This window comes from Vibrio sp. 10N.286.49.E11 (assembly GCF_041469505.1).
Classification (GTDB): domain Bacteria; phylum Pseudomonadota; class Gammaproteobacteria; order Enterobacterales; family Vibrionaceae; genus Vibrio; species Vibrio crassostreae_C.
Map to the genome: position 1 here is coordinate 1 of NZ_JBFRKQ010000058.1, position 57,671 is coordinate 57,671.

General features: G+C 43.1%; 53 protein-coding genes and 2 tRNA genes (1 of these 55 running past the window's edge). 24 read left to right on the plus strand and 31 right to left on the minus strand.

Going from position 1 to position 57,671, the window contains the following annotated elements:
• Window positions 1–35: 35 nt before the first annotated feature.
• Both AB4167_RS13995 and gap read right to left on the minus strand, forming a co-directional pair.
• Entirely contained in the window at window positions 36–920 is an 885-nt protein-coding gene (locus tag AB4167_RS13995; RefSeq protein WP_372136675.1) for a D-hexose-6-phosphate mutarotase, read from the minus strand.
• A gap of 242 nt (window positions 921–1,162) precedes the next feature.
• Entirely contained in the window at window positions 1,163–2,158 is a 996-nt protein-coding gene (gene gap, locus AB4167_RS14000; RefSeq protein ID WP_017059382.1) for a type I glyceraldehyde-3-phosphate dehydrogenase, read from the minus strand.
• 319 nt (window positions 2,159–2,477) lie between these two features.
• Here gap and msrB point away from each other — a divergent pair, with 319 nt between their 5' ends.
• Entirely contained in the window at window positions 2,478–2,915 is a 438-nt protein-coding gene (msrB, locus tag AB4167_RS14005) for a peptide-methionine (R)-S-oxide reductase MsrB (RefSeq protein WP_080582205.1), read from the plus strand.
• Window positions 2,916–3,090: 175 nt separating this feature from the next.
• Here msrB and AB4167_RS14010 read toward each other — a convergent pair whose 3' ends face one another.
• A complete protein-coding gene (locus AB4167_RS14010) occupies window positions 3,091–3,897 on the minus strand; it encodes a DUF2989 domain-containing protein (RefSeq protein WP_017059380.1) in 807 nt (268 codons plus the stop codon).
• Window positions 3,898–4,010: 113 nt separating this feature from the next.
• Here AB4167_RS14010 and AB4167_RS14015 point away from each other — a divergent pair, with 113 nt between their 5' ends.
• Window positions 4,011–4,292: a YeaC family protein gene (locus AB4167_RS14015; RefSeq protein WP_010437067.1), complete on the plus strand. Its 282-nt coding sequence runs from the start codon at window positions 4,011–4,013 to the stop codon at window positions 4,290–4,292.
• Window positions 4,293–4,435: 143 nt separating this feature from the next.
• Here AB4167_RS14015 and ansA read toward each other — a convergent pair whose 3' ends face one another.
• Window positions 4,436–5,452: an asparaginase gene (gene ansA / locus AB4167_RS14020; protein WP_017063439.1), complete on the minus strand. Its 1,017-nt coding sequence runs from the start codon at window positions 5,450–5,452 to the stop codon at window positions 4,436–4,438.
• 118 nt (window positions 5,453–5,570) lie between these two features.
• On the minus strand, window positions 5,571–7,421 hold the full coding sequence (sppA, locus tag AB4167_RS14025; protein ID WP_029235699.1) for a signal peptide peptidase SppA: 1,851 nt from the start codon (window positions 7,419–7,421) through the stop codon (window positions 5,571–5,573).
• A 279-nt stretch (window positions 7,422–7,700) separates the two neighbouring features.
• On the opposite strand from sppA, the gene AB4167_RS14030 reads away from it, so the two are divergent.
• From AB4167_RS14030 to AB4167_RS14040, 3 genes are all read left to right on the plus strand, one after another.
• On the plus strand, window positions 7,701–9,710 hold the full coding sequence (locus AB4167_RS14030; protein ID WP_372050835.1) for an FAD-dependent oxidoreductase: 2,010 nt from the start codon (window positions 7,701–7,703) through the stop codon (window positions 9,708–9,710).
• Between the two features lie 207 nt (window positions 9,711–9,917).
• Entirely contained in the window at window positions 9,918–10,466 is a 549-nt protein-coding gene (locus AB4167_RS14035) for an NAD(P)H nitroreductase (protein WP_017059376.1), read from the plus strand.
• Window positions 10,467–10,581: 115 nt separating this feature from the next.
• Window positions 10,582–12,594, plus strand: coding sequence for a DNA topoisomerase III (locus AB4167_RS14040; protein WP_372136676.1), 2,013 nt, complete (start codon window positions 10,582–10,584; stop codon window positions 12,592–12,594).
• Window positions 12,595–12,612: 18 nt separating this feature from the next.
• Here the strand turns inward: AB4167_RS14040 and AB4167_RS14045 are convergent, their stop codons facing one another.
• From AB4167_RS14045 to AB4167_RS14055, 3 genes are read right to left on the minus strand one after another with little or no spacing between them, the layout of a single operon-like run.
• Window positions 12,613–13,644, minus strand: coding sequence for a DUF3080 domain-containing protein (locus AB4167_RS14045; protein WP_372136677.1), 1,032 nt, complete (start codon window positions 13,642–13,644; stop codon window positions 12,613–12,615).
• The gene (locus AB4167_RS14050; RefSeq protein ID WP_372136678.1) at window positions 13,622–14,308 is read right to left on the minus strand and encodes an SDR family oxidoreductase; all 687 of its coding nucleotides are present in this window, start codon (window positions 14,306–14,308) and stop codon (window positions 13,622–13,624) included. Before AB4167_RS14050 ends, AB4167_RS14045 begins: the two co-directional genes overlap by 23 nt.
• Window positions 14,309–14,333: 25 nt before the next feature.
• Complete coding sequence (locus AB4167_RS14055) at window positions 14,334–14,459, minus strand: hypothetical protein (RefSeq protein WP_017063447.1); 126 nt, start codon at window positions 14,457–14,459, stop codon at window positions 14,334–14,336.
• Between the two features lie 111 nt (window positions 14,460–14,570).
• Between AB4167_RS14055 and AB4167_RS14060 the strand changes: the two genes are divergently transcribed.
• Both AB4167_RS14060 and AB4167_RS14065 read left to right on the plus strand, forming a co-directional pair.
• Window positions 14,571–15,491: a histone deacetylase gene (locus tag AB4167_RS14060; protein WP_372136679.1), complete on the plus strand. Its 921-nt coding sequence runs from the start codon at window positions 14,571–14,573 to the stop codon at window positions 15,489–15,491.
• A gap of 193 nt (window positions 15,492–15,684) precedes the next feature.
• The gene (locus AB4167_RS14065; protein WP_372136680.1) at window positions 15,685–17,811 is read left to right on the plus strand and encodes a methyl-accepting chemotaxis protein; all 2,127 of its coding nucleotides are present in this window, start codon (window positions 15,685–15,687) and stop codon (window positions 17,809–17,811) included.
• Window positions 17,812–18,038: 227 nt separating this feature from the next.
• On the opposite strand, the gene AB4167_RS14070 is transcribed toward AB4167_RS14065, so the two are convergent.
• Window positions 18,039–18,716 (minus strand): hypothetical protein, encoded by a 678-nt coding sequence (locus AB4167_RS14070; protein ID WP_102319804.1) that lies wholly within the window; start codon window positions 18,714–18,716, stop codon window positions 18,039–18,041.
• Window positions 18,717–19,041: 325 nt separating this feature from the next.
• On the opposite strand from AB4167_RS14070, the gene AB4167_RS14075 reads away from it, so the two are divergent.
• Entirely contained in the window at window positions 19,042–19,587 is a 546-nt protein-coding gene (locus AB4167_RS14075) for a hypothetical protein (RefSeq protein WP_102319803.1), read from the plus strand.
• A gap of 30 nt (window positions 19,588–19,617) precedes the next feature.
• Here the strand turns inward: AB4167_RS14075 and AB4167_RS14080 are convergent, their stop codons facing one another.
• The 3 genes from AB4167_RS14080 to AB4167_RS14090 form a co-directional block, all read right to left on the minus strand.
• A complete protein-coding gene (locus tag AB4167_RS14080; protein WP_102319802.1) occupies window positions 19,618–20,106 on the minus strand; it encodes a hypothetical protein in 489 nt (162 codons plus the stop codon).
• Window positions 20,107–20,415: 309 nt separating this feature from the next.
• The gene (locus AB4167_RS14085; protein WP_102319801.1) at window positions 20,416–21,393 is read right to left on the minus strand and encodes a hypothetical protein; all 978 of its coding nucleotides are present in this window, start codon (window positions 21,391–21,393) and stop codon (window positions 20,416–20,418) included.
• Between the two features lie 64 nt (window positions 21,394–21,457).
• Entirely contained in the window at window positions 21,458–22,963 is a 1,506-nt protein-coding gene (locus AB4167_RS14090) for a hypothetical protein (protein ID WP_102319800.1), read from the minus strand.
• A gap of 107 nt (window positions 22,964–23,070) precedes the next feature.
• Here AB4167_RS14090 and AB4167_RS14095 point away from each other — a divergent pair, with 107 nt between their 5' ends.
• Window positions 23,071–23,223, plus strand: coding sequence for a hypothetical protein (locus AB4167_RS14095; protein ID WP_157936679.1), 153 nt, complete (start codon window positions 23,071–23,073; stop codon window positions 23,221–23,223).
• 2 nt (window positions 23,224–23,225) lie between these two features.
• Here AB4167_RS14095 and AB4167_RS14100 read toward each other — a convergent pair whose 3' ends face one another.
• The 3 genes from AB4167_RS14100 to AB4167_RS14110 form a co-directional block, all read right to left on the minus strand.
• Window positions 23,226–24,323, minus strand: coding sequence for a site-specific integrase (locus tag AB4167_RS14100; RefSeq protein ID WP_102319798.1), 1,098 nt, complete (start codon window positions 24,321–24,323; stop codon window positions 23,226–23,228).
• A 626-nt stretch (window positions 24,324–24,949) separates the two neighbouring features.
• Window positions 24,950–25,507: a carboxymuconolactone decarboxylase family protein gene (locus tag AB4167_RS14105; protein ID WP_055024802.1), complete on the minus strand. Its 558-nt coding sequence runs from the start codon at window positions 25,505–25,507 to the stop codon at window positions 24,950–24,952.
• Between the two features lie 18 nt (window positions 25,508–25,525).
• A complete protein-coding gene (locus AB4167_RS14110; protein ID WP_102319797.1) occupies window positions 25,526–26,344 on the minus strand; it encodes a peroxiredoxin family protein in 819 nt (272 codons plus the stop codon).
• A 122-nt stretch (window positions 26,345–26,466) separates the two neighbouring features.
• Between AB4167_RS14110 and AB4167_RS14115 the strand changes: the two genes are divergently transcribed.
• The 6 genes from AB4167_RS14115 to AB4167_RS14140 all read left to right on the plus strand — a co-directional run bounded on the left by AB4167_RS14115 (window position 26,467) and on the right by AB4167_RS14140 (window position 30,615).
• Window positions 26,467–27,060, plus strand: coding sequence for a TetR/AcrR family transcriptional regulator (locus AB4167_RS14115; protein ID WP_102319796.1), 594 nt, complete (start codon window positions 26,467–26,469; stop codon window positions 27,058–27,060).
• Window positions 27,061–27,225: 165 nt separating this feature from the next.
• Window positions 27,226–28,047, plus strand: a complete 822-nt coding sequence (locus AB4167_RS14120) for an AraC family transcriptional regulator (protein WP_198589006.1) — start codon at window positions 27,226–27,228, stop codon at window positions 28,045–28,047.
• 141 nt (window positions 28,048–28,188) lie between these two features.
• Entirely contained in the window at window positions 28,189–28,989 is an 801-nt protein-coding gene (locus AB4167_RS14125; protein ID WP_102319795.1) for an SDR family oxidoreductase, read from the plus strand.
• A 45-nt stretch (window positions 28,990–29,034) separates the two neighbouring features.
• Window positions 29,035–29,346: an EthD family reductase gene (locus tag AB4167_RS14130; RefSeq protein ID WP_102319794.1), complete on the plus strand. Its 312-nt coding sequence runs from the start codon at window positions 29,035–29,037 to the stop codon at window positions 29,344–29,346.
• A 118-nt stretch (window positions 29,347–29,464) separates the two neighbouring features.
• Window positions 29,465–30,109 carry a DsbA family oxidoreductase gene (locus AB4167_RS14135; protein ID WP_102319793.1) on the plus strand — a complete coding sequence of 215 codons (645 nt, stop codon included), beginning with the start codon at window positions 29,465–29,467 and terminating at the stop codon, window positions 30,107–30,109.
• 65 nt (window positions 30,110–30,174) lie between these two features.
• Window positions 30,175–30,615 carry a YiiD C-terminal domain-containing protein gene (locus AB4167_RS14140; protein WP_102319792.1) on the plus strand — a complete coding sequence of 147 codons (441 nt, stop codon included), beginning with the start codon at window positions 30,175–30,177 and terminating at the stop codon, window positions 30,613–30,615.
• A gap of 5 nt (window positions 30,616–30,620) precedes the next feature.
• Here AB4167_RS14140 and AB4167_RS14145 read toward each other — a convergent pair whose 3' ends face one another.
• The 6 genes from AB4167_RS14145 to AB4167_RS14170 all read right to left on the minus strand — a co-directional run bounded on the left by AB4167_RS14145 (window position 30,621) and on the right by AB4167_RS14170 (window position 35,271).
• Window positions 30,621–30,740, minus strand: a complete 120-nt coding sequence (locus AB4167_RS14145) for a transposase family protein (RefSeq protein ID WP_102319791.1) — start codon at window positions 30,738–30,740, stop codon at window positions 30,621–30,623.
• Between the two features lie 362 nt (window positions 30,741–31,102).
• Entirely contained in the window at window positions 31,103–32,380 is a 1,278-nt protein-coding gene (locus AB4167_RS14150; RefSeq protein ID WP_102319790.1) for a site-specific integrase, read from the minus strand.
• Window positions 32,381–32,468: 88 nt separating this feature from the next.
• Window positions 32,469–32,559: transfer RNA gene (locus AB4167_RS14155), tRNA-Ser, on the minus strand.
• A gap of 418 nt (window positions 32,560–32,977) precedes the next feature.
• Window positions 32,978–33,068 (minus strand) — tRNA-Ser (locus AB4167_RS14160).
• A 138-nt stretch (window positions 33,069–33,206) separates the two neighbouring features.
• Window positions 33,207–35,015, minus strand: coding sequence for a DUF3413 domain-containing protein (locus tag AB4167_RS14165; RefSeq protein WP_017065981.1), 1,809 nt, complete (start codon window positions 35,013–35,015; stop codon window positions 33,207–33,209).
• 28 nt (window positions 35,016–35,043) lie between these two features.
• Window positions 35,044–35,271, minus strand: a complete 228-nt coding sequence (locus tag AB4167_RS14170) for a YejL family protein (protein ID WP_004734063.1) — start codon at window positions 35,269–35,271, stop codon at window positions 35,044–35,046.
• A gap of 84 nt (window positions 35,272–35,355) precedes the next feature.
• Here AB4167_RS14170 and yejK point away from each other — a divergent pair, with 84 nt between their 5' ends.
• From yejK to AB4167_RS14185, 3 genes are all read left to right on the plus strand, one after another.
• Window positions 35,356–36,360 carry a nucleoid-associated protein YejK gene (gene yejK / locus AB4167_RS14175; RefSeq protein ID WP_017061190.1) on the plus strand — a complete coding sequence of 335 codons (1,005 nt, stop codon included), beginning with the start codon at window positions 35,356–35,358 and terminating at the stop codon, window positions 36,358–36,360.
• A gap of 105 nt (window positions 36,361–36,465) precedes the next feature.
• Window positions 36,466–37,869 (plus strand): Hpt domain-containing protein, encoded by a 1,404-nt coding sequence (locus AB4167_RS14180; protein ID WP_102398080.1) that lies wholly within the window; start codon window positions 36,466–36,468, stop codon window positions 37,867–37,869.
• Between the two features lie 76 nt (window positions 37,870–37,945).
• Window positions 37,946–39,124: a chemotaxis protein gene (locus tag AB4167_RS14185; RefSeq protein WP_372051268.1), complete on the plus strand. Its 1,179-nt coding sequence runs from the start codon at window positions 37,946–37,948 to the stop codon at window positions 39,122–39,124.
• Window positions 39,125–39,228: 104 nt separating this feature from the next.
• Here the strand turns inward: AB4167_RS14185 and nhaC are convergent, their stop codons facing one another.
• Window positions 39,229–40,665 carry a Na+/H+ antiporter NhaC gene (nhaC, locus tag AB4167_RS14190; protein WP_372136681.1) on the minus strand — a complete coding sequence of 479 codons (1,437 nt, stop codon included), beginning with the start codon at window positions 40,663–40,665 and terminating at the stop codon, window positions 39,229–39,231.
• Window positions 40,666–41,165: 500 nt separating this feature from the next.
• On the opposite strand from nhaC, the gene asd reads away from it, so the two are divergent.
• Window positions 41,166–42,284: an aspartate-semialdehyde dehydrogenase gene (gene asd, locus AB4167_RS14195; protein WP_017061186.1), complete on the plus strand. Its 1,119-nt coding sequence runs from the start codon at window positions 41,166–41,168 to the stop codon at window positions 42,282–42,284.
• A gap of 152 nt (window positions 42,285–42,436) precedes the next feature.
• Here asd and AB4167_RS14200 read toward each other — a convergent pair whose 3' ends face one another.
• A complete protein-coding gene (locus AB4167_RS14200; protein WP_029235134.1) occupies window positions 42,437–43,279 on the minus strand; it encodes an ion transporter in 843 nt (280 codons plus the stop codon).
• A 149-nt stretch (window positions 43,280–43,428) separates the two neighbouring features.
• Complete coding sequence (locus AB4167_RS14205; RefSeq protein WP_004734056.1) at window positions 43,429–44,067, minus strand: YchE family NAAT transporter; 639 nt, start codon at window positions 44,065–44,067, stop codon at window positions 43,429–43,431.
• Between the two features lie 638 nt (window positions 44,068–44,705).
• Here AB4167_RS14205 and adhE point away from each other — a divergent pair.
• Window positions 44,706–47,411 (plus strand): bifunctional acetaldehyde-CoA/alcohol dehydrogenase, encoded by a 2,706-nt coding sequence (gene adhE, locus AB4167_RS14210; protein WP_017061183.1) that lies wholly within the window; start codon window positions 44,706–44,708, stop codon window positions 47,409–47,411.
• A 186-nt stretch (window positions 47,412–47,597) separates the two neighbouring features.
• On the opposite strand, the gene AB4167_RS14215 is transcribed toward adhE, so the two are convergent.
• The 3 genes from AB4167_RS14215 to sodB all read right to left on the minus strand — a co-directional run bounded on the left by AB4167_RS14215 (window position 47,598) and on the right by sodB (window position 49,895).
• Window positions 47,598–48,281 (minus strand): SDR family oxidoreductase, encoded by a 684-nt coding sequence (locus AB4167_RS14215; protein ID WP_017061182.1) that lies wholly within the window; start codon window positions 48,279–48,281, stop codon window positions 47,598–47,600.
• Between the two features lie 278 nt (window positions 48,282–48,559).
• Window positions 48,560–49,063, minus strand: a complete 504-nt coding sequence (locus AB4167_RS14220; RefSeq protein ID WP_372136682.1) for a VC2046/SO_2500 family protein — start codon at window positions 49,061–49,063, stop codon at window positions 48,560–48,562.
• 247 nt (window positions 49,064–49,310) lie between these two features.
• Window positions 49,311–49,895: a superoxide dismutase [Fe] gene (gene sodB, locus AB4167_RS14225; RefSeq protein ID WP_004734050.1), complete on the minus strand. Its 585-nt coding sequence runs from the start codon at window positions 49,893–49,895 to the stop codon at window positions 49,311–49,313.
• A 269-nt stretch (window positions 49,896–50,164) separates the two neighbouring features.
• Between sodB and AB4167_RS14230 the strand changes: the two genes are divergently transcribed.
• Window positions 50,165–50,503 (plus strand): Grx4 family monothiol glutaredoxin, encoded by a 339-nt coding sequence (locus AB4167_RS14230; RefSeq protein WP_004741702.1) that lies wholly within the window; start codon window positions 50,165–50,167, stop codon window positions 50,501–50,503.
• Between the two features lie 98 nt (window positions 50,504–50,601).
• Window positions 50,602–51,231 (plus strand): DsbA family protein, encoded by a 630-nt coding sequence (locus AB4167_RS14235; protein ID WP_017061180.1) that lies wholly within the window; start codon window positions 50,602–50,604, stop codon window positions 51,229–51,231.
• Window positions 51,232–51,422: 191 nt separating this feature from the next.
• Here the strand turns inward: AB4167_RS14235 and AB4167_RS14240 are convergent, their stop codons facing one another.
• Both AB4167_RS14240 and rnt read right to left on the minus strand, forming a co-directional pair.
• A complete protein-coding gene (locus AB4167_RS14240) occupies window positions 51,423–52,748 on the minus strand; it encodes a Na+/H+ antiporter family protein (RefSeq protein WP_029235135.1) in 1,326 nt (441 codons plus the stop codon).
• Between the two features lie 65 nt (window positions 52,749–52,813).
• On the minus strand, window positions 52,814–53,458 hold the full coding sequence (rnt, locus tag AB4167_RS14245) for a ribonuclease T (protein WP_017061178.1): 645 nt from the start codon (window positions 53,456–53,458) through the stop codon (window positions 52,814–52,816).
• Window positions 53,459–53,646: 188 nt separating this feature from the next.
• Between rnt and motY the strand changes: the two genes are divergently transcribed.
• Window positions 53,647–54,528: a flagellar protein MotY gene (gene motY / locus AB4167_RS14250; protein ID WP_017063457.1), complete on the plus strand. Its 882-nt coding sequence runs from the start codon at window positions 53,647–53,649 to the stop codon at window positions 54,526–54,528.
• A gap of 95 nt (window positions 54,529–54,623) precedes the next feature.
• Here the strand turns inward: motY and AB4167_RS14255 are convergent, their stop codons facing one another.
• Both AB4167_RS14255 and gloA read right to left on the minus strand, forming a co-directional pair.
• The gene (locus tag AB4167_RS14255; protein ID WP_004734047.1) at window positions 54,624–55,058 is read right to left on the minus strand and encodes a DUF2753 domain-containing protein; all 435 of its coding nucleotides are present in this window, start codon (window positions 55,056–55,058) and stop codon (window positions 54,624–54,626) included.
• Window positions 55,059–55,258: 200 nt separating this feature from the next.
• On the minus strand, window positions 55,259–55,675 hold the full coding sequence (gene gloA, locus AB4167_RS14260; protein ID WP_004734046.1) for a lactoylglutathione lyase: 417 nt from the start codon (window positions 55,673–55,675) through the stop codon (window positions 55,259–55,261).
• Window positions 55,676–56,440: 765 nt separating this feature from the next.
• Between gloA and AB4167_RS14265 the strand changes: the two genes are divergently transcribed.
• Window positions 56,441–57,671: the beginning of a cation-transporting P-type ATPase gene (locus tag AB4167_RS14265; RefSeq protein ID WP_102321073.1), read on the plus strand. The gene runs 1,523 nt beyond the window's last position; only the first 1,231 of its 2,754 coding nucleotides appear in the window; its start codon is at window positions 56,441–56,443; the stop codon falls past the right edge of the window.

Genomic DNA, 57,671 nt, shown 5'->3' on the forward strand with positions numbered 1-57,671 from the left:
TCCTCCTACTCGATTTAATTAAACTCGCTAGAGGTCTAGTTTGAGGAAATGACCGTAATCAGCTGGTGGCTTTCACCCGGCCGGAGTGTTTTACCGGCTTCTAGGCTTGGCGCGTGCAGTGTTGATTCTACGCACATCATAGTTAGGTAACCATCGTCTTGCATGTCGCCCATACTTGCAGCGCCTTCTGCCCACGGGTTCCACAGTACTGCAGAGTTATGACCGTGGTTTTCAACTGTTAGCGTGCGATCCAGCTTCTTGTCAGCAACAAAGATTTGCGCTTCTGGTTGCGTGTAAACGCGGTCAATCGTGTTGGTCAGTACCAGTTCAGATCCACCTTGGCAGTTCTTGCCACCTTGCAGGCTATCAATGTACTCAGCACCCATACCAGTGGTGGTTGTGTTGTGGATATCGCCAACGTTTAGGTAAGTGTGTAGTGCACCAGAGAAAGTCCATGGCTGAGAATCAGTGTTCTTCACGTCCAGCGTTACTTTTAGTTGTTCGCCGATCTCAACATTCAAGCGAGCATCAAACTGATGAGGCCATACTGCTAGCGTCTCTTCGCTTGGCTTCAGACCTAAGCTAACAATCACGCCAGCTTCGCTTTCACGGTGTTCAACCAATTGCCATTCACTTGAACGGGCAAAACCATGTGCTGGTGCTGCAATGCGGCCAAACCAAGGCCAACATACTGGAATACCACCACGCAGAGCCGTTTTACCATCGAACTTAGCTTGTTGGCTCATCCAAATTAGGTCTTCTTGACCTTGCGGTTGGAATGACACCACATGGCCGCCAAACAGTGAAATCGCTGCGTTTGCTTTATCGTGGATAACGCGAACCAGTTTTACACCTTCGTGTTCAACGATAGTGACGTTGTCAGAAAGTACCGCCAGTGCAGGTAGAGTAGATAAATCCATTACATGATCCTTCTAAGGAAATTGAATTCAAATGTTGACTAGAGTGATGCTTGTGTTTTCATGAGTAACAAGCAGAGTCAGTATTAGAATTGAATTTTGCGTTTGGGCTATCTTGATGAGCTTAGACAGACGCGGTTTAAAAGATAGCAGGCATTAAAAAGGCGACACTAAGGTCGCCTTTTTCAAAGTCTGCTCAAAACAGTCTTCGCTAATGCTTATCTAAAGCGATTTCTAAAAAGAAATTACTTAGAGATGTGAGCGATTAGGTCTAGAACTTTGTTTGAGTAACCGATTTCGTTGTCGTACCAAGATACAACTTTAACGAATTTGTCAGTTAGAGCAACACCAGCTTTAGCATCGAATACTGAAGTTTGAACTTCACCGATGAAATCTTGTGATACTACTTGGTCTTCAGTGTAACCAAGAACGCCAGCCATTTCGCCTTCAGAAGCTTCTTTCATTGCAGCACAAATTTCTTCGTAAGATGCAGCTTCTTTTAGGTTAACTGTTAGGTCAACTACAGATACGTTAGCAGTTGGTACACGGAAAGCCATACCAGTTAGAAGGCCGTTTAGTTCTGGAAGAACAACGCCTACAGCTTTAGCAGCACCAGTTGAAGATGGGATGATGTTTTGAGAAGCACCACGGCCACCGCGCCAGTCTTTAGCAGAAGGGCCATCTACAGTTTTTTGAGTTGCTGTAGTAGCGTGAACTGTAGTCATAAGACCAGACTCAATGCCCCACTTATCGTTAAGTACTTTAGCGATAGGTGCAAGACAGTTAGTAGTACAAGAAGCGTTAGAAACGATGTCTTGACCAGCGTAAGATGCTTGGTTAACGCCCATTACGAACATTGGAGTTGCATCTTTAGAAGGACCAGTAAGAACTACTTTCTTAGCGCCAGCAGTGATGTGCTTACGTGCAGTCTCGTCAGTTAGGAAAAGACCAGTTGCTTCAGCAACTACGTCTACGTCGATAGCATCCCACTTAAGGTCTTCTGGGTTACGCTCAGCTGTAACACGTACAGTTTTACCGTTAACGATTAGGTTACCGCCTTCAACTTCAACAGTACCGTTGAAACGGCCGTGAGTTGAGTCGTACTTAAGCATGTATGCCATGTACTCTACGTCGATTAGATCGTTAATACCTACTACTTCGATGTCTGCACGCTCTTGAGCTGCGCGGAATACGAAACGGCCGATACGGCCAAAACCGTTAATACCTACTTTGATAGTCATTGTAGTTGCTCCACAACTTAATTTCTGATTAAAGATAACTGGTAGTAAAATTACAGAATCCAGTATACATCTGCAATAGATAATCCGACTTAACTTGTTTAATGTCAAAAAAAAGCGACGCTTTTCTTAACAATTGGGTGTAAGTGCTTGAAAATTGACCATTGCAAGTGGCTCTGTACCCTTCCAGTTGGGTAAAATACCCCTAAATGATGATTCACTTATGAGTGTATATGTACAATGTTTCCTGGTGAGAAAGTATGTGCTACAAAACGACTCATATGCAAGCCTTTATAGAAAAAAGTAAATATAATAACTGAGAATGTGGAGAGATATTAACGTGATTCAAAAGGGAGGAAATATGATAAAGCCTGATGAATACTGGCGTGAGCGCCTAACGGACGACGAATTTTCAGTGTGTCGTGAGCGTGGTACTGAAGCCCCATATAGCGGCAAGTTACTGCACAACCATAAGACTGGCGTCTATAGCTGCACATGCTGTGAAAGCCCTTTGTTTCTGTCGGATAACAAATATGACTCTGGGTGTGGTTGGCCAAGCTTTGATGCCCCAGTGAATGATGAAGCAGTACGCTATATAGAAGATCTAAGTCACGGAATGAAGCGTGTAGAGATCCGTTGTACCGCCTGTGATAGCCATTTAGGTCACGTTTTTCCAGATGGCCCGAAGACCACAGGTGAACGGTTCTGTGTTAATTCAGTGTCGTTAATTTTCAACAAAAATGACGAAAGTACGAAATAACTTGTAACTATTGTCTAATCCTTACAGGTCGCATTTGTCGATTTAGGAAGGCTGAAACGCCCAAGGTTTCAGATTTAACTCTAGTACAAATAAAAACAGCTACTAAAAAGGTAGCTGTTTTTATTTGAAAGCAGGTGAATAACAAGCTTAAGTAAGAACACTATAAATGAAGCGATCAGTAACTCGGGACGATTGAAGGGCTGTAAATTCCATCCTCAATCGCTTCGACGATGTTATCTGCGTCTTTATTTAGCTTCTTATAGGTTGCCTTGTCGAAATGGTACAACACCGTGAGCTCGGCTTCAGAAGCAATCGGCACGTCAAAGTCTTTGGCAACCATTGCCCAAACGTACGCTTTTTCCATATGTCCCAGGCTGTGGTTGATACTGGCCATCGACTTGAAGATTTCAGTGTTGGCTACCGAGCCATTAGAAAGCGTTAGCGCATTATTGAGTAGCTTAAGTGTCTTTATATGATTGCGGGTGGTATAGAAGGTTGCCAAGGCATATTGCATCTCAGCTGTGTTTAACGCTTCAGAGCCTTCTAGTTGTAGGAAACTGCGTCTGGCATTGGTGTCCCCAGTTTGCGACCACAAGAAGTAAAGCGTTTCCGGTGTATCAGATTTCGATAGCTCATCAACAATGCGCTCAGACTCTTCGATACTGTGCATTAAAGAGGTAAAGCGACGCTCTTGCAGCTTAGATTGATCGATCGTTTCGATCTGTGCCGCGAGCTCTAGGCACTTTTTGTAGGCAGTGACTAATTCGAATTCTTTAATTTTGTTGATTTCGGTGGGTTGCTTCTGAACTTCAAATCGATGCCAGATGAGGTCGGTACGTGCGACACGACATTGCCCATCGTTCATGTTCAATTGTTCACACTGAAGACCCGGATTGCTTTGGCACAGTTGATCGGTATTTTTGTTCCCTTCAAGACACCCAACCAGAGTGAAAGGCAATAGGCTAATCGCCAACCATTTCATAATTTTCATATTCCTTCACTTGTGATCAGATGCACTTATTATTGGTCAGGTTCTTGACTCAATTCTGTTACGGGTTATTTTCTGGTGAAAATTGTTAAAACTAAGGCTTTACCATGGATGCAGAACAACTTCTTAGCGCAATGACACCCGAGGTCTACGAACGTTTAACCTACGCAGTTGAAACGGGTAAATGGCCAGAAGGTACGGCGCTCTCAAAAGAACAGCGCGACTCGTGTATGCAAGCGGTTATGTTATACCAATCTAAACATAACTCTGAAGCTCAACATATGACAATTGCAGCTGGTGGTGAGATTAGCTTTAAATCTAAGTCTGAACTAAAGAAACAGTTTAAGTCAGATCAAGAAGACATTGTTAGGGTTAACCCGAATCATTAAGCTTAAATTACAACAAAGGGGTGGCAATGTGCCACCCCTTTTAGTTTAACTCGTTTATTTATAAGCAATAAAACGATTTAGTTCACGTTAAGCCGCCGTTACTTTCATAGAATAACTGGCTTTAACGTGAATCCTTGAACAGGTTATAAGCTCATCTCACCGCGCAATACTTGTTGCATCTGAGCCTTCACTTCTTCGTAGCCTAGGTTTTGGCTTAATAGATAATGCAACTTCGCCAGTGCCGCTTCTGGTGTCATATCGTAACCACTCACCACGCCCGCTTCTGCTAGTGCACAACCTGTCGCGTAACCACCCATGTTGACTTTACCAGCCAAACATTGAGTTAGGTTCACCACAATAACACCGCGCTCTGAGGCATCTTTCAGGTGCTGAAGCAGTTCTGGGTTTTGTGGTGCGTTACCCACACCGAAAGTAAGCAGAATCATCGCGTTAACAGGTTGTAATAGCGTGTTACGGATAACTTCGTGTGAGATGCCTGGGTACATTGTGATTACGCCGATAGGTTGCGGAGTAATGTTATGAACCTTGAAAGCACCTTTAGGTTGTTCGTTTACCTTTACGTTATTGCTAAGTTGGATATTGATACCCGCTTCTAGCAATGGATTCAGGTTTGGAGACGTAAACGCATTGAAGCCATCTGCGTGTGATTTTGTGCTGCGGTTACCACGCATCAACTTGTTGTTGAAGAACAGTGTCACTTCGTTGATAGGGTAGTTTGCGGCAATGTGTAGCGCATTCAGCAGGTTTGCTTGTCCGTCTGAACGAAGCTCTGCTAGTGGGATCTGAGAGCCCGTAACAATCACAGGTTTGCCGAGGTTTTCAAGCATGAAAGACAGTGCAGAGGCAGTGTAAGCCATAGTGTCTGTGCCATGCAGGATAACGAAACCATCGTACTTATCGTAGTTCGCGCGAATGTCATCAGCGATAGTCTGCCAATCAAGTGGCGTCATATCTGAAGAGTCCATTAATGGAGAGTATTCGTGAATGGTGTACTTAGGCATCTCTGGGCGATGGAATTCAGGCATGCCAGCTAGCTGCTTATCCATGAAACCTGCGACTGGAACATAGCCGTGGTCAATAGACTTCTGCATGCCAATTGTGCCGCCGGTGTACGCGATATAGATGTGTTTTCTTTCCATGGCGATTAATACTTAGTGTGATGTAGGGAACAAGGGGGCGATTATAGCGAATTATCATGCAATAAAAAGAGGCACCTCACACAGAGGTACCCCTTAGTCATTGAGTTATTGGCTCAACTTATTGAACTTGGCAATTTAAGCAGAAAGCGTATCGGCCTTGTGGGTCGTTAAAGCTGCCTAACAGCTGGCTATCTTGAGCTAACTGCTGAGTAACAGGTTGTAAACTGCTTGGTATCATCGATTGAATATCTAGGCCTATCGACATCTGAACTTGGTTCATAAATTCTTGAATAAATTGTTCAGTGGCCGAAAGTGGCTCTTCTACCCAGTAGATGTTGTAGCTTTCAAGCTCTGCAAGTGAAGCCGCAGCTGCAACCGCATCATCGAAATCACCAATCTCATCGACTAAGCCTTTCTGAATCGCATCTTGACCTGTCCAAACTCGACCTTGAGCAATCTTGTCGACAGCATCGACTTCCAGACCGCGATTTTCTCCAACTAGGCTGATGAATCGGCGGTATCCGTTTTCAATGCCCATTTGGAACGCGTCTTTCGCGCCATCGCTAAGTCCAGTTGTAATACCAAGACCTGAGAAAGGTGAGGTGCCAACGCCATCAGTGTAAACACCAATATCGTTCAACCCTTTTTCGAAGGTGGTGATAACACTGAAGATACCAATTGAACCCGTTAGTGTGGTTGGCTGAGCTAGGATCTTATCCGCACCCATCGAGATCCAGTAACCACCCGAAGCAGCAAGGCTCGACATCGACACAACAACCGGTTTACCCGCTTGCTTGATCGCTTCTATTTCATTACGGATAACTTCAGAAGCAAAGGCACTGCCACCTGGGCTATCGACACGAAGTACAACCGCTTTCACTTTATCGTCGTTACGTGCTTGGCGCAGTAGGGCTGCTGTGGTATCGCCGCCAACGGTGCCACGTGGTTGCTTGCCATCCATAATTGCGCCGCTCGCTACAATCACGGCAACGTCGTGTGATTCACTAGTCATGTTTGGAAGCATGGTTGTACGGTATTCGTAGTAACCAAACGCGTTGTAGCTGTCTTGGCCGTCACTGCCGAAAACATCGGCAAGCTCTAGTCGAACTTGCTGGCGTGTCGCTAGCTCATCCACTAAGCCAAGTTTCTCGGCCAGTTTTGCAATGTCACCGTCCACAGACTCAAGTTCTTTCAAGAAGGTGTCCATGCTTGGGTTCAGTGTCTTAGCGTCTATTTGACGGTTGTTGCTGACGTCATCAACGTACGCACCCCATAGTTGGCTTAACCAACGAGAAGCGGACTCTTTCGCTGCGTCTGACATGTCATCACGAATGAAAGGCTCAATAGCTGACTTATAAGTGCCCACACGGAACACGTGCGTGTTTACGTCTAGTTTCTCTAACAACGTTTTGTAGTAAAGCGAGTAAGCGCTATAGCCTTTAAGAAGAACCCCACCATCTGGCGATAGGAAGACCTTAGTTGCGTAGCTGGCTAGGTAGTATTGGCTTTGGTTGTAAAAGTCACCCACCGCATAAATCGGTTTGCCTGTTGCTTTGAACTCATTCAATGCTTTAGCAATGTAGCGTAGCTTGGTCAGGTTGGTTTCTGGCAGCTCTTTGAGAGCTAAAACGATACCAGTAACCTTGTCATCGTCTTTTGCGTAGCGAATCGTTTCAACGATATCAAACAGGATGTTCTCTTTTGGAAGGTCTTTGCCAAGTAGTGAACCTGTGACCGAATCCATCGGATTGATATAGCGGCTTTGTTCCACAATAGGGCCAGACAGATTAAGCACTAAAGCCGAATCCTGAGGAACCGTCGGTTGAGCCGTATCTGAATGGAAGTACACAAAGTAGATGATGGCGATACTGAGTAAAAAGACTAGGTTAACCAGCGCAAGACGTACAAACGTAATGAGCTTCCAAATCCCTTTAAAGAACATGCCTATAAATTTGAATATTTTTTTCATTCTGTCTCCGCAGTGAGATCACGTCGCTTTAACAAGCCGTAGTACCATTAATCTCAATAATATGAACTGCTTAGTATCCTACGATAATTCCCAAGCTCAAACTACACCAAGAATTGTTAATCGATATATATTCTCATTAAGTGTAGTCAAATTAAGGGCTTCTGAACGATTAATACGTGCAGCATTATGATCGGTGTTACAAAAATGTAAACGGTTGTTTGAACTTTTGGTAATTGAACTATACTGTGGTCAGACCACAAGGATAAAATAATAGAAGTGATGTCTGCCATGTACCCACATTTACTTGAACCACTCGATCTTGGATTTACCCAGTTACGTAACCGTGTATTGATGGGATCAATGCATACAGGTTTAGAAGAAAATAAAGAAGGTCTCCACAAACTCGCCGCGTTTTATGAAGAGCGAGCAAAAGGAGGCGTTGGCCTTATTGTTACTGGTGGTTTCTCTCCTAATTTACGTGGCAGATTAACCCCATTTAGTGCTGAATTCAGTAAAGTGAAGCATGCAAAAGCTCACCAAGTTGTTACCGAGGCCGTGCACAAGCATGGCGGTAAAATTGCGCTTCAGTTGCTGCATGCTGGCCGCTATGCCATGCACCCATTCGCGCAAAGTGCTTCGGGTATTAAAGCGCCAATCGCTAAGTTCGCACCGAGTGAGATGAGCCCTCGTCAGATCAAAAAGACCATCGGTGCCTTTGCCAATAGTGCAGAGCTAGCTCAGGTTGCTGGCTATGACGGTATTGAGATCATGGGCTCTGAAGGTTACTTGATTAACCAATTCATCTGTAAGCGTACCAACATGCGTTACGACGAATGGGGGGGTTCTTACGAGAAGCGTATGCGTTTCCCGCTAGAGATCGTTAAATCGATTCGCGAAGCTGTGGGTAAAGATTTCATTATTATTTTCCGATTGTCGATGCTTGATTTGGTTGAACAAGGCAGCACGTTTGAAGATGTTGTTCTTCTGGCTCAAAAGCTGGAAGAAGCCGGCGTTACCATTATCAATACCGGTATCGGTTGGCATGAAGCACGTGTTCCGACTATCGCGACGCAAGTACCACGAGGCGCATTCTCTTGGGTGACGGAAAAAGTGAAACCATACGTGTCGATCCCAGTGGTGACATGTAACCGAATTAATACGCCAGAAGAGGCCGAACGTATTCTTAGCTCTGGGCAGGCTGATATGGTGTCTATGGCGCGTCCATTCTTGGCAGACCCGGATTTTGTTAATAAAGCAGCTCAAGACCAAGCTCAGTTCATCAATACCTGTATCGGTTGTAACCAAGCTTGCCTTGATAACGTGTTTAAAGGTAAACGTGCGAGCTGTTTGGTGAACCCACGCGCTTGTTACGAGACTGAAATTGTTGTTCAGCCAGCGCAAGCGACTAAGACCATTGCGGTTGTCGGCGCAGGCCCAGCCGGTTTAGCCTGTGCAACGACTTTAGCTCAGCGTGGGCATAAGGTTGACTTGATTGAGAAAAATGACCGTATCGGCGGTCAGTTTAGATTGGCAATGCAGATTCCGGGTAAAGAAGAATTCAGAGAAACGATTCGCTACTTTGCTAACCAAATCGACGCATCAGGCGTGAACCTGAAACTGGATACTGAGGCAACGTTTGAGATGTTGTTGAAGTACGATGAAGTCGTGATGGCGGCTGGCGTAGAGCCAAGAAAGCTCGATATTGAGGGCATTGACCAAGAAAACGTGGTCGATTACCAAACCTTGATTCGTGAAAAGACACCAGTAGGCGAAAAGGTCGCGATTGTTGGTGCTGGTGGTATTGGTGTCGATGTGGCAACCATGCTGACAGAACCGACTTCACACAGCCTAGACGATTGGCTGCATGAGTGGGGCATCGATAAGAATATGGAACACCCAGGCGGACTTTACCCTTACCCTGATTCATTCAGCGATAAAACGGTGTGGGTGATGCAGCGTAAAGCGGGTCGTGTTGGTAAAGGTCCGGGCAAAACTACAGGCTGGATTCACAAACGCACACTAGAAAAACGCGGTGTTAATCTACTGGGTGGCGTGAGCTACAACAAGATTGATGACCAAGGTCTGCATATCAGCGTTGGTAAGAAAGAGCAGGTGCTGGATGCTGATTCGGTTATCGTATGTGCAGGTCAGGTGTCAGTTCGTCCATTCGAAGATATGTGGCAAGAGTTTGGTGGCAAACTGCATGTGATAGGCGGTGCTGATTACGCGGGTGAACTGGATGCAGTGCGCGCAATTCGTCAAGGTGTTGAGCTAGCGATTAAGTTATAGAATCAGCTATCAAACTGTAATCTTATCGGTAGATATTGTTACTTAATTTGCTGAGTTAGATTTTGAACAAGGCTCCTAAGTCATAGATTTAGGAGCTTTTATTGTTTCTAATCTAGGCCAGATGGACAGTGGTTGAGATTTATTATCGTTTGTATTCTGTGCTAAAGTTCAAGTATACAAATAATAAAGAAATAGTAAGGACTTCAAATGGATGCTTTGGATCTATTGCTCAACAGACGCTCAATCGCAAAACTCTCTGATCCGGCACCAGAAGGTGTGGCGTTAGAAAACATCATCAAAGCAGGACTGCGTGCTCCAGACCACGGGGCACTAACACCTTGGCGCTTTGTTATCGCGCAAGGTTCAGGCCTACAAAAGCTTTCTGACATCTTGGTGCGCGCCGCTGAAGCGGATGACAGCGAAGAAGCGGTTATCGAGAAAGTAAAGAAAGCGCCGTTCCGAGCTCCGATGGTGATTACTGTGATTGCCAAAGTAACTGAGCACGAGAAAGTGCCTGCTATCGAACAACATCTGTCTGCGGGTTGTGCTGCACAGGCGATGCAAATGGCCGCAGTCGCACAAGGTTTCCAAGGCTTTTGGCGCTCAGGTAAATGGATGTTCCACCCAGAAGTACACCAAGCATTTGGCCTAGAAGGCGACGATGAAATTGTTGGCTTCCTATACCTAGGCACTCCAGGCTGTACACCAATGAAAGTGCCAGAGCGCGACTTCTCTAAGTTCGTTGAGTTTTTATAAAGAAAGCTGAAGCTTGAATAGTGGAATGCTAACTGTATAAACAACCAGTTTTTCTTGATTTATTAGGGCCACATTAGATAATGTGGCCCTAATTGTTTGTAGCATCTGGAAAAACATGTCTCGCCTTATTATTGCTGAAAAACCAAGCCTCGGCCGCGCGATCGCCGCTGCACTACCTAATCCACAAAAGAAAGACCAAGGGTTTATCAAATGTGGCAATGGGGATGTGGTGACTTGGTGTATTGGACACTTATTGGAGCAGGTTGAGCCGGATGCTTATGACGACCGTTATAAGAAGTGGAATTTAGCCGATCTTCCTATCGTGCCAGAGCAATGGCAACTAAGACCGCGTAAGACTTCAAGCAAACAGCTCACGGTGATCCGAAAGCTATTGAAGGACGCCACTCAAATTGTTCACGCCGGAGACCCGGATAGAGAAGGGCAGTTGCTGGTTGATGAAGTGATTGATTACTGCAAAGTCTCTAAGGCTAAGAAAGAGTCGATGGACAGGCTACTGATCAGCGACTTGAACTTACCTGCCGTAAAACGTGCACTTTCTCAAATGCGCAGCAACCGTGACTTTATTCCGCTTTCTATTTCCGCATTAGCGCGCTCTAGAGCCGATTGGCTGTATGGCATGAACATGACTCGTGCTTATACCTTACTCGGTCAAAAGGCTGGCTACCAAGGTGTGTTGTCGGTCGGGCGAGTACAAACGCCTGTACTTGGTTTGGTGGTAAGGCGCGATGAAGAGATCGAAAACTTTATTCCGAAAGATTACTTCACTTTGCACGCTTTGATCCCTTATCAAAATCACGGCCAGAGCTTTGATATTCGTGCGCGTTGGAAGCCAAGCGAAGCATGTAAACCATGGCAAGATGAAGAAGGGCGCGTGCTCAATCGAAAGCTGGTTGAGAATGTGGCTAACCGAATTGCGAATCAACCCGCGACGGTGACGGAATCAGAGCAAAAGCAAAGTAAACAAGCTGCGCCACTGCCTTACTCGCTGTCAGCCTTGCAGATTGATGCGTCTAAGCGTTTTGGTATGAGTGCTCAACAGGTGTTAGATACGTGTCAGTCATTGTACGAGAAACACAAACTCATCACTTACCCACGTTCTGATAGCCGCTATCTACCTAAAGAGCACTACTCGCAGCGAGAATCGATCGTTGATGCTATCGCTAACAATGCGAAAGAGCTGCAAAGTGGCGCTCAAGGTGCGGACCTTTCTCTTAAATCAAAAGCATGGAACGACAGTAAGGTCGATGCTCACCACGCGATTATTCCTACTCCGAAGAAGTCATCGGTGAACGGCCTGTCTGCCAACGAGATGAAAATCTATCAGCAAATCGCTCGTCAGTATCTAATGCAGTTTTACCCACCTGCGGTTTTTGCTGATGCTAAGCTGGTCTTTGATATCGCTGGTGGCGTGTTCATCGCAAAAGGGCGTCAGCTTATCAACCCGGGTTGGAAGGTGTTGATGGGTAAAACGGATACCGAAGAAAAAGGGGATGGCACGGATACGGTTCCTCCATTGGATAAAGGTACGGTGTTGACGTGCCGTGAAGGCGTGATTGGTGATAAGAAAACTGAGCCACCAAAACACTTCACGGAAGCGACATTGCTTCAAGCGATGACAGGTATCGCGCGTTTTGTTGCGAACAAAGATCTCAAAGCCATTTTGAAAGAAACCGATGGCCTTGGCACAGAAGCAACCCGTGCGGGTATTCTAGATACTCTATTCAAAAGGCAGCTGCTAACGCGCCAAGGTAAGAGTATTCACAGTAGCCCTGCGGGCAGAGGCTTGATTCATGCCTTACCTGAGGATTCTACCTTCCCAGACATGACGGCACATTGGGAGCACCAGCTGCAAGGCATGGCAGAACGAAATCAAGCGTATCAGCCTTTCATGCAAGCGTTAGAAAGCAAGATTGATGGTTTAATGGGTAAAGTAAAAACGGGAGAAGTTCCTGAATCACTCCGCCACCTTCCTAAAGTCGAGAGACCTGCCTTCAAACGCCGTAAAGGCGGTGGGGCGAAGAAGTCTTACGCCAAGAACGGTTCGTATGCTAAGAATGGTTCCTATGCTAAGAAAAGCACTTCCGCTAAAAAGAGCACTAAAAGCTAAGACTTATTGAGGTTAGGATTAGCGACCGACTTTACGGCCACAACGTTTAAACAGTTGCTGCCAATAGTCAACATGGCGACGAGTGGATGATCGAAAGGCTTGATGTGCATCTTGGATGGGAAAGTAATAACTGTGCAGTTCAGGTTGCGCGTCAAACATTCCTAGTTGCGGGGCTATGTGCTGATAGTAGCCATCCAGTTGCGCCATGTAAGGCTGAACCTTACCTATGTATTGTTGCTCGAACACATTGTTGAGATAGCGGAACTTAGTGGTGTCTCGTTGTTTACCACAGATGATCTTGTCATCAAAAGTTGTCAGCTGTTTGGTGATGGTATCAAGCTCAACTGACGCCCGAGCGAGCGAGTAGTATAAATCCCCAAGGGTCGAACTCTTCTCTAATACTTCTTGAACCTCAGTGGTTTTGCCGGAAACGAGCGATGTGTTTAACGCTTGATTGATGTGTTCTAACGCATCACTGGTTTGTCGTACCTGATCGCCTATATCAGCGCGTAACCACTGACTACCCCGCATTTGTGACTGCATAGCATCGCTGGCATAGATGAGATTCCATTGATGCAGTGGAAACTGTGCGAGTTTCTGTTGCTCAATTTCTCTTAGTAATTCTACGATCTCTGGGTCTAATTCATTACTGGATAAACATTTGCCCACGCCTTCAAGTAGCGCGACTTGATAATCGTAATTACGAAACTCATCCGCGACCTTGCCCAGAACCGAATTTCTTTCTGCAATCAGATTGAACAATCCACACTGACGAAGCTGGTAGCTGTCGATGAGGCCGATAGAGAGTGAGGGCACGTCAAGCAGCAGTTCTCGTTTTCTCGGTAGGCTTTCAAATTCCCATTCCTCTATTATCTCGTCAGCATCTTGTACTCTGGCTATCTTTGTTTGATAGTCGTCGAACAAGTCGCCGGGGCCATCACTGAAACAGCCAGCTAGCATCACTGTTAGACAAAACAGCGTTGAGTGCTCAACTAGGTTTGAGAGATGCCCTGCATTCATCTGTGGATTACCAGTCAATTTCGCTGCCATCGAAATTGAAGAAGTGACCACTCACTTCGGTATTCGCTGACTCGATGACTTCAATCAGGCCGGAAGCTGAAGTGTCGGTGTCGATCAGAGCATTAGCGCCACCCATTTCAGTCTGCACCCAACCTGGATGCAGTGCTAACACCGTAAAGCCATCATCGGTTAAGTCGTTGCTTAGGCTCTTCACCACGGAGTTTAGAGCGGCTTTAGAGGAGCGATAGATGTAACCTCCGCCTGAGGTGTTCTCGGTCATGCTGCCGACTCTAGAGGATAAACAAGCGACCTTTTTGATATGGCTGCCTTCTAGTAGAGGCAATAGCGTTTCGACAAGCTTGAGTGGGGCAATAGTGTTAACTTCGAATACACGACGCCACTCTTCGACATCGGTATTACCCAGCCCATAGCCTTTAGGGCCATAGTAGCCAGCGTTGTTGATCAAGATATCAATCGACTCTATTTGCGAAGGGAGTTGGCTTACTGCTTGGTAATCGGTTATCTCTAATTGAATGCAGGTAAGGTTGGTGTTGTGGTCTGCGAGTGAGAGCAGTTCTTTTGCTGAATGGGTATCACGATAAGTCGCGTACACCTTGTGGTTACCTTCCAAGTATTGTCGAGTCAGGCTTAAGCCAATGCCGCGGTTCGCTCCAGTAATAAAAATAACGCTCATGGTGATTCCTTTTCAGTTCAATTAGTTAAGTTTGATGGCTTAACACGAGAAAATCAACGCTCCACCAACTGGCCATTAGCATTCCTACAAAAATCATTACTGCTGCCGCTGAGCCGCAGATCACCCCAAAGATGAGTATTACGTTTTTCATTGTTATCTCTTTTCTTTAATTAATGGTAGCGATAATCATTATCATTAATTAGGGTTGTCGCCAAGTCTGAGACTGTTATGATTTTGAGAAAGATACGCAATTAACCTGATTATGATTCCTTTAATTTACCACCCAATCTATTCGCAGTTACCTTTACCAGAAGGTCACCGTTACCCAATTAACAAATATCAGTTGTTACACAGTGCTGTTGAAGCGTTAATGGATAGAGATCCTCTATGGAAGAGTCAGTTTGAAATCTTCCAACCAACGCCGGTTTCGGTTGAACAGGTAAAACAGGTTCACGATAGTGAGTATGTGGATTTGCTTGTTTCTGGTAATTTGCCCGCAGCAAAGATGAGACGTATCGGTTTCCCTTGGAGTGAACAACTTATTGAGAGAACACTCTACTCAAGTGGTGGAACCTGCTTGGCCGCTGAAATGGCAATAGAGAGTGGTTTAGCGATTCATTTGAGTGGTGGTTATCATCATGCGCATCATGATTTTGGCAGTGGCTTTTGTTTGTTGAACGATCTGGTGTTAGCGGCAAAGCATGCACTGACCTTTGAACATATCGATAAAGTGCTGATCGTCGATAGCGACGTTCATCATGGTGATGGCACAGCAACTCTTTGCCAAGACAACGACGACATCATTACTCTGTCGTTCCACTGCGATAAAAACTTCCCTGCACGAAAGCCGCTATCCGATTTAGATGTGCCATTAAGTCGTGAAACAGAAGATGAAGAGTTCCTACGTTGTTTTGAACAAGTCACTAAGTTAGCGATTGCTCACCATCAACCTGATCTGATTATTTATGATGCGGGGATCGATATCCATCAAGACGATGAATTGGGTTATTTGAATGTCTCGACACAAGGGATATTTGAGCGCGACTGTTTCATGATTGAATTAGCGAAATCAGAGTCTGTTCCGATGGCCTGCGTAGTCGGTGGCGGATATCGAACTCAACATCAAGATTTGGTGCCGATTCACATGCAGCTGTTAAAAGCGGCTTATCATGTTTACGGTTAACCTCTCAAATTAGCGCCTGATAGCTCATTGAAATGATGGTGTGAAATAAGCGTATCTTGCACCATAAAAGACACGGTTGCACCATTGTGATTCATATAAAGTGCTTTTTTATTAATTAGTTACGTATTTGTGTGATTAATTGTGGTCTGTAAATTGCTTTACCCATGTGTCTATAAAAACACAAGGGATAAAAATGAACCTGACGGACAAGGAACGTAGTTGGCTTAATTGGTTTGGCGCAACAGGAAAACTGGCTATGCGCAGAGCTTGTTTCCTCAATCGAAGTAGGACGGAGGAGCTTGAACAAGCTTTTGAAAGTATTGCTCACACGCGAGTTCAACTTCTGCATAACTGGGTCAAGAATCAATGGGACTTTTTAGAAGACTCTGCTGTTTATTTGGCAAGTCGAACGGAAGAACAAGCTCAGGGGACGTTAGCTAGTCTTCTTAAACGCAGTACGGATTTTTCTGAGTTGGCGATCGTCGATGCTAAGGGGATAGCACAAGCATCGAGTTATCATGAGCATGTCGGGGTTAACCTTGGAGACAAGAAGGCTTTAGTTGAAGGGGCTTCAAAGCGTTATCTGCATGGGCCGTATATGGATCAGCGCACGTTGAACGTAGGGGCTTCGAGTTCATCGTTTCATGACCAAGTAACGCTGATGTTTTATGTCCCCTTTTCTCGGGATGAAGGGGCGCCGCAATTCCTATGTGGTCGTGTTCCAAATGATGTTATTGGTGACATTATTCAAAGAGAAGCGGGGCATATTTATAGCGAGTCGGGTGATAACTATATCTTTATGGTCGACTCCATTCATGATCCTAATACTCAGCCGGGTGTTGCGCTCTCTCGTTCTCGCTTTGAAGATAATACCTTTTCACACGGCGAGAACTTAAAGCAAGGGATTCATACTGATTGGGGAACGGTTAAGATCCAGCACCACACCGAATTTGAGATTCGCTTTACAGACCCAGCCACTAATCAGCTTCACCCAGGCGTAAGAGAAACCATTAAAAATGGCAATAACTTGTTTATTGGTTATCCGGGGTATTCTGACTATCGCCACATACCCGTTATTGGCAAAGGTATCACTTTTCAATTGGATGGTTCACCAGACACCTTTGGCATGATGTGTGAGTCCGATTTAGAAGAGGTCTACAGAGACCGAAGTCTAAGTTATACCTTATCTAAGCACTTCATCAGCTGCATGCTACTGCCTCTATTTGTTCCATTACTGTTTGCCAACCTTTATACACTCACACCTTTTATACAGAGTGGCATTATGTTCGCTTGCGCGTTGCTTTCATTGGGCTTATTCCGTTTAGTTAGCGCTAAACCACTAGCGAAGAAGATTCACGAAATGACCGGGGTAATGCAGACCTTAGCTGAAGGTGATGGCAACTTAAGTCGGAGACTTGATCCCACCACATTCAGTCATAATGAACTTGGCAACTTAGGGCGCTGGACTAACAGTTTTATCGACAATTTAGATAACACGGTGAGTGAGTTGATCCATGCGAGTCACGAAGTTAGAGAGGTTTCGGAATCGATGTTTCGTCGCAGTGTCGTGATGAAGCAAACCAGTGATGATGCATCACAAGCGTTAAGCAATATGCTTCAGTTGAGTCAGTATCAACAGAGCGAAATTACTCATGCGAGTGTCTCAGCAACGCAAATGGACACGGTGATGAAACAAGCCGTCCTGAGCGCAGAGAAGGAGTACAATCAGTCCGTCGAAGGCATGGAGATTGTTCGCAATATCGTAGAAAGCTCGGCGCATAGCGTGAATGAGGTGAATAATGAAATGACTAAGGTGTCTGACATTATAGATATCATTACTGACATTACCGCGCAGACTAACCTTTTGGCCTTGAATGCGGCCATTGAGTCGGCAAGAGCAGGTGAACACGGGAGAGGGTTCTCTGTCGTCGCTTCTGAAGTAAGAACTCTGGCTGACCGAACTTCACAAGCTGCTAACCATATTAGTGACCTAATGAAAGAGCTGCATAGTAAGTCTCGCAGTGCTGTTGAGTCCATGGAGCGAGGTGTCGAGAATGTGAGTAAAGGAAACTTAACAGTCGACTCAAATGCTCGCAGTGAGCAAATTCAATCAGCGGTGAGTGACCTCTTTACCACGATGTCTAACTTAGATGAAAACAGTCAGAAAAATGGACAAACGGCAGATAAAGCCCAACGTTCAATATCTGACTTACAACTGTCTACTAAGCAACTCGCACGTCGAGTGTCCTTGATGGGCAATGCATTGAGCCGTTTAGACCAATTGATTGGGCGTTTTGAAGTGAGCCGAAAGGTGGCGTAGTGGAAAATACGTAAGTTCTTTACGCAAACGCCAGATACAAAAAAGCCGCTGATTTCTCAGCGGCTTTCTTTAATGTGGTGGAGGGATAGGGATTTGAACCCCATATCCAACACAAGAAATTAAATAAAACCGTTTTATAACAATACCTTAAAGCAAGGTGTTATAGTCACTTAAAACAATTGTATAATGCAATTGACTATATCGTTTATTGTAAGAATGTCAATTAGTTAATCGCTATAGTGAACCTTAGAAAACCATGCTCCCACAAAATCATGATCTTCATACCCTGGAATATTAGCCAATACGCACTCTAAGTTTTTGCAGCTTGACTTTGATAAAGCAAAGCAAACCATTTGAGTCCCACTCTTCCAAATCAACTTGATTAGCTTCTCAAGCCGTTTACTTATCTTGTCAGACTGAATATATCTCGCACACTCCAAATCTCGTCTTAACTTTGGGTCATCTAATGCTTTAATATTGTAGACTTTTCCTAGTTTTTCTAGTCCTAGAGTGGATAAATCAACCACATCGAGAATATACATTTTCTCATCTCGGAAAAAGAAAAGTATCGAAAGGTTAAGGTCAAATGCATGAATTTGGTAAATATGACGATGTGTCGATATTAACTCTTTGATTTGACTTACAAAGTCAGTTTGCAAAATTAAAGGACAGAAGTGTGGTTCAGTGTTCGATAGGACTGAGTAAAACATGCGAAGCTGATTTTCACTGAATTTTCCGAATTTTCGATGAACTATCGTATGTAATTGTTCTCGAAAAACTACTGAAGTACTTAAACTAGTTAGCGAACGTCGTTGTAGAAAGCTATCAACCGCTTTGTTTAAATCTTTACTGGTTACAACTGTCGATGCAAAAGGAGAAATGGGTTGTATGTATGATGTAGTCATTGTTTATTTTCCATTATGTCCCACAACATTTTGAATGTGTGTCGCTCACAAAATCAAAAGTTACAGAACAATGAAAATACTAAACAGATTTTTAAAGGGACACGTATTGTTTCACTTTAGCGACAAAAGTAGGCTCTCCCAGAGCCTTGATTAGGCTATACGACGCACTTAAATACGTCAAGCTATAATGTTACCTTTCTCTTTTAAAACAATTATTTAAGTTATAATAATTCTATTTCTCTTGCTCATAAATCACTTGCACTTCTCGTGTTTATACCTCATGTTGTATTCCGATTTATGATAGCCAACCCAACTGAGTATTGTTATGGACGAATATTTTAACGGATGGTTCAATCGAGAACGCCAAAAACAGCGAGAAAGCATTGTTAATGAAAACCATTTCTTAACTTTATCAGAGTTTAGCTCTTCAGTTGGGCTGTTAGAAAAGCATGTCATACATCATTGTAAGAAATGCGAATTACTTTTTATTAAAGATGAGGCGGGAGGGATATGGCTCCCGACCTGTCAGGTTATTGATGGCACACTAAATGAGTTAATGATGTCGTCAATTAAGCGTATAGCATCAAAGTTTGATGCTATTGATGCGCTTGACTTTATAACCGATAAAAAAAGTGACGGTTTAGTATTACATCATTTTTTAGTGAGTGATTTATCTATTCAGCGTTGTAAAACACCAGAAGACCTTATTAAAATTGGATTAGAATTAGATCGTTTAAGTGTACGATTCCATGGAAGTTTGGTGGATGCGGTGTCACAAAATAATGAAGCAGCGGTTGAAGCTTTCATACAAGATGTACTAACTGGAAGACAGCGCTCAGTCAAGACCACGACCGTTGATATTGATGTGTAATGTTATGACTATTATTCCATTTTCTCTCTGTTAGATGTGAGACAGTTTGTTAATTTGAGATATCAAACTGTCGCTTACACCTTCATTTATTGCACTTAAAAGCGCTTTCCCTGTAAATGCTTTAAGTCTATCGTCTGTCGCAACGTCTCCGCAGATAAACCAAGTCGCATTTAAAGCATTGGCGTGAGCTAACATTAGACGCACGGGATCTCTATCATCAAGCCTAACTTTATAGGTCAAATCAACAAACGCTGCTAATTGATTTTCAGTAAATACAGTATGCTTAATTAACAATTCACGCGTGAATCGTTCTCCAGTCGGGTACAAAAGAAAGCCTACACTGTTTGCTGCATCAGCCAAACGCTGTGCACCTTTTCTATCGGGTGTCACATTTTTCATTAGCAAATCAGTATTGCTTAAAAATGGCTGTAACTCATAAATACGACGAACGTCATCGTTTTGATTTAAATAGTTCGAAGAGTAAAGAAGAGAGCGCGGGTCAAAATATAAAATGTTCATTGGTTCTACCGAAAGTGATTTTATGCTCTATCTATAAGTACACCATAATGCACTTATAGGTCATCTCGATTGAAAGCATGGCTAAAAGTCCATTAAAGTGGACTTTTAGATTTTAAGTGACTGATTAATATTAAAATATATCACACCATACATTCGAGGGATTAACCATCATAGAATTTTCTTTTGGGTGGCACCAACTCTTTGAAAAGCGTTCCCAGTTCCCCTCTCGTTTCTTAGCGATTCTTAGGCGATTTAAGAATTCTTAATTTCATTGGTCTCCTTCACCTACTGAAATAAAGTTCAAGGATTTCAAATTGTTGATTTTCCATGTTCTACGAGATCGTTTTCTAGGCGTTGTTTTTGTTCATGCAGCAAGGCAATTTCGTTTTCAGCTTCTTCTAGGCCCTTCTCCAATAGGCGATGACTCGTAGCCAGTTCGCGGTTTTCTTCTCGTAGAATACTTATTTGATTGTCTGATTCATTCAGTAACTTCTGAGTTGATTTAAAAAGGGTTGAAGTTTCTGTTAACTGCGCTCTGGTCGTTTCATGCAGCTCAGATAAGCCTGATAACTGAGATTGAAGTTGATTGGCTTCATTCATGGAATATTCCAGTTTTACCTGAGTGGCCGTGTGAGCCTTATCTATATCCGATACTGTTCGTCTTAATTCATCCAACGAAATCTGCTGTTGAGCGGCCTTTTCCGTTGTCTTATTGAAAGAGTCAGTTAGTTGACTAATGGTTTGTATCAAATCTGATCTTTCGCTTTTTGAACTTGTTAATCTGACCTCTAAGTTATCGATTTGATCTTCTAGTAGCTCATTACGCTCAACTTGTTTCTGTAGTCGCACTTCAATATCAAGAGTATCTTGCTCAGCCATCGCTTGAGCTTTTACCAATATATCAGATTTAGCATCTAGCTCTCTGATTCGCACTTCCATCAAGGATTCATAATGAATGTGTGCTTTGTCATTAATTCTGATAGTCATATCACGAAGTATTTTCCCAAGCTCTTGTTCATTGAGTGACAGCATATCTTGAAGCTCAACAGGCAACTCAAAAGTCGATGCCACTGCTCTCTGGTCAGGATTAGTATCTACTGTCGATTGTTTTATTTCGGGAAGCCTGCCTTCTCCGATGAGGCGCTCAAGGTCAGTCTGTATAGAAGCAATTTTTCCACGTCCAAGAGCTTCTTTAATGAGCCACCCCGAAGGTTGTCGACCTTCATCGGACAATTGAGTTGCAATGCGTATAACATCTTCATCCGCATAAGATTTTGGTCTAGCCATATGGTTTATACCTTTGTTTTAATTATTATGATGGTTAGTTAGTAAAGTAAGCTGCGTGACTAACTTACTTATTAGGATGATCTGTAACGGTATGGTCATTGTTCGGTGCCACTGCTTCAGGCGCTTTCAGCAAAGCCACCTCATTTACGATTTTATCTGATAGACCTGGTGGTAGGTCTAGCACTGAGTTCAAGACAGAACTCAGGTACTCGCTTTGTTTTTTTAATACGCCTCTGTCTTTAGCATTGATCGCAAGTACCACTTTCTTAAAGATATCAACCAGTTTTGGCACTACGGTTTGTGTTAGCGATTGAGTGAGAATAGTCAGCCTTGATGATTCAGCTTTGAGATCTGACAACTCAAGTTGCATCGTATCTCGCTCAACCTGTAATTGGTTTAGCTGTACTTCTACCAGTGCAGTATCATCTATCAACTGTGATAGTTGTTGCTCGGTTTTTTCATTCTCATCTAACAAATAAACACGTTTCTTTTCTGCCAACTTTATTTTTCCCTGAGTTAGATCTAATTGGTGTGTGTGATAATTATGGCTGCGCTCCAATTTAGGTAATGAAGCCTCTCGATTCATATCTCTTCTTTTTTCAGATCTTCGCTCTGACTCTGGAGCAAGCTTTGCTACCAAGCCTTTATCAACAAATAGGTGCTGATTAGCATAGTCAAATAACATTTTTTGAAAGTAACGACCAAATTTTTGACTCAACTTCCTCGTCAGTTTCCCATCATCAGGTAATAATTTGGTGTCAGGTGCCGTTCGCTTAATATACTCATTGACGACCTTAATCTGAGTCTTTCTCAAGTCATATTTACCTGTCTGGTTGTTTCGACCAGATAAATAGTAGTGCGCATGTGCTCCCGTTTTGACATCCACACTTCGTTCGTCGTCATGCCCGATAACCGCTTTAACCTCGTAATCGGGAAAATATTCCATTAAGAACTGACTAGTAAACGAAACGTACTCTTCTAAGCTAATTACATCCGTTCCAACCCCCCATTGGTGGGGGATTTTAAAAAGACCTTCTTGAACATACAGATTGTTGGCTGGCGGCTTCTGGCATAACTGATTGTGAGCATTCAGATATGTTTCTAACATCTTAATTCGCTGCTTTTTGCGTTGCATTGTTAGCTTTGCAAACGCATCGATACGTGAGTAAGGAACGTACTTATCCATATCCAGTACAGCCTGTAAAAATTGAGCGGCAGCCTGATTTCCTTTTTTAAGCTCACTATCAACTGCTGTCTTTACCTTTTTGCGATACTGACGAAGTTGTGTTTGCAGCTTCGCTTGATTTGCCTTTTTAGGCGACGGCGCAATCTCATACAACAACTCTAGCCGTTGCTCTTCAGACCATTCTTTAAGAGACGATTGTTGACCATTCGTCCAGATCACGTTTTTTTCAAGCAGCTCATGATTCCACTCTAATTGCTTCGATTTCTTTGCCGCAGTGGGTGGTGATATGCGTAATGAATGAGCTAAAGAATGTTCGCACTTTACACGTTCAGCGGGCTTCGAACTAAAGTTGAACCGACGGTGAAACAATCGAATCTCTTTCATGCAATCCTCCTAAGAGGTGCGCATGGTAGAGAGTCAAGAGGCACTTCTCTTGCCCGCAGCTCACGTGCATCTTTTGCGAAGTAAAAGTGTGACGGGAGCGCAGCGGGTTGCCTTGTCGTATCACTTTTGAAGTGAACGACTTTGGCACTGTTAGTGCCATTAATGGCAGTACAACAGCCATTGTTGACAGCGAAAATGGCAACGGTGGCATCGATAATGCCATTGGTGGCATCGATAATGCCATTGGTGGCAGTGCTTAGAATCATTTCGCACCACCAAGTGTAGCCTTAAGAACCGCTAGCAACTCAGGATTAGACTCTAATTTAGCAACCAGATCCGCTGTTTCAACCGATATCGCAGAAGAAGATGGAGCCGTTACAGGTGCTTGTCCAAAGGCTTCGGCTAAGTTATCGGCTGCCAAACGAGCACAATCTGGAGCATCAGAGGCAATCCAACGCCCATAATGCTTATCAACCATATGAGTACCTGAATGCCCCATCTGAGCAGCAATCCACTCTTTCGATATACCCGCAGTTAAATTTTGTGAAGCAAAGGTATGCCGTAATTGACCAACTCCACGGTGATTAACCTCTGCTTGCAGCAGAAAAGCATCGAAGAAATCTTTGGCAAACTGTGCTGCATGTAAAAATGGCTTACTGGTCTTACTGTTATAAAAAACGAACTGCACAGACTCTTTTTTGAGCGTTTTGTTATCTTCTTGCCTAACCGATATTTTCCTTAGCTTCTTCTTGCCAGTAAGTTGCAACTGCTGTTTCAAGAGGTCAATAGCAAGTTGGTTAAGCTCAACGGTTCGCATTGACCCCTCAGTCTTGGGCACTTTGTATTCTTGAAGAACTTTGGCTCTACGAACGTACATTTCCTTACGTTGCCAAATGATATCATCCCAGCTGAGCGCAAGTAATTCACTGATCCTCAAACCTGTGAGAGCATTAAATAAGCACGCATTTTTCCCACTTTGACACGATACATCAGTATCATGGAGCTTTTTCAGCTCTGCTTTTGTAAACGGTGCAGGTTCGGATGTTGTAACTTTCAGATTTTGAATACCCGTCATAGGGTTTCGTTCGAGCGCACCGTCCAGCTCCGCAAAACGAAAAACCGCTCTTAGGATGATCAGGAACTCATTGATGCTTTTGTTTTTATAATGCTTATGCAAACCATCAATAACGGCAAGGATGTCGCTGTGTGTAACACTCGCAATCTTTCTATGACCAATGCGCTTTGATAGCTTTAAGGCTTTACTCTTCTCTGATCGAAGAGTCGATGGGGCAACGCGGTTTACGCGACTTGCAATGTATTGCTCTATATAGTTTTTTACTTTTTTCTCTTGTTGATTCACGTCTCAATCTTATGGCAGCTTTGGCTGCTCTGCTGTCTTGTGAACAAACTACAAGAGTTCTTTAGCATGATCAAATATGAAAAAGCCAATAATATTAGTTACTTATTATGAAAAATCACGATTACAATGATTATCAACAGGTTAGAAAGTTAAATTTTTTTGAAAAATTTCCATATGAAACTCACACACTAAACTTTCCCCACCCAAACATCTTACGTTGGCATATTGATTCGAATAGGTGTGATATTCACTTCACATGATGCATCTCATTGGTGCGGCTGTAACTATCTAGTGATAATCAAGGCTTGTGTCTCATATTGCTGTATGTGGGTAGAACGCAAGAAAACTGATTGGGGTTCATCACTATTGTTCACCTTGTGTCGATGGCATAACTATAAAGAAACCAGATCATCCTACGACAATTACCGCACCTCATAACTCAGAAGTGCCCCATAACAAGCTAGAGCAGGAATGAGGCTATATTAAAGGTTTGTAATTTGACTTACTTTTCTTTATGCCTAGAGTTCTGACTATGTGGCCAAATTTACTAATCCACAACACATATACTTATGAAAATACACGGCCATTAAAAGAGAGTATCAGTAGATACTCTCTTCAGATTGATCTTACCTCTCTGAAGGGTGAGTCCAGTCAAAAGCCTTTAATGGGGCATCAACTGGTGTATGAGATAATGCATTGGTGAAATTTGAAATAAGTTTGCAAGCTAGGCCTGTCAACACTTCAAGCGCATGCCGCTCTGTGTATCCTACCGTTAGAAAGTTCTGCAACTTTTCATCACCTATATGACCACGATTATCTAGTAGCTCTTTAGTAAAGACATGCAACGCTTGTAGTTTGACATCAGGTAACTCATTTCCTTCCCGTAGTGCTTCAATAATGCTTTCTGGCATATTAGCTGATTTCATGATCCACGTATGACCAGGAACGCAATAGTGACAGTTGTTTTCAAAGTTTGATGTCATCAGAACCACTTGAGCTTCGAGTGGACTGAATAGTGTACTTTGCGTGAATAACTCATAAGTCTTCAAATAAGCTTGATAAGTTGCAGGAGCATCTGCTAGCACTTTATGTAAATTTGGAATTAAACCAAGTGATTTTTTAGATTGCTCCATCATTTGCTTTGATGCTTCTGGTGCTGTTTCAATATTGTGGTAGTTAAACATAATAATTCTCTCGGTTTATTATTTATTAATGGTGAAAACGTTGCGTAAGGCTTGAGTTAATCGTTCTTCGCTTGCTCTTAGTCGATAGTCTTCAGATTGATCTATCCATTGGATGACACCATGTTCATCAATTAAGATCGATGTTGGGATAGACATTGATTTGTATTCAAATGAAGTAGGAAATGGCAGCCCTAATACTGTTTTTGTTTTAGACGAGTCAGCCCCTAAAGCCTTGTGGTGTTCAACGCCGTATTGTTTAACTACTTTGAGTTCTGGGTCTGACAAAAGAAGAAGATCTAAACTATCTCGTTCGATGTGCATTTTTGCTTGTTCTGCCGTATCTCCCGACAACGCAACGACCTTAACTCCATATCGATCCAGAGTCGGTTTCATATCGTTAAACATTTTTAATTCAGCACTACAGTATGGACACCAAGCACCTCGGTAAAACTTAAGTAGAACACGTTGATTTTTTAGGTCATCAGTCGAATAAATCTCGTTGTCATATGTGGTTGATTCGAATTGTGGGAACTTATCTCCAATTGCAACCTCAATATCACCTAGAGGAGTATCTTTTTGACTGAATACCCAAATGAATTTACCACCAAGAAATATGGAAAAGCTGGACATTAAGACAACGAAAACAAAGCTCCAATGCATATTTATAATCCCACTGATAATTGCACCTAGCCCCAAAAGGACACCTGCGGCAAGTGCTAGCATAAGGATGATAGGATTTTTGGGCGGCTTGTTCTTTTTTACTTTTAGAAAGTAATGCAAACTTCCAATCACCGTTGTGGAAAATCCAAGTAGTGATAGTGCTATAGCTGAATACATCGTTTGTTCCTCATTGTTTTGCCTAATTGTTTTGCCTAATTGTACTAGTTAGTACATTTGCAATTAATGTACTAACTAGTACAATAGGTGTCAATAAGAATTTTATGTAGTTGTATAGATAAATGGCAAAGAAAAGACAGTTTGACGAGATAGAAGTGCTTGGAGTTATGGCCAAATATTTTTGGCAGCATGGTTATGCGTCGACTAAGGTGGATCAATTATCGACCGTTACAGGATTAACGAAAACCAGTATTTACAACGCGTTTGGCAACAAAGAAACCGTGTTTAAATGTATAGTAGATTTCTATGTTGAGCATCACATGTCTGTGGTACTCAGGAAACTCGACTCAAATAAATCAATATCAGAGAATCTTCAATATTTATTTGATAGTGAGTTCTTAAATCCAGAGAATGATCTACTCACTTACGGCTGCTTAATTACAAACAGTATTGTTGAATTAAAATCAAACGAACCAGCCCTCTATGAGTATGTTATTAAGAAGTTTGAACAAGGTCGTATTGCAACACTGGCATTTTTTACTCAATATGAGAAAACAGAACGACTTATTGATGGTATAGATGCAGAGCATTTGACCGACTATTTCCTTACGTTTCGTCAAGGACTCAAAGTTCAATCAAGAGGGCAAAGACCACATGAATCTCTCGCTCGATCTATACATGCATTCATGCTTGTATTGAGTACATTTGAAAAATAGATTATGCGTAGACTATTCTCGAGCTTTAGCTTTGTTGTCGAGTTTTAGATGTCTAATGATTATGAGTGCAGCACCGTAGCAACACGATTCTAGTTGAGCCAATTATTTAATCGAGCAGGTAGACTGCTTTATCCTTATCGCAATACTATTGAATGGTGCCTTTAAATGAAAACAATAAAATATAATGGACGTATTGTTTTTCAAAAACAAGATATACCCAGTTTCAAACGTATGCCGCGCGTATTTGTAGACAGTGAAGCGTGTTTTGCGTTTGTCACAAATGGCGATTTTAACGTCAGGGAACAGACAGAATCTGCTTCATTGAACAAAAACTGCGGAATACTGGCAAAATGCACCAACTACTTTTATGAAAACACTAGCTATCATAATGATGAAGGTGCAGGTGAAGCGATTGGTATCCTTCTCTATCCTGAAATATTTCAGTCACTGTTTAACTTTGATATTAGCCAGTCAAAATACAGGGTCGATTATAATATTTTGCAGGTTGAAGTGGACAAATTGCTAGAGCACTATCGTGATAGCATCAGTATATTGCTGGATTCTCCAGAGTTGGCGGATGATTTGCTTATCGAGAGCAAACTACGTGAATTTGTCATTCTTATGGCGAAAAGAACCAGCGCACCTTCTGAACTCGATTTTCTTGCTTCTATGTTTAAACCTAACTTTGCCAAATTTGAAGATATTATCCAAAGTAATCTGTATGCGGATCTGAGTGTGGATGAGTTGGCAGCATTGTGTCATATGAGTGTTTCTACTTTTAAACGTAAGTTTAAAGAGGTGTATTCAGAACCCCCAATAAAATACATTACCAAATTAAAAATCAACAAAGCTAAAGTGTTACTGAAAGATAATAGCTTACGTATCTCCGACATCGTTTTTGAAACGGGTTTCGAGTCGATTTCCACGTTTAACCGTGCCTTTAAAGGACAAACAGGCCTATCCCCTTCTCAATTTCGTTTAACCTGACACCAACGCATTTTAACCTTTCCATTCAGGTTGGCTCGTTTGAACTAATGTGAGCAATTTTTGAACTTTTATGGAGAGCCCTGTACCTCCAAATTCCATATAGTTACCCCATCAACTAAACACAGAGAAAGGTAACGAATTATGGGTATCAGCTTTAAAGAAAAATATGGTGATTGGGCACTTATCACAGGGGCAACATCAGGCATTGGCGCAGAAATGGCAAGCCAGATTGCAGCAAAAGGATTGAACGTTGTTTTGGTCGCTCGTCGAGAAAAAGAGCTTGAAGAGCAAGCTACGTTGCTTACGGAACGCTACGGAATTAAAGCAACGACCGTTTCTGCTGACTTAAGTACGTCAGAAGGCGTCGAAAAAGTTAAGCAAATTGACAAAAGTATTGGGCTACTTGTACTAGCCGCTGGTATTGAAGTTAATGGTTCGTTTGCTAAATCATCTCTAGAGCAAGAGTTGAAGATGATACAGCTTAATGTTAGCTCTGTGTTGCAACTGACTCACCACTTTACACCAACAATGATCGAAAGAAAAAGAGGCGGTATTTTAATGGTATCAAGTCTTTCTGGTCATATGGTTTCCCCATATTTTTCAAATTATGCAGGTACCAAAGCCTACGTTCTTCAGCTAGGTGCATCTCTTCATGGCGAACTTAAACCCAAAGGTATTGATGTAACGGTTCTTTCTCCTGGGTTAACAACTACACCGATGACAGCTGATAATGGTGTTGACTGGTCAAAATTACCAATGGTTGCAAAAGATCCAGCGGAAGTAGCAGAAATAGCTATCAATGGTTTGGGTAGAAAAGCAGTTGTGGTTCCAGGTAAACGTAATCGAATGACCGCTATTCTTTCTGGGATCATCCCCCACCAAAAGCAGGCAATAATGGGTGAATCAATGATTGGAAAAGCAATGCCCAATAACAAAATGTAACCCCCAACAGTTTAAAACTTTAGTGAAAGAAAAAGGAAAAAAGCAATGATTAAAGTATACGTAATATACCCAAATAACGATGATGTGATTTTTGATTTTGATTATTACTGCAACAAACATGTTCCTATGATAGGAGAGCTTCTGGGAGACGCACTAAAAGGGGCGACAGTAGATGCAGGGTTAGCAAGTGTTGTTCCTAGTGAAGCAGCGGCATATGTGGCGATTAGTACAATTTCATTTGAATCTATAGAGTCATTTCAAACGGCATTTGGCCCAAATGCAGACAAGATAAAAGCTGATGTACCGAACTTCACTAATACCGTTCCATCAATTCAGCTTTGTGAGCAAAAAATATAGAACCGCAACTCTCTACGGTGAAAATGAGCAGGATACCGAATAATAAACAATTTGGGTTCTGCTTAGTGTTATTTAATGAAAAAAATTGAAGCTAAACGCTTGATAAAAAGAGTTAAATATGAATATGAAAATCAAATTGGATATTGTGTCAGATGTGATTTGTCCTTGGTGTATTATCGGTTATAAGCGTTTAAATACCGCGATAAAAGAGCTTGGTATAGAAGATCGCATTGAGATTGAGTGGCAACCTTTTCAGTTAAATCCAGATATGCCGCTTGAAGGTGAAGACCTACGTGCCCACCTTAAAAGGAAGTACGGTACTACATTAGAAGATAGCATTCGTTTCAGAAAAGAGATGACAGAGCTTGGAGAAGACGTTGGGTTTAAATTCGACTACTTTGACGGACTAAAAGCTGTAAATACCCTTGATGCTCATATTCTTCTGGAGCATGCAAAAAGTGTAGGCAAGCAAACCGAGCTTAAAAATCGGTTATTTGCTTCGTTTTATAGCGAGCAAAAAGATATATCCAGCAAGAGTACCCTCGAGCAAGAGTTGCAAAGTCTTGGTATTAATGTTGACGAAGCAATGCAATGCCTAGATGACGATAATATGCGAAGTCATGTCCAGTCGCTGGAACAGAAATGGAAGCAAGCGGGTATATCAGGTGTTCCAACAGTTGTATTCAATCGCGAGAGCGCTATTTCTGGAGCCCAATCAGTGGATACGTATAAGCAAGTATTAACTGAATTAGCTAAAGTGTAATTCCTGCATCCCTCTAAAACGGACTTTTGCAATATTTTGGCGGTCTGAAAAAGGCAACGGTCTATATGAAACATAGAGAGCTTGAAGTCTACCTTCATCATCATATACCAGTATCAAAGTCTCTCGGTATCTGTGTGAATACTTGTAGCAGCAAAAATATCGAGATTACTGCACCATTGAGAATGAATACCAACCACATGAATACGGTGTTTGGCGGCAGCTTATCTGTTGTTGGTATTTTGGCAGGTTGGTCTTTAGTTTATGCCCAGTTGGAGGGTAAAAAACATCAAATTGTTATTCAAGAAAATAGCATTCGATACCTGAAACCCGCCAGCAAAGATGTAACAGCAGTATGTAAATATGACAACCTTACGGCGTGGTCTCGGTTTCATCGTGCGTTTCAACGCAAGGGAAAAGGTCGTGTTCAAATAGCCTGCAATCTATTTTGTGCGGATGAGTTGGTTGCTACTTTTGAGGGAATATACGTCGTTTTTAATAAAGAGTAATAAGGTCAAAATGCAATGAAAACTAAAAACTTACGCAACCAATCCAGTTTGTCACGCCCGAACTCTTCAATTTCTTCCCAACCTTGACTCCCTGCAATCACAACGCTAATGGTAAGGAACAGAATATCTAAGAGTTTATTTACAACTTATCCTGATTGGCGTGTATCTTCAATGGCTACAAAGTATTTGAATAAATTGAGCTCAGACATGGTTGACTTGGTTTGTTATCAAAAAGAAGTATAAGATAAAAAACTTAGCTTAAGGTAAAGCTTCGTGATCTTGCCCTGTACTCTACGGCTAACGTTCACCGCTCGTTTTGTAGATAAAGAGGGCGAAACTAATTATAGATCTTTGATAATTTTGGATATTTTTTCTAATCAATATTAGTCGACTTAGACAGAGTACTCTAAATGATTCCTGTCCAAATATGAGCTAGCTCGGTAAATAGCTAGCTCGGCTTTTCTTAACATTGAAATAGCACACGGCACTACAGCTTAAAAGTAACCTTGTTTAATGCCTTCGCAAGCTCCTTCAAATTCAACTGTTTGCCGTAGCGATCATACGTTACCCCTTGCTGCTTATGGCCTACGATTTCAGCTGTAATCAACTCAGAAACACCCTTTTGCTTCAACTCATCAATAAAAGTATGTCTGAATCCATAACTCGTTGGGCGGTGGCGTGGCAGCATACCAATAGATGTCTGGTACTTGGTCATTTTATTAAGGTAGGCCTTAGACCAATCGGCAAAGATGTTTTTTGGCTCATAGCTGAATAGATTATTGGTACCGCTGGACTTCCTAGTTGCAATGTACTGCAGCAATCCAAAATTAATTAGTTGACCATGGACAGGGATTTTGCGGATGCTGTTGCTATTTTTGACGTACTTACCTTCATCGTCAACATTGACAGCGAAATAGTAGCTCCCATCAGCCTCTTTTATGTCATTCACTCTTAGTTGACACACTTCAGATGGACGCATTCCTGAGTAAAGCAATATCCACGAGATCCAGCGGAACTCTACATCCTGTTCAACAAATTTTTGAGACTTGAAGAATAGCTTAAGATCCTTGAGTGACCAGCGTTCACGTTCTTCACTAGTAGGCTTGAGTGGCTTGTTATCTACCTTAATGCCGTCAAAGGGGTTCAGTGCGATGTAATTCATCATCTTAGCAAACTTAAAAAACTGAAAAGCAGCAGCAAGGTACTCTTTGTTTGTCTTATAGCTACGCCCTTCCTTGAGGAGTTGGTCACGGTACACCAACGCATGAGCCGAAGTAACAGGATCCACGGATTCAACGGGTAACAGGTTAATACAGTGACTGGCACGAGCATTTAACTGATGCACTGTTAAAGGTCTGATATTTTGCAACTTCTTACTAGCGACAAAAGCGTCTAGCGCCGCTTTTAATGAAACGACAGGGTGATTCTTTCGGTGAACTGTAGAAGTTAAGTCCCGATGTTCTGCTTTACGAACTGGAGCGGCAGATACCTCAATATCAGGTTGATTCGATTCAAACTTACTACGAACCTCATCGATAATCGCATCACAATCCGCTTTAAAGCCTTCTACACAACTTTGCCCATGAGTTTTAGTTATTAACTCTTTTAGACTAGCAGCAACGGTTAGATTGCGTTCAGAAGCAAGTTGACGGTTCTTGGTTAGTAAAGATACTTTCAGATCGAACGGAAAGCCATTATCTCGAAGTTTTTTCGGCAGACAAACACGTGTGTAGTAGGTGCAATTTGGGGCGCGGAAAAGGTACATTGTCTGAGTCAATCCTTATGGTTTGACTTGGCACCTTGCAGATATGAAAAAAGCCGTTGTAATACAACGGCTTATCTCATTTTTAATGTGGTGGAGGGATAGGGATTTGAACCCTAGAACCGCTATTAACGGTTGCCGGTTTTCAAGACCGGTGCTTTCGACCACTCAGCCATCCCTCCAGTGGCGCGTATAATATAAGGGTGGCTTTCGCTTGTAAATACCCTTATTAACTGACTGCTTTTTTTATGAACGCTTTTTGGTATTTTTGTTCTGAATGATTATTTATTGTTCGGTTTATTAAGAAGCCGACAAAATCTAATATTCAATAAGCCAAGTATTCCCAACTTTTGTTATACGTGAAGTGTTTCTGTGCTATTAAAAAAGAAAGTATCTAATTGGCTTGCAGGTAAAGTTATGAGGGGAGTGGCTTAGGCGCATGAACTTTTAGTTTAGAACGGTGAGATCGGAATTTAAAACTAGGTATAAAGTGAATGGGTTTGAAACTGGGACTGTAGAGAGTTTTGTTAGATGAGCTTTATATTTTAAAAAGCTTCAGATGCAAAAAAGCCGCTGATTTCTCAGCGGCTTTCTTTAAAGTGGTGGAGGGATAGGGATTTGAACCCTAGAACCGCTATTAACGGTTGCCGGTTTTCAAGACCGGTGCTTTCGACCACTCAGCCATCCCTCCAGTGGTGTGAATAATATAAGGGGTGGAGGATCTTGTAAACCCTTAATTTTCATAATTTTGTTTTGTTGCTTGTTTTCTAATCATTCACGGCAATAAAAAAGGGAAGCCATTGGCTTCCCTTTGCTGTTTGCTGATTATTTAGTCATTTTTTGTGTAGAAACGCTGTAGCTCTGTCAGGCCTTGCATCAACACAGGTAAGCGAGGGCTTACGTTTTTCAGGCGCTTGTAATTTTGGTCGTACAATTTGTAGTTACCAAATTTATCCAACACCGTTGTTTGCTGGTCAGTAACAAGAGCAAGTTCACGAGAGTCGCCCGCGAGAATCCACTTTCTGTTACGTTCATTAAACAGGCTGCGACCACTACTGAAATCTGTTGGGTTCGAAGATACACCCAATAGCTCTTGCATCAGTGTTACTGACACGTCTAGATGACTAGAACGGTGGGTGTATTCAGAAGCAGACTTGCCAGGCCAGCTGATAAACAGTGGTACTTGTAACTGATAACGACTGTAGTTGGAGTTTGCACCCCAGCTGTTGGTTTTGGTTTCGTTAAACTCAGTACCGTGGTTAGAGGTAATGATAACCACCGTGTTATCGGCAAGCTCTAAGCGTTCCAGTTCAGCGTAGATAGTTGCTAGCTGAGCATCGGCCGCTGTCGCCGACTTTTGATAGTCTGCTGCAAAACGCTCTGCTGTCGTTAGCGTAGAGTCCGACTCTGAACTTGAATCGTAGCTGGCGAAGTTATCCAGTGTGGTTAATTCAATAAAGTTAAACCAAGGGCGTTTAGCTTGCGGTGATTGAATCCAGTTAGACCAAGCTTTTATGGCACTCTGGTCATCATAAGTTGCTTGCTCTGGCATCACATCACGGCCTCGGAAGATGATATCCGAGTACAGTGCATCACTAAAGTTGTCGCCACTGAAAGCAGCGAACTTGTAATCGTGATTCTCTAAAACATCGAGCAATACTGCGCTTGACCCCTGAGCTTCAATGCTGCTTGCGTAGCTGCTCGGTAGGCCGTAGAACAAGCCAAAAATACCAAACATATCGTTACTTGAACTGTAGTGGTTGGTGAAGTTGATCGACTGTTGTGCGTAGGCATAGCTGTTTGGCATCGCTGTCGCATTAAGAGCGTCAGAGCGAAGGTTGTTCACACTCACCATCAGGATATTAAGATCATCACTGCGGCGGTTGTATTGAATTTTTTCTAGCGGGTAGCTAACTAGGTTTACATTCTCTTTGTTCGCTTCTAAACGCTCAAGGTACTCTTCACGGTCTAATAGGCCATGTTTTTCCATAAAGCTTTTCGCTGTCATTGGGTAAGACAGTGGGAAGTTCGCTTTCTGGCTAGTAATTGGGTTATAGAAGTACGCATCAGCCCACATGTAGGTCAAGTGGCTGCTGATGAAACACAAGAAGAAGACGGCAGTAATCGGACGGCCAATGTGTTTATGAGACAGTTTACGCTGCTTACGCCAAACCCACTCAGATAGACCGAGTTGCAGCAAGAAGATAAGCGGCATAACAATGAAGAGGTGCTGCAAATCAGACGTGAATGCAGATTCCTCTCCACTGAATAAAACCTCCCACACGACAGGCGTCAGGTGGAGGTTTATATTTTGATACGTTTGGGTATCAATCAGTAGGACAGTTAAACCTATGGTCGCGAAGATAACGGCAACCAAACGTAATAACTTCCTCGACGGAAGAATAAAAGTGAGCGGGAACAGCACTAATAGATAGAGCGCGAACACTAAAAAACCAAAATGACCAACCCACGATGCAGCCAAATAGAATTGGCCTAGCAAGGTTTCTGGCCAAGCAGATTGAGTAATATAACGAGTACCAATCAACATCGCAGCAATGATGTTGAAAAATGCAAACCAGTGACCCCAACCAACCAGTCGAGATACGCGATCGCTATATGAGTTTGCGCTGTCTACCATTTATAATTCTTTTATCCGTCAATCAAATTTAGTGAGACTTTTTATCTTCAAGAGAAGAAATTAAAGCCTCGGCAAATTTTTCAGCAATTCCTTTGCGTTGTGAAGCAGCAACATTCTGATTTAAGACATTGGTTGCGATATTTCCAGCGATCATCAGTGAAAGTTCTGGCGAAGCTTTGTGCTTAGTTAGTACAGCACCTACTTCAGCTAGGATTTTTTCAACTTGATCATCTGTGTATTTAGATATAATCGGCATAAGGACTCTAATAATGATAGTAAAAGCGGCTTATGATAACCTACTATGCACGACAACTGAAACCTGAACGGTAATATTTTCACTATGAGCCTTCACCTTTCCAACGTAATTTTACACCAGCTGAGCAAGAACGATCAGGATGAGCTGATTGTTAACTATCGTGCTGAATCTCTAGAAAACGATGCTTCATCTGAAAGCCTAGTTGCTGAACTTCACCGTGTTTTTAATTCAAAAGCAGGCAAAGGGTTTGGTTCTTTCAAATCTGACAGCGAATTCCAGCAGTGGTTGCATCAACTTCGTGCTGGTGAGACAAACTTTTACGATTTTTCTCAAAAGAGTGCGCAACGTCTAAAAGACGAACTATCAAAGTACCCATTCGCTGACGAAGGTATCTTGGTAATGGCTGAATATCAGTCACTTGCAACAGATTACCTTTTCATTGGTTTATTGCCTTCAAACCAAAGCCTAAAGGTAACTGAAGGGCTTGATATTAGTGCGACTGACTACCTTGATATCTCAAAAATGGATATCGCGGCTCGCCTAGACCTTTCTACTTATGAGACTGATAAAGAGTCAAACCGTTACTTAACTTATATTAAAGGACGTGTTGGCCGTAAAGTCGCGGATTTCTTCTTAGATTTCTTACAAGCTGAAGTCGGTTTGGATGCGAAACAGCAGAACCAAGTACTGATGCAAGCGGTAGAAGACTTCGTTTCTGACTCTAAATTAGAGAAAGAAGAAGCGATCAGCTACAAAAAGCAGGTTGCGGATTACTGTAACGAGCAGCTTAAAGCGGGCGATGAAGTACAAGTTCGTGAACTTTCTGGTGAGTTGCCAGCAAGCACAGATGGCACAAGCTTCTTTGACTATACTAGTGAGCAAGGCTACGAGTTAGAAGACAGCTTCCCAGCCGATCGCGCAACTATGCGTAAACTAACAAAATTTGTTGGTGCTGGTGGCGGTTTGAATGTTAGTTTTGATAGTCTGCTTCTAGGCGAACGTATCTTTTACGATCCGGAGACAGACACGCTAACGATTAAAGGCACTCCACCGAACTTACGTGACCAACTGACTCGCAATAAGTCATAGTCCGAAGTTAACGGATAAAAGCGGCAGCAGGACGTTGTCGCTTATTTTGTGCTTAATCTTTTAGCTACGGTCATGGCTTCAAGTTAACACGCACAAGGAATATAGATGGAACAATCAGTAGCAAAGCCCAAACGCTTTAAAAAACCAGCCACCTTTTTGGTTGTGCTCTTGGCTCTGTGGTTACTTCCTTCATTGGCTCTTCTTAATCTAAGCCGTTCCTACACCAATTCTCTAGCTCAAATCGAAGAGCTCGGTATTCGAGTCAACGAATTGAGGCAATCGCTTTATTTCTCAGAACCGCTTCGAGTCTCTCGTATCAATGATCTCGCACTCGATGCTCAGTTGGTTTATTCGATCCGACTGCAGATTGAATCTGATTTCCAACACGCCTTGTTTCGTCCTGATGTCAACCAACTGTTGTACGTAGCTGATCAGTTCCTAGAAAAGTTCGATGAGTTCATTCCAATAGAAAGCCAAGTTCAAGACATCGTTGATAACATTAAGATCTTGCGTGCTGATAAAGAGCTTTCCCCTCAGCTAAAACCGCTCCTCAACGAATTCGGTGTTGTGGTATTTGAAGCCATGTATTCTGAAAATCAAAGTTCGTCAGCGACTTATCGCGCCTTTGATTCCATTCTAGAAAAATCTTATTCCTTAGAAAACGAAGAACAAGATGCACTCCAACAACTACTGGCTGATGCGTCAGCATTGTTGAGTGATTACGCTCAGCTTAACTATTTGGTTGATAAGATTAAGAAAAACTCAGTAAATGAACAGATCATAAAACTCGAAGCTGAGTTCCATGATCGTCAATTCAACCTATTGTTGGTGATGCTAGGCTTAAGCTTGGTGGCGATGAGCGGGATAGTGTTTTGGGGCGTTAGGTCCACAAAAACGATGAAAGAAGCAGACCAAGAACTCAGCTCTGAACTAGAAATTAATTCAAGTAAGGAAGACGCTTCTTATAGCGATGTTGTTTCCTCAGCAGTGAAACAAGCAGATAGTGACGCTTATGTATCCGAGAACAGGCCAACGCGCCAGTCTTCCGACTCTCAACCTCCGCAGAGCGTTAACGTTACAAGCCAACCCGTTGTACCGCAATACTCTATTCAGCAAGTCCCTGAACAGGCGCCAGTAGTAGAGAAACACGTTGCCAGTGTCACAGATTCAAAGCCTGCGATTGATATCGAAGACATGTTAGAAACGCTCGATGGTGATGCTGAGTCTGTCGAACTCTTGCTTGGTGTGTTTGTACAAGACCACGCAGGTGACTACGAGAAGTTTAAGTCTTTGTTGACCAAAGATGAAACCTCCGCGGCTCGCATTGTACATAGCTTAAAAGGCGTGGCTGGCAGTATTAAAGCGTCTCGGTTAGCCATCATTGCCGCAACCATTGAAATGACAATGAAGCAGTCCAGAGCGATCAGTGAACATGATTTAGCTGAACTAGAGCAGGCTATAAAAGCCTCTGTGGATTCTGCTCATGAATATTTAGACAGTCAGCGTTAACTTTTACAGGATTTTTGACAATACTCTGACGAAGCGCTCATACAATCAGCGCCCTTAGTCTTTGTCAGAGGTTTATATGTTACGAGTTTCGAGTCGAAGTTGGATGGTGTTGGTGCTTAGCATTGTGCTAAGTGGTTGTTCTCTCTTAGAAGTTAAGTTAGATAGTCAAACGACGCCTCTCACTCAACAAGAGTTAAATGCTCGGCTCATGACGCGTGAATACGCCAAGATGTTTTTTACACGAGTAGAAGACTCGGCTGATTTAATCGCGCAATTTTATCCTGCTGATGACACTTTACATCAATCTTATGTGTTGCTTTGGAAGATCCATGCAGAGCAGGGATTACAACAAGCGGCTTACCAAACTTCCCCAATGTCTGCGTTAATTGACTCGTGGGTTTTCACTGCCCAAATGAATCAGTTTTATAGCCAAGGCGATGGCGCGGACCTATTCGCGACGGATGATGCGGTAGAGGCTGCTCGTTTTCTTGACCAAGAAGCAGAGAAATTGGCAAAGGGTGTATTGAACTCCAGTGATTTCAAAAAAAGCAAAGCGTTCGTTGCTCAGTTTGCCGCTAGCCACCCATTTAAAGATCTCACATTCAGAAGCACGCCTGCTTACCGTGAATGGCTAAGTTACCTTGGTAAAGACGAGTCGCAAATCGTCCAGAGTTTAGGCACCATGCCAGAAGCAATGAGCGATGCATCAGACCGCTTAAGCTTAATGGCTGACCAGACACCGAAACTGATGACGTGGAAAGCTGAGTTGGTTGCATTGAATAGCTCGCTAACGGGTGAAGACCTATCGATGACGCTAGAAAGCCTTCGTCAAACATCAGCAAGCATGCAAGACTTTATTGAGAACAACCCAGAATACATGCAAACGCTAGCCTCTATTATGTCGACAGAAATGCAGCCATTGCTCAATGATCTTAGTGACAAAACAGACCAAAAACTGGCGATGTTGAGCGATGAACGTGTGGCTTTAGAAAAAATGGTGACACGTGAGAGAGAAGCACTTGTAGAGATGATTGCGAAAGAGCGCATCGAGATTGCCGGCATTGTGACTTCAGAAAGAGAACTGTTCACGCAAGACCTTGATCGCGTCTCTCAAGAGGTGGTGGTACTGGCGATTGATAAGCTAATGGAGTTAATCAAAGGTGTGATTATCTACTTCATCCTGTTTATCTTAGTAGTGTTCTTTGCACCGCTAGGCATCGGTTACTGGTTGGGTAAACGAACCGCCAATAAATAGATAAATAAGTAAATCAGCAGATCAAAAAAGAGCGCTCTAGGGCGCTCTTTTTGCATTTATCCATTAACGTTTTGAGTTACGTTCGAAAGCGTTAGCTCCTGAACTTAAGCTTGTTGCTTGCTTAACTCTGTTGCTTCTTCAGTTTCAAACGCTGGTGCTGTTGGTTCACACTTATCAACGAACCAACCCATGTAAGATGTCACGATAGTCACGATGATACAGATGAAGCTTAACCACATGAACGGTGCGTAAGACAGCGTCGCAACACCAAGAATACTCGCCATGTAGATACCGTTATCACTCCACGGAACCATACCCGACGTTAACGTGCCACCAAACTCAGCATTACGCGATAGGTTCTTACGTTTGTAGCCTAAACGGTCGTAGTTTTTCGCACAGATTTTTGGTGTAAGGATTAACGATACGTACATTGCAGAACCGAATACGTTACCCATGAAAGCCGTACCAATTGTGCTAGTCGCTAGTGAACCTGCGCTGTTTACGCGGCGCTCAAACACCTTAGCGATTGTCTCTAGTACGCCCACTTTATCCAGTAAGCCACCAAAACCTAGACCAAATACGATAACCGCAACTGAACCCAGCATTGAAGACATGCCGCCACGGTTAAGAATCGAATCAATAAACTCTACGCCAGATGAGATTGAGAACGGTGCCCAAGCCGTGTTGAATGCCGTTAGGAAGTCGATATCTTGGATCATGACTGCCCAGATAATACCCAGCAGAGAACCAAAACTGATGACCGGGAATGAAGGCATACGGAAAGCCAACAGACCAAGCACGATAAGTACCGGAACGAATGAGTAAGGCGTGATGTAGAACTGAACTTCCATTGCTTTGATTACAGAGTCTACTTGGCTCATGTCAACGTTGCCCGCGTAGTGGAAACCAAACGCAGTAAACATGATGCCTGTAATCACGTAGCTGATTAACGCAACTGGAAGCATGCCCTTGATGTGTTCAACCACTTCAACACCAGACATTGAAGAAGCCAGAATCACTGAATCAGAAAGAGGAGACATCTTGTCACCGAAGTAACAGCCTGACAGCACGGCACCTGCAGTAATCGGTGCTGGAACACCTAGGCCTTGGCCGATACCCATCATCGCGATACCTGCTGTACCCGCAGCACCCCAAGAAGTACCGGTCGCCAATGCAGTTAGAGAACAGATGATCATGGTCGCTAAAAGGAAGATAGAAGGGTGGATAGCTTTCAGACCATAGTAAATGATAGTAGGTACGATCCCGCCTGAGATCCAAGTACCAACAAGAGCGCCAACGGCTAAAAGTATTAAAACCGCGCCTAAGCCATTGGATATTCCTTTGAGTGCTGCTTTTTCTAAGTCTTTGTATTGGTGTCCAAGACGAATACCAAGAACCATGATAATGAACCAGCCAATATACAAGGCAAGTTGAATTGGAAGGTCAAGCTTTGCAGTAAAGGAAAAAGCAAGGGATAGAAATAGTCCTAACGCGATGAATACCTGCAATAGGTTCGGTAGGCGAGTTTTACTCTGCTTCATAAAAGCCTCTTGTGATTTCGAGCATTTATAGTGCTTCGTTATAGTGTGTGGTGCAAAACGGACACTACAGTAATTAGTTTATTATATCGAAAAAATACGCCCAAGTTGTGATATTTGACTGTTAACTCAATCAATTGTGGTTTCATAATCTAAATTTTTGTTACATTCATGATTGTTACATGTTGAAATCTGTCGCACGTTGTTTTCGTTTTGTAAAATAAAACTCTGATTAACCTTGGTTTAAAAGAGGGATTTACTGTTTGTGATGAGCGTCGATTGAATCGACTTTGGCGATGTAAATGTTTGAATTTGACGATAATGGACGCTTAATCAATGAGGTGGAGATGGAATGTCGATACAGAGATAACTGCACGATTCATTACGTTCACTTAAAAGAAACGAAAAAGTTACACTTTTTGACAAAAAGCACTTGAGTTCTGTTTCTGAAAAACTTATAGATGGGGGAGAGCAATTTTTAATTTATACATGGAGAGTGAGCGATGAGAGTAGGTCTAGTTGGTTGGCGCGGTATGGTTGGTTCTGTACTGATGCAACGTATGGTTGAAGAGAAAGACTTCGACTTGATTGAGCCTGTTTATTACAGCACATCTCAGATTGGTATTCCTGCCCCTGTTTTAGGTGGTAAAGATGCGGGTCTACTTCAAGACGCTTTTGATATTGATAGCCTAAAACAGCTTGATGCTGTGATTACCTGTCAAGGCGGCGATTACACATCAAAAGTATACCCAGCACTGCGTCAAGCAGGTTGGAAAGGTTACTGGATTGATGCAGCATCTACTCTGCGTATGGATGCTGATTCAATCATCACTCTTGATCCTGTTAACTTGGCTCAAATCCAGCAAGGCATTCACAGCGGCACCAACACGTTCGTTGGCGGTAACTGTACTGTGAGCTTAATGCTTATGGCTCTAGGTGGTCTGTACGAGAAAGGCATGGTTGAGTGGATGAGTGCCATGACTTACCAAGCAGCTTCTGGTGCGGGTGCTAAGAACATGCGTGAGCTGATCTCACAAATGGGTGTGATCAACGACAGCGTAAGTTCTGAGTTAGCAAACCCTTCAAGCTCAATTCTTGATATCGATAAGAAAGTGGCTGATACGATTCGTTCATCTTCATTCCCAACAGACCAATTTGGTGCTCCGCTTGCAGGCTCACTGATTCCTTGGATCGATGTGAAGCGTGAAAACGGTCAGAGTAAAGAAGAGTGGAAAGCCGGTGTTGAAGCGAACAAGATTCTTGGTCTAGATGGTCAGCCAATCCCAATTGATGGTACTTGTGTACGAATCGGTGCAATGCGTTGTCACGCTCAAGCACTAACGATCAAGCTTAAGCAAGACGTGCCAATGGACGAGATCGAAGAGATCATCGCAACGCACAATGATTGGGTTAAAGTGATTCCTAATGACCGCGACATCACGGCACAGGAGCTAACACCAGCGAAAGTAACAGGCACAATGTCTGTACCTGTCGGTCGTCTGCGTAAGATGTCGATGGGTAACGACTTCCTAAACGCCTTCACGGTTGGTGACCAACTACTTTGGGGTGCTGCAGAACCACTACGTCGTACTCTACGCATTATCCTTGCTGAGAAATCGTAATAGGCAAGATTGCTTAAATTCTATTAGCTGATAAACCGAAAGGGTTGACGACAAACGTCAACCCTTTTTAGTTTATTGCTACCTCGTTATTCGGCCCTCGAAACTGCCCTTAAATCTCTTCGCATCTCGCTACTCGAATCTCGTGTCTGCTTTTATTTCTCGTCGGTGACGACACGCTTGTCTGGATCCGCTAATTCGCTAGCACAGTGCTTGCAATACATGGCGTCTGAATCATGACCCGCTCGGTTACAGTTCGGGCACTTAACCAATTCTTTGTGCGAGTTCATCTCATTACTGAGTTCTGCAGTAATGATCCCGGTTGGCACTGCTAAGATAGAGTAACCCAATAGCATGGTCAGTGATGCTATGGCTTTACCAAGCGCGGTCTGCGGCACCATGTCACCATAACCTACCGTAGTGATAGTCACGATGGCCCAATAGATACTGTGAGGAATACTGGTGAAGCCATTGTCAGGACCTTCAATAACAAAGATCAAGGCGCCAAAGATAACCACCAAGATGCCGACGGTGCTAAAGAAGATCAGTATCTTTCGTCGTGCCATTAATAGTGAGCGCAACAGAATATTGGAATCTTGCAGGTAGCGAACCAGCTTTAGAATTCGGAAGATACGCATCACACGCAGCAGTCTCACCACACCCATAAATGAAGCGCCTGGGAAGATGATTGCTAGGTAGGTCGGAAGAATCGCCAATAGGTCAACGACACCATAAAAACTGGTGGCGTAAGATTTTGGCTTTGGGGAGCAATAGAGCCTTAACAAATACTCAAGAGTGAAGAGTGCAGTGAAGGTGTATTCGATATAACGCAGCTGTTGTGACCATTCGGTCATCACATTAGGGATGGATTCTAAGATCAGAACCAACAGCGAAGCCAAGATTGCAACGATCAGAGTTATATCAAATGCACGTCCGGCTGGCGTGTGAGTACCAAAGATAATGACGTACAAATGATGCTTGAGTGGCTTGCGTGACATAAGGAGAGGTTCGTCTTCTGTTAAATGCATTAACAGTCATTATACAAGCTTCATAATAACGAGGCGAGTGAAAGCCCAATTGCTTTACTCGCCTCATCTATATTTCAATATTGTTGCCCTTTATAGAGCAACCGAAATGTTGTTAAACGTTATGCCAAGCCTGGGAACAGATTACGTAGGCCATTGGCGATGAACTCGATGCCCAATGCGCCAAGAATCAGACCCATGATACGAGTGATCACGTTGATACCCGTTTGACCTAAAAAGCGAACGATAACCGGCGCTGAACGGAACAAAAGCCAAGAGCACGTTGCGAATGCGATGATGCTAATGCCGATGCCGACCGTATCAATAGCAGCAGGGTAGCGAGAACCATAAACAATGGTCGAGCTGATTGCACCTGGGCCTGCCATTAGCGGCATAGCAAGTGGAACAACGCCGATCTGCTCTTTGCTGATGTATTCAGACTTCTCTTGTTTGTTCTGCTTATCTTCACCGAGCTTACCGCTCATCATCGAAAATGCGATGCTCAGTAATAGTAAACCACCTGCAACACGGAATGAGTCCAGCGAGATACTAAACATATCAAGCAGCATTTGCCCCGCAACAAGAGAGACAATGAGGATCACGGCAACAGCAATGTTTGCTTGTAAGGCTGTCCTGTTCCTCTCTTCTGGCGGCATATGAGCAGTAAGAGAAACAAAAACAGGCATGATGCCGATTGGGTTTACGGCAGCAACAAGCCCAAGGAAGAATTGCATAAAAATTGCGAGTTCTAAGCCTTGCATGAGAGCGATCTCCAGTTAGCGTACTTAAGGTTGAAGGGTTGATCTGTGAATAGTTTAGGCGCGTAATGTAAGGGACAAACTCGATTTACGCGAATGAAAAAAACTAACTTGAAATGGGTGATTCTTTTTAGAAAAACTAATTGAATCTCACTTTTGTTTTTAGCCTGTTGCAAGCTAGTTGGTAGTGTTTAATTTTGTAATTTATTATTGAGTAACTGTTAACCGACGCACGAAATTAATAAAAATTATGTCAGAATCTAGCCCGTACAACGGTATGGATATACTCTCAGTAGCACGAATATAGCTGTATACATGTAATTTAACGGACTAAAAATGAAACTTTTTTACAGTTTATTACGCTATGTAGAAAAAAGTTGTCTGTTTGCTTGTTTTTTGCGCGAACGAAAAGTGTGAGTTTAAGCTATATAAATCATGCTCTTAAGTTCATTTTTGCGATTGCCTTACTACTTTCTGGTTAATTCTTTTTGGGTAACTGATCTGGGTCAATTTTTTTCACACAGTGAAATAATATACTCAGCCCTGAAAGCAATTTACTAAGAACGCTGGTGTTTAAGGTTAACGGCAAGCAGCGAATTTAATAAAAAGTTTTTAATATTTATTATTTTAGGAGATCCACCATGCCTGTAACTAACTTAGCGGAACTTGATGCTCTAGTAGCTCGCGTTAAAGCAGCACAAGAAGAGTTTGCAACATTCTCTCAAGAGAAAGTAGACGCAATCTTCCGCGCAGCTTCTCTTGCTGCTAACCACGCTCGTATTCCACTTGCTCAACAAGCAGTTGCTGAATCTGGAATGGGTATTGTTGAAGATAAGGTTATCAAAAACCACTTTGCATCTGAATTTATCTACAACAAATACAAAGACGAAAAAACATGTGGCATCTTAGAAGAAGATGACAACCTAGGCACAATGACTATCGCTGAGCCTGTAGGTATCATCTGTGGTATCGTTCCAACAACGAACCCAACTTCTACAGCAATCTTCAAATCTCTAATTTCTCTTAAGACACGTAACGGCATCATCTTCTCGCCACACCCACGTGCAAAGAACTCAACTAACGACGCAGCGAAACTAGTTCTAGACGCAGCTGTTGCAGCTGGTGCTCCAAGAGACATCATCGGTTGGATCGACCAACCATCTGTAGAGCTTTCTAACGCGCTTATGAAGCACGACGGTATCGCACTTATCCTTGCTACTGGTGGTCCAGGCATGGTTAAAGCAGCATACTCTTCAGGTAAGCCTGCTATCGGTGTTGGTGCTGGTAACGTTCCTGTCGTTATCGATGAAACAGCTGACATCAAACGTGCTGTAGCATCTATCCTTATGTCTAAGACTTTCGATAACGGCGTAGTATGTGCTTCTGAGCAAGCTGCAATCGTAGTTAGCGAAGTATATGACGAAGTTAAAGAGCGTTTCGCTTCTCACAAAGCTCACGTTCTATCTAAAGCTGACGCTGATAAAGTACGTAAAGTTCTGCTTATCGACGGCAACCTAAACGCTAAAATCGTAGGTCAACCTGCTCCAGCAATCGCTGAAATGGCTGGTGTTAAAGTTCCTGCTGATACAAAAGTACTTGTAGGTGAAGGTCTTGGTAAAGTTTCTTACGATGACGAATTCGCTCACGAGAAACTATCTCCAACTCTAGGTCTATTCCGCGCAGATGACTTCGAAGACGCAGTTGCTCAAGCGGTAACTATGGTTGAAATCGGTGGTATCGGTCACACATCTGGTCTTTACACTAACCAAGATACTAACGCAGACCGCATCCGTTACTTCGGTGACAAGATGAAGACTGCTCGTATCCTAATCAACATCCCGACTACTCACGGTGGTATCGGTGACCTGTACAACTTCAACGTTGCACCTTCTCTAACTCTAGGTTGTGGTTCATGGGGTGGTAACTCTATCTCTGAGAACGTAGGTCCTAAGCACCTTATCAACAAGAAAACTGTAGCGAAGCGAGCTGAAAACATGTTGTGGCACAAACTACCTAAGTCTATCTACTTCCGTCGTGGTAGCCTTCCAATCGCAATGAGCGACCTAGAAGGTAAGAAACGCGCATTCCTAGTAACTGACCGTTTCCTATTCAACAACGGTTACGCAGATGACGTAGTTAGCTTGCTTAAAGCACAAGGCATCGAAGTTCAAACTTTCTTCGACGTAGAAGCGGATCCAACGCTATCTGTTGTTGAGAAAGGCGCTGAAGCAATGAAGAGCTTCCAACCTGACGTAATCCTTGCTCTAGGTGGCGGTTCTCCAATGGATGCTGCTAAGATCATGTGGGTTATGTACGAGCACCCAGAAACTCACTTCGAAGAACTAGCAATGCGCTTTATGGACATCCGTAAACGTATCTACAAGTTCCCTAAAATGGGTCAAAAAGCTGAGCTTGTATGTATCACTACAACTTCAGGTACAGGTTCAGAGGTTACTCCATTCGCTGTTGTTACTGACGACAAGACTGGTGCTAAATACCCACTAGCTGATTACGAAATCACGCCAAACATGGCTATCGTTGATGCGAACCTAGTAATGAACATGCCTAAGTCTCTAACAGCGTTCGGTGGTTACGATGCAGTAACTCACGCTCTTGAAGCTTACGTATCTGTTCTAGCGAACGAGTACTCAGACGGTCAAGCTCTTCAAGCTCTTAAGATGCTTAAAGAATACCTACCATCAAGCTACAAAAATGGTGCGGCTGACCCAATAGCTCGTGAGAAAGTACACAACGCAGCAACTATCGCTGGTGTAGCATTTGCGAACGCATTCCTAGGTGTGTGTCACTCAATGGCTCACAAAATTGGTGCTGAGTTCCACCTACCACACGGTCTTGCTAACGCACTACTTATCTCAAACGTTGTACGTTACAACGCGAACGATAACCCAACTAAGCAGACTGCATTCTCTCAGTACGACCGTCCACAAGCACGTCGTCGTTACGCTGAAGTTGCTGACCACCTAGGCCTAAGCCAAGCTGGTGACCGTACAGCTCAGAAGATTGAACGTCTACTGACTTGGTTAGAAGAGCTTAAAGTTGACCTAGACATCCCACTATCTATCCAAGCTGCGGGTGTTAACGAGTCTGACTTCATCGCTAAACTAGACGAGCTAGCTGTTGAAGCGTTCGATGACCAGTGTACAGGTGCTAACCCACGTTACCCTCTAATCACTGAGCTAAAAGAAGTTCTAACAACTTCTTACTTCGGCCAACCATACGTTGAAGGCGAAACTTTCGAAGGTACTACAGTTATCCTTAAGAAAGCAGACCAAAAGCCAGCTGAAGCGAAAGCGCCAAAAGCTAAAAAAGAAAAAGCTAACGCATAATAAGTAAGCATTAGTTTTGAGATAAGTTTTCGCTAGCACGATACTTATCTATCGGGAAAAGATGAAAGCCCCAGTCGAGAGACTGGGGCTTTTTTTATGTTTGGTTCGTTTGTAAAACGGATTGAGAGGCAATAGCTCTGCTACTTAATATGAGCTGAGCCAGTCATGTTCAATTGGAATAGGGAGTTAAACCTCTGCCGCGACAACTCGCCCACTGAAGTAGTCATTCGAGACAATGTATTCGGTTGTTCTGGTCAGCTCGTCTTGCAGCTGCGCCCAGTGACATCGGTTGAGCTTGCCATCGGAGTTATGAACGGCGGGAACAACGCCACCGACTCGAATGCCAAAGGGAGTCAGCTCTTTCGCCCAACTATGGGTAAAGCCAGTGATCATTGAGTTTGCGCTCTCTAAGCCAGACACATCGTGAAAGTCATCATGAGATATCACATTCACAATCACGCCTTCCTTATCTTCCTCTCGCAATCTCTCAGCACTGATTTGCCCAAATGCGAACAGGGTCGATGCCATCGATGAGAGATCATTAATAAAGCTGCTCACAGGCTGATCGCCAATTAGGCTAGGCATTGGGGAGCTTATCCAGTTATTGACCAGCACATCGGGTGTCGTGTTGAAGGTGGTTTGAATAAAATCATATACGCTGAGAATCGCTTGGCTGTCATTGCCTTTGAGCGTGTAGTGGTAAACAGAGTCAGAAAACCGGGCACACTGTAGATACGTCGCTTTAAGTGCTTCGGTGTCTTTATCACAAAGGATGACGGTGGCTCCAAGGTTAACAAAGTGGTTCGCAATCGCCCCCCCCAGTCGCGAGCCGGCAGATGTCACCAATATGATTGAGCTTTTTATTTCCATCCCAGTACCTAAACAAATCGTCCATGTCGGATAAGGATGGGTTAAAATTTATACAACGGGTGTGAATTGGTTCAAACTAAGGTGTGCCAATTAATAAGTTTTTATGAAGTTAGTGGCACGTCACATTTTGTAGTAACTTCAAGCGGTAACCGACATCAGGTGTTTTTAGGTTGCCTAAGGCTAGTGGTTCATATCACTCGTGTGAATACTTTGAAGTGTGCGAGTTAGTCGAAGAAGAGCTATGGATAGACAGCGAAAAAGGGAAAGGTAGGCGACCGCTATGCTTGAGCTTGAATTTGATACTGACGTTGCGCGGTGGTTAGCTCATTGTAGAGCGTGGCATGTGGCAAATCAGGTAAATGCTTGTTTGCGAGTTTGCGTCGGTCATGACCAGAAAGGTTTTGGTAAACCTCTTCGGGTAAGTCGGCTGTATCTTCAGGCATGAAGGCAAGCGCTTCAGGTTTCAAGTAATGGCTGAGCTTGGCGCTGGCAAGGCTAGCTTGATGAAAATGATTAGATTGCTGAGCTGAAATCTCATATGAAGACTGGTTTGAACGCAGTTGTTGAGGTTCTGCTATGCCAAATTGTTTGCGCAGGCGATCTTCATTTGTCTCTGTGATTTCAATGGTGTCAATTGGCGTGCAATCACGGACATCATTAGAAAACATAGATAACAGCAACGCGAAATCTGCACGGCGACCTTGCTCAACCGCTTGGCTGATCCCGATGCCGAACTTCAGTTCGTTGATGATTCCTGGTTTGTCTAAAGTATGTATTTGCATGTCGCCTCTCATTGGATACACCTTTAACGGCATGGAGTCGGCAAACTTTAGTGTTTAATTACAGGCAAATAGAGAATTTATGTAGGGTTGGGAAGAAGGCTATCAATAGTTCGAGAAATAAGCGCTATTGGCGGGTTTATTACGAAATGTTTAGATTTTGTGGAACACGACAGATACAAAAAAGCTCACGCCGAGGCATGAGCTTTCAATAGATAACTCGCTATAAATAGCGCAGCGTAAGCAATAATTACTTAGCTAGGTTCTCTTCTACGAAAGACCAGTTTACTAGGTTCCAGAATGCAGCCATGTAGTCAGGGCGAACATTGCGGAAATCGATGTAGTAAGCGTGTTCCCATAGGTCAACAGTTAGAAGTGGAGTAACACCTTCTTCTGTTAGAGGAGTAGCAGCGTTAGAAGTGTTAACGATGTCTAGAGAACCGTCAGCTTTCTTAACTAACCAAGTCCAAGAAGAACCGAAGTTGTTGATTGCTGAATCAGTGAATTTCGCTTTGAATTCTTCGAAAGAACCGAATGCAGCGTTGATAGCTTCTGCAACAGCGCCAGTTGGTTCGCCGCCCGCTTTAGGAGCAAGACAGTGCCAGTAGAACGTGTGGTTCCAGATTTGAGCAGCGTTATTGAAAACACCACCAGTAGAAGTCTTAACGATCTCTTCTAGTGTTTTGCCTTCAAACTCAGTACCTGGGATAAGGCCGTTTAGCTTAACAACGTAAGTGTTGTGGTGCTTACCGTGGTGGAAATCTAGCGTTTCTGCTGAGATGTGTGGTTCTAGCGCGTCTTTCGCGTAAGGAAGAGCCGGTAGTTCAAATGCCATTGCTCAATTCTCCATTGATATGAAAGAGTTAACTCTTTCGATTGCTTCCAGTGATATTATTATTCATGGCTCGCTATACTGCCAACCATGGTCAATTTGCTGACTTGCGATATAGTTTAGCAAGTTTTTACTTTATTAAAAGCTTATTTCATTACTTTTGTGTGAATTGTTAGCTTAGCTTGTTAACCGCTTTTTTTATATGGTTTTTATTCTTTTAGTTTGGGGTAGAATAAAGGCAATAAAAGCCGTAATCCATTAACGAGGAAGCAATGGAAACTATCGATAAAATCAAACAGCAAATTGAAGAAAACACTATTCTACTGTACATGAAAGGTTCTCCTAAGCTACCTAGCTGTGGTTTCTCTTCTCAAGCGTCTCAAGCTCTAATGGCATGTGGCGAAAAATTTGCTTACGTAGATATCCTACAAAACCCTGATATCCGTGCAGAGCTTCCTGCTTACGCACAGTGGCCAACTTTCCCACAACTTTGGGTTGAAGGTGAGCTAATCGGTGGTTGTGACATCATTCTTGAGATGTTCCAAAAAGGCGAACTTCAGCCAATCATCAAAGAAGCAGCGGCTAAAGTTGCTGGCGATGACGCTGAATAAGTTCTAGCCTTTGCGCTGAATAGTTAAAATGAGGGGCCTTAATCAGGCTCCTTTTTTGTTTGAATTGATCGAATCATTGACTCGATAAGGAATGAACAATGAACGTAAAACTTCATTATGTGCATGATCCAATGTGCAGCTGGTGTTGGGGTTACAAGCCAACACTTGAGTTATTGAAACAACAATTGCCTGCGAGCATTGAGTTTAACTATGTAGTGGGTGGTTTGGCCCCGGATTCTGATGAGCCAATGTCAGAAGAGATGAAAGGCAAGCTGCAAGCGATTTGGAAGCAGATCGAAGCTAAGTTGGGTACTGAGTTTAACCATGATTTTTGGACAGAGTGCCAACCTGTTCGTAGTACTTACCCTGCGTGCCGCGCTGTGATTGCTGCAGGTTTTCAAGACCACTACGAAGCGATGCTTGAAGCGATTCAACATGCTTACTACCTTCGTGCGATGTTGCCACATAGCCAAGACACACATTTGCAGTTGGCTGAAGAGCTAGGTATGAATGTTCAACAGTTTGAAAATGACCTTTCTAGCAAGTTATTGGAAAGTGAGTTAGATGACCAGCTAGGCTTTAAAGAAGCGATGGGTGTATTTTCTTACCCGACCTTAATGCTTGAAGTGAACGGCATCTTTAGTGAAGTTGAATTGGATTATCATTCAACGGAAGCGACGCTTAAGTCTATTCGCGAAATTTTAGTGAGTAATGCTCCCGCTGCGTAATTCAGCGAGAGTCATCTGTATTCGCAATGATTTCTAAGGCTTACTCATCAGAGTAAGCCTTTTTTGTTTGGTGTCGCTAGTTCAATGAGAGTGAGCGGAAGGAAGAGTAGAATGAATCTCAGAGACAAAAAAGACCGCACGAGGCGGTCTTTATAAAAGTGAGCGTAGGACTGTTTAACTACAGAACCTAATTACAGAACCATGGCTGCAATCCAACCGAATACGATCAGTGGGATGTTGTAGTGCAGGAACGTCGGTACTACGGTTTCCCATACGTGCTCGTGTTGACCATCAGCATTTAGACCAGACGTTGGACCTAATGTTGAGTCAGAAGCCGGAGAGCCCGCATCACCAAGTGCAGCAGCTGTACCTACTAGAGCGATTGTTGCCATTGGCGAGAAGCCAAATGCTGCTGCTAGTGGAACGTAGATAGTTGCAAGGATTGGAATCGTAGAGAACGAAGAACCAATGCCCATAGTAACCAATAGACCAACAATTAGCATAAGTAGTGCTGCTAGAGGCTTGTTGTCGCCGATGCTTGTTGAAAGTGCTTCAACCAAAGATTCAACGCCACCTGTTTGCTTCATAACTGCCGCGAAACCTGCTGCTGCAATCATGATGAAACCGATCATTGCCATCATGTGAACGCCCTTGGTGAAGACATCTTGTGTCTCTTTCCAAGCAATAACGCCACCGAAGGTAAATACCATGAAACCCGCTAGAGCACCGATGATCATAGAGCCAGTCGATAGTTGAACTGTTAGCGCTGCTACGATACCAGCTGCTGCTACTAGGATGTGCTTCTTGTTGATCTCTTTCACTTCTGTTGAAACAACAGTGTGAGAGGTTTCTTTGTATTGGCGAGGCTTACGGTAAGTAAAGAATACTGCAGTAAGAAGACCGAAGATCATGCCCGCAGCGGGTAACAACATCGCCATTGGCACTTGGCTTGCTACTACGTTTTCAAGACCATTGTCGTGAAGGTTTTTAAGCAGAATGTTGTTTAGGAAGATGCCACCAAAACCAATCGGTAGCACCATGTAAGGTGTAATCAGACCAAAAGTAAGTACACACGCAACTAGACGGCGGTCTAGGTTCATTTTTGCGAATACGCCTAGTAGAGGTGGGATTAAGATTGGGATGAAGGCGATATGTACTGGAATCACGTTTTGCGAAGACATGGTCACTAAGATCAACGACGCAAGCATGCCGTATTTAAGACCAGTCGATGCCGCACTGTTCTCTTTGCCGTGAATGCGTTTGATAACACTTTGAGCAAGGAGATCTGTGATACCAGAACGTGAGATAGCAACAGCGAATGTACCAAGCATAGCGTAGCTAAGTGCAATCGTTGCACCGCCGCCTAATCCACTTTCGAAAGCCGCGACTGCGTCGTTCAAGCTCATACCAGAGGCTACGCCACCGATAATTGCACTGAACGTCAGAGCAACGACTACGTTTACGCGCATCAAAGCTAAAACAAGCATGATGCAAACTGAAATTACAACAGGATTCATATTATTCTCGGGATGTTGTGTTTTTTATGAAGGCAATACGAAAAAACGTTTACCGACTCTATTTTTTATTCTTCGTCAACAAGAGGCCAACCACCAAGGGCTTTCCATTTGTTTACAATGCCGCAAAACAACTCTGTGGTTTTTTGCGTATCATACAAAGCAGAGTGTGCTTCTTTGTTGTCAAATTCCATCCCTGCAGTGCGGCAAGCTTTAGCCAAAACGGTTTGGCCGTAGGCAAGACCACTAAGAGCTGCAGTGTCAAAAGTAGCAAATGGATGGAAAGGGACGCGTTTAAGCTTACAGCGCTCACTTGCCGCATTAACGAAGTTCAAATCGAATGTAGCGTTGTGAGCAACCATGATTGCGCGACTGCAATCTGAAGCTTTTTGTTCTTTTCTCACTAGCTTGTAGATTTCTTTAAGGGCTTCTTGTTCCGACACAGCACCACGTAATGGGCTAAATGGGTCTTTAATTCCGTTAAAGTCTAATGCTGCCTGCTCTATATTTGCGCCTTCAAAAGGCTCAATGTGAAAATGAAGCGTTGATGCAGGGTGCAGATCTCCGTTCTCATCCATTTTTAATGTAATGGCACAGATTTCTAATAATGCATCGGTTTCAGCGTTAAACCCTGCGGTTTCCACGTCGATGACCACTGGAAAATAGCCGCGAAAGCGTTTTTTTAGGGTCAGAGCTTCGTTTTCTACAGTCATGTTAGCCCAAATAAGTGTGATTAAGGCTGCATTATTGCAGATAATAGCAGTGATAAAAACTAGGGAAGGGCAATAAATCTTAAATTACCTAACCCATTGCGGCTTGATAATTGCATATTTAAACGTGAGAGAAAAATGCGGCAATTGGCTGCATTGTTAAACGAATTGCTTAAGAGATACTCCACTTTATGAAGAAACAACTCATAACAGGTTCAATGCTATTTTCGCTACTTGTGTCGTCATCGGTCATGGCACAAGAAAAGCGTTACGGAGCATCTCCTCAACAGTCGACATGGGAGATGGTAGCCAACACGCCACTTGAATGTCGCTTGGTCCACCCAATTCCAAACTTTGGTGATGCTGAGTTCTCATCTCGCGCGAGTAAAAAAATCATTTTGGACTTTGAGCTTAAAATGCGCCGTCCAATGGGTGCGACGCGCAATGTAAGCTTGATCTCTATGCCGCCACCTTGGCGTCCGGGTGAAAGTGCTGATCGTATGACAACCATTAAGTTCTTCCAGCAATTTGACGGCTATGTCGGCGGTCAAACAGCTTGGGGCATCTTGAGTGAGTTGGAGAAAGGGCGTTATCCGACATTCAGCTACCAAGAGTGGCAGAGCCGAGATCAACGTATCGAAGTGTCGTTGTCGTCGGTGTTGTTCCAAGAAAAATACAATGTGTTCAGTGACTGTGTTGCTAACCTGCTGCCTTACAGCTTTGAAGATATCTCTTTCACTATTTTGCATTACGACCGCAACAGCGACCAGCTGAACAAGTCGTCGCGCAAAAGGCTGAGCCAGATTGCCGATTACGTTCGCTATAACCAAGACATCGACCTTGTGCTGGTGGCAACGTACACCGACTCTGTCGACAGCAAAGGGATTAGCCAAAACCTTTCAGAGCGCAGAGCAGAATCGTTAAGAGAGTACTTCAAATCTCTAGGCCTGCCAGAAGATCGTATCCAAGTGCAAGGCTATGGCAAGCGTCGTCCGATTGCGGACAATAACTCGCCAATTGGTAAAGATAAGAACCGACGTGTTGTGATCTCTTTAGGTCGCACACAGGTTTAAGCTAAACAACAGCTTGTTTTGAAATGACAAAGCCCGTCTTGATGACGGGCTTTTTTATGTTTTAAATTTGGAGTCGTTGTTTTAACGGAACTTGTTTAATTCAAGCGGAAGCGGGCGATCATTTCACAGTTGGTCGCGGTATCGATCTTTTCCACCATAGAGGCAATTTTAGGGTTTGGGTGGCGTTTCATGAAATCGATCAGCGCTTTCTTACAGCAACCAATAGAATCGATAAAGCTTGAACATTGAGTATTAGGGCACTGAGGGATCAGTGTGAGTACCTTTTCAGAAGCCAGTTGAAGATACTTGAGCTCGTATTCAGTGTCGCCAGCCCAACGCCAGAATTGAGCAAGATTGTGGCAAGAAATCACCGAGATCAGTAAGCGTTCATCGGCTTGAATATCGGTGCGTTCTGTAATTTCTTCACTTAAGTTCAAAGCCTGCTGATAATGAAGAATACTTCGTACAGGATCGTCGAGCTGCAATGCAGTATCGGCAAGTAACGTGTGTTTTTCCCATTCGCTAATCATTGTATTACCTCACTAATCAATAGGTGGTTAATTTAAATGATAATCATTATCATGTAAAGTTTCATCAATGAGATTGTTAAGAATAATTGGTAAAGAATATCGATTATGGTGAGAGTGATAAAAAAGAAGCGAGCATAGTGCTCGCTTCGTTTTTCATTTCTTCAGGCGTTCAAACCCAACTTCTCAAAGAGGTTAAGGAATTAACCTTCTAGACCTGCGCTTGCTTGTTTGTTCTGAATCAGCTCAATCATGTAGCCATCAGGATCTTTCACGAACGCAATGTGTGTAGAGCCGCCTTTAACCGGACCCGCTTCTCGCGTTACGTTGCCGCCAGCTGCTTTAATCGCATCACACGTTGTGTAGATGTCATCAACACCGATAGCAACGTGACCAAAAGCAGAGCCAAGATCGTATTCCGTGGTGCCCCAGTTGTAAGTCAGCTCAATCACTGCGCCTTGAGATTCGTCGCCAAAGCCAACGAAAGCCAGTGTGTATTCGTACTCTTTGTTTTCGTTCTTACGTAATAGCTGCATGCCCATTACATTGGTGTAGAACTCGATAGACTTGTCTAGATCACCCACGCGTAGCATGGTGTGTAAAATACGACCGTTTGACATGATTTGCTCCTAGCTTGTTATTGGTTGTTTCTTTTATAGCACTATATATGAGCAAGCTCATAAGCAACACCAAAGAGATGATGAGTTTGGTCATATTTTCTTATTCTCATCATCTATCTTACTCTCCCCCTCTACCTTTTTTCTTATTTGTATTACAAGAAATTAAAGAGCGACGGCCTTATTAATTTGTCAGTCACTAGCGCTTAATTCGCAGTTTTGCATAAATAGTAAGTTTGAGTGTTGGTCTTTTTTGTAATGGCCAAGAATGGCCTTGGTTGTTGAATTGTGACTTATATCTCCATCTTGTTGCTGATTTCCTTTCGTTTTTACAATTGGCATCTAACTTTCCATTTTATCAATTTATGATTACGCCAACATATCCCTGTTTATAGAAAGGTTATTCCGATGTTTTACTTCGTTATTAAGGAATTTTCGATAAAATACGCCGATAACTAATGGTTTTTACGAAAGTGCAAAGGGTGTCTATTTTTTGTGCTTATCTTTTTTAAACAATAGTTTGGGCTTGTATTGTTTGTTTTATGTTTGATGTTTGATGTGGTTGTGTTTTCAAAGTAGTTGTCAAGTGTGTATCAAGTGTATCTTTTGCGATCTTTGCTAAATAGACAATCCTTACTATATAGTTTTTCAAGCGCACCAAATCGACTAAATATTCACTTTTGATTTGTGCGATTTTTCTATCACATAAGAATAAGTATTATTTTATTACATTAGCCTCGGCGTGAGGCATTGATGTGGAGTACTCAAATGACGAGTAAATGGTTTACACAACAAAGTTCAGATGTTTTAAACGAACTGAACGCAGATCAAACGACAGGTTTATCAACTTCTGAAGCGGATGCACGCTTAGAGAAGCACGGCACTAACGAACTGACTGCACAAGAGTCAGCTTCTGCGTGGGAACTGTATATTCATCAATATAAAAACCCACTGATTTTTATTCTAGCTGTTGGTGCAATCGTTTCTTGGTCTACTGGCCACGCGATTGATGCTATTGCTATTGCAGTGATTATCCTTATCAATACTGGTATCGCGTTCTGGCAAGAATTTAAAGCTCAGAAAGGGATGGAAGCGCTAAAAGAAATGGCAGCTCCAGAAGCCGAAGTGATGCGCGATGGTAAATGGATCAGTGTTCCAGCTAAAACCCTCGTTCCTGGTGACATCATCAAAATTAATACTGGCGATATTCTGCCTGCTGATGTTCGTATTCTTGAGTCAAACCGTCTGACGGTAGATGAGGCTGCACTGACCGGTGAATCTGAGCCAGTGAATAAGCAGTCTGAACGCCTTGAAGATGAGACCCTTGGTCTTGGCGATCAGAAGAACATGGGCTTCATGACAACAATCGTGACTACAGGTACAGGCCTTGCTGTGGTAACAAGCACAGGTATGCAAACTGAAGTTGGTCACATCGCTGATATGATGAACCAAACGGAAGAGACGAAAACACCAATGCAAGAGCGTATGGACACCATCGCACTCGCATTATTGGTTGTTGCTCTTGTGGTTGTTGCTATTGTTTGTGCTATCGGTGTTTACCACGGTATGCCATGGTTAGAAATCCTAACAACAGGTATCTCTTTATCGGTTGCCGCTATTCCTGAAGGTTTACCAACGGTGGTTACTATCGTATTAACGATGGGCTCGACTAAGATGGTTAAGAATAATGCTTTGGCTAAACAGCTAGCAGCAATCGAAACGCTTGGTTCTACAACCGTTATCTGTTCAGATAAAACCGGTACGCTAACACAAAACCAAATGCAGGTGATGAAAGCGTACGATGTGTCTGGTCGTTACTGGGATGTGTCAGGTAAAGGTTTTGATCCTAAGGGTGAATTCATTACCAAAGGTCACAATGTCGAAGCGACAAACAGCCCTGCAATGATGAAAGGTCTTGTTGTTGCAACGCTTTGTAACGATGCTGAATATGTAAATGCTGATGGTAAATGGACGGTTCGTGGCAACCCGACAGAAGGTG

Excerpts from the sequence above, each read along its gene's own strand:
- AB4167_RS13995 (WP_372136675.1), bottom strand. The coding sequence starts at position 920 with ATGGATTTATCTACTCTACCTGCACTGGCGGTACTTTCTGACAACGTC.
- gap (WP_017059382.1), bottom strand. The coding sequence starts at position 2,158 with ATGACTATCAAAGTAGGTATTAACGGTTTTGGCCGTATCGGCCGTTTC.
- msrB (WP_080582205.1), top strand. The coding sequence starts at position 2,478 with ATGTGGAGAGATATTAACGTGATTCAAAAGGGAGGAAATATGATAAAG.
- AB4167_RS14010 (WP_017059380.1), bottom strand. The coding sequence starts at position 3,897 with ATGAAATGGTTGGCGATTAGCCTATTGCCTTTCACTCTGGTTGGGTGT.
- AB4167_RS14015 (WP_010437067.1), top strand. The coding sequence starts at position 4,011 with ATGGATGCAGAACAACTTCTTAGCGCAATGACACCCGAGGTCTACGAA.
- ansA (WP_017063439.1), bottom strand. The coding sequence starts at position 5,452 with ATGGAAAGAAAACACATCTATATCGCGTACACCGGCGGCACAATTGGC.
- sppA (WP_029235699.1), bottom strand. The coding sequence starts at position 7,421 with ATGAAAAAAATATTCAAATTTATAGGCATGTTCTTTAAAGGGATTTGG.
- AB4167_RS14030 (WP_372050835.1), top strand. The coding sequence starts at position 7,701 with ATGTCTGCCATGTACCCACATTTACTTGAACCACTCGATCTTGGATTT.
- AB4167_RS14035 (WP_017059376.1), top strand. The coding sequence starts at position 9,918 with ATGGATGCTTTGGATCTATTGCTCAACAGACGCTCAATCGCAAAACTC.
- AB4167_RS14040 (WP_372136676.1), top strand. The coding sequence starts at position 10,582 with ATGTCTCGCCTTATTATTGCTGAAAAACCAAGCCTCGGCCGCGCGATC.
- AB4167_RS14045 (WP_372136677.1), bottom strand. The coding sequence starts at position 13,644 with ATGGCAGCGAAATTGACTGGTAATCCACAGATGAATGCAGGGCATCTC.
- AB4167_RS14050 (WP_372136678.1), bottom strand. The coding sequence starts at position 14,308 with ATGAGCGTTATTTTTATTACTGGAGCGAACCGCGGCATTGGCTTAAGC.
- AB4167_RS14055 (WP_017063447.1), bottom strand. The coding sequence starts at position 14,459 with ATGAAAAACGTAATACTCATCTTTGGGGTGATCTGCGGCTCAGCGGCA.
- AB4167_RS14060 (WP_372136679.1), top strand. The coding sequence starts at position 14,571 with ATGATTCCTTTAATTTACCACCCAATCTATTCGCAGTTACCTTTACCA.
- AB4167_RS14065 (WP_372136680.1), top strand. The coding sequence starts at position 15,685 with ATGAACCTGACGGACAAGGAACGTAGTTGGCTTAATTGGTTTGGCGCA.
- AB4167_RS14070 (WP_102319804.1), bottom strand. The coding sequence starts at position 18,716 with ATGACTACATCATACATACAACCCATTTCTCCTTTTGCATCGACAGTT.
- AB4167_RS14075 (WP_102319803.1), top strand. The coding sequence starts at position 19,042 with ATGGACGAATATTTTAACGGATGGTTCAATCGAGAACGCCAAAAACAG.
- AB4167_RS14080 (WP_102319802.1), bottom strand. The coding sequence starts at position 20,106 with ATGAACATTTTATATTTTGACCCGCGCTCTCTTCTTTACTCTTCGAAC.
- AB4167_RS14085 (WP_102319801.1), bottom strand. The coding sequence starts at position 21,393 with ATGGCTAGACCAAAATCTTATGCGGATGAAGATGTTATACGCATTGCA.
- AB4167_RS14090 (WP_102319800.1), bottom strand. The coding sequence starts at position 22,963 with ATGAAAGAGATTCGATTGTTTCACCGTCGGTTCAACTTTAGTTCGAAG.
- AB4167_RS14105 (WP_055024802.1), bottom strand. The coding sequence starts at position 25,507 with ATGTTTAACTACCACAATATTGAAACAGCACCAGAAGCATCAAAGCAA.
- AB4167_RS14110 (WP_102319797.1), bottom strand. The coding sequence starts at position 26,344 with ATGTATTCAGCTATAGCACTATCACTACTTGGATTTTCCACAACGGTG.
- AB4167_RS14115 (WP_102319796.1), top strand. The coding sequence starts at position 26,467 with ATGGCAAAGAAAAGACAGTTTGACGAGATAGAAGTGCTTGGAGTTATG.
- AB4167_RS14120 (WP_198589006.1), top strand. The coding sequence starts at position 27,226 with ATGAAAACAATAAAATATAATGGACGTATTGTTTTTCAAAAACAAGAT.
- AB4167_RS14125 (WP_102319795.1), top strand. The coding sequence starts at position 28,189 with ATGGGTATCAGCTTTAAAGAAAAATATGGTGATTGGGCACTTATCACA.
- AB4167_RS14130 (WP_102319794.1), top strand. The coding sequence starts at position 29,035 with ATGATTAAAGTATACGTAATATACCCAAATAACGATGATGTGATTTTT.
- AB4167_RS14135 (WP_102319793.1), top strand. The coding sequence starts at position 29,465 with ATGAATATGAAAATCAAATTGGATATTGTGTCAGATGTGATTTGTCCT.
- AB4167_RS14140 (WP_102319792.1), top strand. The coding sequence starts at position 30,175 with ATGAAACATAGAGAGCTTGAAGTCTACCTTCATCATCATATACCAGTA.
- AB4167_RS14150 (WP_102319790.1), bottom strand. The coding sequence starts at position 32,380 with ATGTACCTTTTCCGCGCCCCAAATTGCACCTACTACACACGTGTTTGT.
- AB4167_RS14165 (WP_017065981.1), bottom strand. The coding sequence starts at position 35,015 with ATGGTAGACAGCGCAAACTCATATAGCGATCGCGTATCTCGACTGGTT.
- AB4167_RS14170 (WP_004734063.1), bottom strand. The coding sequence starts at position 35,271 with ATGCCGATTATATCTAAATACACAGATGATCAAGTTGAAAAAATCCTA.
- yejK (WP_017061190.1), top strand. The coding sequence starts at position 35,356 with ATGAGCCTTCACCTTTCCAACGTAATTTTACACCAGCTGAGCAAGAAC.
- AB4167_RS14180 (WP_102398080.1), top strand. The coding sequence starts at position 36,466 with ATGGAACAATCAGTAGCAAAGCCCAAACGCTTTAAAAAACCAGCCACC.
- AB4167_RS14185 (WP_372051268.1), top strand. The coding sequence starts at position 37,946 with ATGTTACGAGTTTCGAGTCGAAGTTGGATGGTGTTGGTGCTTAGCATT.
- nhaC (WP_372136681.1), bottom strand. The coding sequence starts at position 40,665 with ATGAAGCAGAGTAAAACTCGCCTACCGAACCTATTGCAGGTATTCATC.
- asd (WP_017061186.1), top strand. The coding sequence starts at position 41,166 with ATGAGAGTAGGTCTAGTTGGTTGGCGCGGTATGGTTGGTTCTGTACTG.
- AB4167_RS14200 (WP_029235134.1), bottom strand. The coding sequence starts at position 43,279 with ATGTCACGCAAGCCACTCAAGCATCATTTGTACGTCATTATCTTTGGT.
- AB4167_RS14205 (WP_004734056.1), bottom strand. The coding sequence starts at position 44,067 with ATGCAAGGCTTAGAACTCGCAATTTTTATGCAATTCTTCCTTGGGCTT.
- adhE (WP_017061183.1), top strand. The coding sequence starts at position 44,706 with ATGCCTGTAACTAACTTAGCGGAACTTGATGCTCTAGTAGCTCGCGTT.
- AB4167_RS14215 (WP_017061182.1), bottom strand. The coding sequence starts at position 48,281 with ATGGAAATAAAAAGCTCAATCATATTGGTGACATCTGCCGGCTCGCGA.
- AB4167_RS14220 (WP_372136682.1), bottom strand. The coding sequence starts at position 49,063 with ATGCAAATACATACTTTAGACAAACCAGGAATCATCAACGAACTGAAG.
- sodB (WP_004734050.1), bottom strand. The coding sequence starts at position 49,895 with ATGGCATTTGAACTACCGGCTCTTCCTTACGCGAAAGACGCGCTAGAA.
- AB4167_RS14230 (WP_004741702.1), top strand. The coding sequence starts at position 50,165 with ATGGAAACTATCGATAAAATCAAACAGCAAATTGAAGAAAACACTATT.
- AB4167_RS14235 (WP_017061180.1), top strand. The coding sequence starts at position 50,602 with ATGAACGTAAAACTTCATTATGTGCATGATCCAATGTGCAGCTGGTGT.
- AB4167_RS14240 (WP_029235135.1), bottom strand. The coding sequence starts at position 52,748 with ATGAATCCTGTTGTAATTTCAGTTTGCATCATGCTTGTTTTAGCTTTG.
- rnt (WP_017061178.1), bottom strand. The coding sequence starts at position 53,458 with ATGACTGTAGAAAACGAAGCTCTGACCCTAAAAAAACGCTTTCGCGGC.
- motY (WP_017063457.1), top strand. The coding sequence starts at position 53,647 with ATGAAGAAACAACTCATAACAGGTTCAATGCTATTTTCGCTACTTGTG.
- AB4167_RS14255 (WP_004734047.1), bottom strand. The coding sequence starts at position 55,058 with ATGATTAGCGAATGGGAAAAACACACGTTACTTGCCGATACTGCATTG.
- gloA (WP_004734046.1), bottom strand. The coding sequence starts at position 55,675 with ATGTCAAACGGTCGTATTTTACACACCATGCTACGCGTGGGTGATCTA.